Genomic DNA, 56,372 nt, shown 5'->3' with positions numbered 1-56,372 from the left:
GCCCGCCTCTGGCCCGACCCGGGGCCCGTCGTCACGATGCTCGGCCAGCTCGACCGCTCGTCCGACCACCGGCTCGAATGGCTCAGCGTGCACGACGTCTACGAGGTCGACGCGCACCGGCGGCCGCGCTCACTGTCGGTGCGGCAGGTGGTGCGGGCGTCGGGCGACGACGTCGACCGGGTCGTCGCCGTGCACCGCGCCGAGGCCGCGACGGATCCGCCGCCGGCGCTCGGCGAGCTCCGGTACTGCCGGCGGGGGCGCGTCCGCCATGAGGCGGGCTTCGTCGCCTTCGAGATCTTCTTCGACCGGGTGCTCTCGCGCGGCGACACCGCGGTCGTCGAATACGAGATCGAGTTTCCGGGAGACCGGCCGATCGCGCAATTCTATGATCGCCGCTTTCGCCATCCGGTAAGGGATTACCTGGCCGTCGTCCGGTTCGACCGGCGGACGTTGCCGGCGCGTTGCTACCGCTACGACCGCTCCGGCGTCGAGGTTCCACGGCGCCGCACCGCCGAACTCTGGGTCGGGTCGTCGGGCGGCGTCCACATCATGCGCAGCGGTATGACGGGCGGGATCATCGGACTGGAGTGGGAATGGGAATGATCAAAAACCGCGTTAACTGATATTAACAGTGAATTCTAGACGCCATGGAAAATGTTGACGGCGTCTCACGGCGACGATCATCATCCCTTCAGCCCCCCAAGAAGGAGCGTGCGGGGCTCGCCGACCGTAATTCCCGACCGGATCACCCCGGACCTCGGTGCCCCGCCTGCCGAGGTCCGGGGTGATCGCCTTTGTCGGGGCCTTGCCAACCGGGCGATTCGACTGAGATCTTTCATGGCGTACACAGCCCTGTCCGTACCCAGTCAGGCCAGGTCGGGGGTGGCCTTCCGCGACCGGAGGCACTCGAACAGTGCGGAGCATGGTGGAGGATGATCTCCTCCAGGTGGTTCGGAGCGGTCCCTTCGACGTGGCGCTGCAGGCCGCCATCCAGGCTCGCGGCCTCACGCTGGAGACCCTCCAACGGCGGCTGCGGGAGCGACGCGTCCATGTCAGTCTCTCCAGCCTCAGCTACTGGCAGCGCGGGCGGACCCGCCCCGAGCGCCCCGACTCGCTCCGGGCGGTACGCGGTCTGGAGAGCATCCTCGAACTGCCGCGCAACTCCCTCATCACGCTGCTCAAACCGCCCGACAACCGCCCGGCCGGGACCTGGTCGCCGCCGGCCGGGATCTTCCCGAACCATGGGGCCCTCGACCTGCTCGACGAGATCGGCGACCGGACGGACGGCCGGATCACCTGCCTGAGCCTGCACGACCGCTACGTCCTCGGCCCGGACCGGGACCTTCGGTCGGCGCAGACGCGCGCGGTCCTCCAGGCGCAGCAGCCGGGGGTGGACCGCTGGCTCTGCGTCTACCACAACGAACACGGCGTGCTGCCCACGCACAAGGAGGCGAGCCGCTGCAGGTTCGGCCGGGTCCGTACCGACGAGGCGAAGGCGATGGTCGCGTCGGAACTGCTGTTCGACCGGCCGCTGGCGCGCGGCGAGACCTACCTGATCGAGTACGGTTTCGGCTTCTCCCCGCCGGGGCCGCCCGACACCGAGGAGGGCCGGGGCTTCCGGTTCCCCCAGCACGAGTACCTCCTCGAGATCGAGTTCCATCCGTCGACCGTCCCGGCCCGCTGCTACCGGACGTGGCGTCCGGACGGCGCCGCCCGGACGGCGGAGAAGACCGACCTGCGGCTGTCCAGCGCCCACACCGTCCACGTCATCGAGTTCGGACTGCAGGCCGGCGGATACCTCGGGATCGGCTGGGAGTGGGACTGACGCGCCGGGAGAGGTGACCTTCCGCGTTTTCTCCGACACTTTCCGTCGATCATGGCCGGTGTTACAGTTCGCAGTGATTCCAGCACGCGGAGTGTCGGCCGGTGACGGCGCCCCGTCGGCACATCCCCCCGAGCGCCGTGGAGGTCCTGGGATGGAACGCGCGATTCTCCTCGCCGTCGACGAGCGGCCCGACGCCGACTCGGCGGTCGCCGAACAGCTCCGCCGCCTCTCCGCGGCGATGGAGGAGCACGACCTGCGGGTGCGCTGGACCCATCGCACCGCCGACGCACTCGCGGTGATCCGCTCGGACGCGACGCTGACGGGGCTGCTGGCCGGGTGGGACGCTCCCGGCGCCGAGGAGATCATGGCGGCGGTGATCAAACGGTTCCACCGGCTGCCGGTCTTCCTGCTCACCGCCGAGCAGGAGCCGCGCGACGTCCCGCTGTGGGTCTACGAGGTGATCCAGGGCTATGTCTTCCCGCTGGAGGACACCCCCGACTTCATCGCCGGGCGCATCGCGCACGCCGCCGAGGAGTACACCGAGCAGACGCTCCCGCCGTTCTTCGAGGCACTGCGCCACCTGGAGGACCACCACCGCTACTCCTGGCACACCCCCGCCCACGCCGGCGGCGTGGCGTTCCTCAAGTCCCCGGTGGGCCGGGCGTTCTTCGACTACTACGGCGAGCGGCTGCTGCGCACCGACCTGTCGATCTCGGTCCCCGAGCTGGGTTCGCCGCTGGAGCACACCGGTCCGATCGGCGACGCCGAGCGCAACGCCGCTCGGATCTTCGGCGCCGAGCGGACGTACTTCGTGATGAACGGCAACTCGACCGCCAACCGCATCGTCGGCCACCACGCGGTCGCCCGCGGCGAGCTGGCGCTGATCGACCGCAACTGCCACAAGTCGATCCAGCACGCCCTCGCCATCAACGGCGCCCGGCCGGTCTACCTGGTCCCCGAGCGCAACGGCCTCGGCCTGGCCGGCCCGATCCCCGCCGGGGCGCTGGCGGGGGCCGCCGTACGCGACCGGCTCGGCGGCCACCCGTTCACGGCGGGCGCGGCGGCGCCGGAGGCCACGTACGCGGTGGTCACCAACTCGACCTATGACGGCCTGTGCTACGACGCCGTGCGCGTCGCGGAGCTGCTCGGCGCGTCGGTGCCGCGGGTGCACTTCGACGAGGCGTGGTTCGCCTACGCCCGGTTCAACCCGCTCTACGCCCGCCGCTACGGCATGGCCGTCGACGAGCGGTCCCTGCCCGGGGCGGACCGGCCGACGGTCTTCGCCACCCAGTCCACGCACAAGCTGCTGGCGGCGCTGTCGCAGTCGTCGATGCTGCACGTACGCCCGTCGCCGCGCGCGCCCGTGGACCACGACCGGTTCAACGAGACCTACCTGATGCACGCCAGCACCTCACCGCTCTACCCGATGATCGCCTCACTGGACGTGGCCGCCGCGATGATGGACGGGCCGTCCGGGCCCTTCCTCACCGGGGAGGCGATCGTCGAGGCGGTCCGCTTCCGGCAGGCGATGGTGCGGCTGGCCGCCCGTATCCGTGAGGACGGCGCCCGCCCGGACTGGTTCTTCGGCGTGTGGCAGCCCTCGCGGGTGACCGATCCCCGGACGGGCGAAGCGGTGGCGTTCGAGGACGCAGACCTGGACCTGCTGTCCACCGAGCCCGGCTGCTGGACGCTGTCGCCCGGCGCCGCCTGGCACGGGTTCGACGGCCTGGACGACGGCCACTGCATGCTGGACCCGATCAAGGTGACGATCACCTGTCCCGGCGCGGACGCCGCCGGCGGCACCACGGAGTGGGGGATCCCCGCCAAGATCGTGTCGGCCTACCTCGAGCGGCGCGGCATCGTGGTGGAGAAGACCGGCGATCACACGCTCCTGGTGCTCTTCTCGCTCGGCATCACGAAGGGCAAGTGGGGCACCTTGATCGACGCGCTCATCGACTTCAAGAACGCCTACGACGGCGACCTGCCCCTGGCGGAGGTGCTGCCCGGGTTCGGCCCGTCCGGGGTGACGCTGCGCGCCCTCTGCGCGCAGGTCCACGGGAAGCTGCGTGATTCGAAGCTCGACGTCCTGCTCGACGAGGTCTTCACCGATCTGCCCTCCCCCGTCCTGACGCCGGCCGACTGCTATCAGGCGCTCATCCGGTCGCGCACCGAGCGGGTCCCGCTGAGCGAGCTGGCCGGCCGTGTCTCCGCCACGACCGTCGTCGTGACGCCGCCGGGCATCCCGATGCTGATGCCGGGCGAGTCCACCGGTCCGGACGACGGGCCGGTGATGAGCTACCTTCGCGCCCTGGAGGACTTCGACCGGGCCTTCCCCTACATCGACACCGACATCCACGGGGCGCACCGCGACGACACCGGCCGGTACTGGATCGAGTGCGTCGCCGAGGACCACTGAGCCCGAGCACCGCGAAGACCCGGGGAGCGCGGCGCGGGCCCCCGCCGCGCCCCTGAGACGCGGGCTGCCATGCGCAACCACCACCGTCAGACGTATTGTCCCCATATGGGGGGTTCGTGCGCGGCGGGCGCCGTGGACGCCGTGGATCTTCGGGGCGTGCGCGGTGGCCGAGTGGAGTGACCGGATCGGCGGTGCCGAACCGATGGGCGAGGAGCTCGCCGCGACGGTGCGGAGTACGGGCGCCTCGGCCGGCGCCGTCTTCCTGGGCGCCGGTGAGCAGCGGGAGCTTCGGCTGGTCGCCATGTGCGGTGTGCCGGAAGAGCTCGTCGCGCCCTGGCAACGCCTGCCGTTGCTCCGGTGCAGTCCGCTGCTGGACGCCGTGCGGGAGGATCGTGCCGTCTGGGTGGGCTCCCAGGGTGACATGGCCCGCATGTACCCGCAGGTCGCGGCGGTGTTGCCCTACCGGTACGCTCTCGCCGCCCTGCCGCTGTCCGGTTCGCGTGGCGCCTGGGGCGCGTTGTTGATGATGTGGCCCGCGAGTCATCCGCCGACCGCGGGCGCGCGTGAGCGAGGCCACCTCGAAGCCCGTGCCCGGCGCATCGCCCGGTCGCTGGATGAGGCAGGCCACCCTCCCGACATCCCTGACCGGCCGCGCATCGTCCCGCTGTGGCCCGCTGGACCGCGCTCCGTGCCGGTCGCGGCCGTCGACTGGGCCGAACGCCTGCCCGAAGGCGGTCTCGCGCTGGACCGAGACGGCCGCATCACCTTCGTCACCACCGGCGCTGCCGAGTTGCTCGGCCAGGACGTGGAACGCCTGCTGGGCACCCGGCCACGACAGTCGATGCCCTGGTTGGACAACCCGATCTACGAGGACCGGTACCGCACCGCGGTCATCAGCCGGGAACCGGTCCGCTACACCGTGCTGCGACCACCGGGTGTGTGGCTGGATCTCCAGCTCTACCCGGACGCCTGCGGGATCAGCATCCGCCTGATCCGGAGCGACGCCCGGGGCGGAGAGCGGGCCGCCTGCCGAACGACGGCCACCGACCCGGCCGCGCCCTGGGCCGACACCGCCCGTCTCGGGCGGCTCTACGAGTTGGTGCACCTGGCGGCCGCGCTGACCGAGGCCGTCGGCGTACGCGACGTCGGGGACCTGGTCGCCGACCAGGTCCTGCCCGCGTTCGGCGCCCAAGGCCTGGTGATCTCCGTCGTCGACGCCGGACGCCTCAAGATCATCTGCCATCGCGGATATCCGCCGCAGGCCATCGAGCGGCTCGACGGCGTGCCGCTGGAGTCCATGGACAGCCCAGGGGCCCTCGCCGTCATCAGCGGCGTCCCCTCGTTCTTCGCCGATCCCGCGGAGATCGCCGTCGTCCACCCCCAGGGCCCCAAGATCGGTGGCAAGAAGGCATGGGCGTTCCTGCCGCTGATCGCCTCGGGCCGGCCCGTCGGCTGCTGCATCATCTCCTACGACGAGCCGCGCAGGTTCACCGCCGACGAACGCGCGGTCCTCACCTCACTCGCCGGCCTGATCGCCCAGGCCCTCGATCGGGCCCGCCTCTTCGACGCCAAGAACGACCTCGCCCACGGCCTGCAGCAGGCCCTCCTACCGCACACGCTGCCCAAGATCTCCGGGCTCGAGGTCGCCGCCCGCTACCTGCCCGCGACCCACGGGATGGACATCGGCGGGGACTTCTACGACCTGGTACGCCTCGACGACACGACCGCGGCCGCCGTCATCGGCGACGTACAAGGGCACAACGTCAACGCGGCGGCCCTGATGGGTCAGGTCCGCACGGCGATCCACGCCTACGCCACCGCCGGAGCGTCACCGGACGAGGTCCTGGGGAACGCCGACCAGGTCCTCTCCGATCTCGGAACCGACCTGTTCGTCTCCTGCCTCTACGCCCAACTCGATCTCGCCGGCGACGAGATCGCCCTGGCCAGCGCGGGACACCCGCAACCGCTCCTGTGCTGCAGTCCCGGCCCGCCCCCGGACGCCCACCCGCTGGAGATCGAACCCGGCCCGTTGCTGGGAATCGGGGAGTCGACCTGGTTCCCGGTGACCATGGCGCCTCTGCATCCGGGAACGACCCTCGTCCTCTACACGGACGGTCTCGTGGAGGCCCCCGGCGTCGACCTCACCGAGGCCACCGACGCGCTGGCGCGGCAACTCGCCGACGCCGCGGGTCTCCCGCTGGACGACCTCATCGACAGGCTCCTCGAGAGCAGGCCGACGAGCCGGCACACCGATGACATCGCCGTATTCGTCCTGAGGAGGATTCGGTGACCCGTCCACTCGGGCCGGAGGCGAGCGGAGACACCGCCACGCGCGAGCCGCCGGCCCCACCGGCGACCGTCATAGGCGATCTATAGACTCCCCGGCCATGTCAGCACCCCCGACGTCGCTCGACATGGCGTACGCCCTCCTTCAGGAGGGCCGGCCGGTCGACGCCGAACAAGTCATGGTGAGAGAGCTCCAGGCCGTCGAGCGAAGGCACGGCCGCGGCAGTCCGGAATGGGCGTCCGCGCAGTGCGACCTCGGCAACCTCCTGTTCGGCTGCGGCCTGCCGGACCGGGCGATCGAGTGCTTCCGCAGCGCGTGCGCGGGTCCGATACCCGAGGATCCCGAGGCGCACAAGGAGCATCTGACCTACCGGCTCAACCTGGGCGCCGCGCTGATGATGACCGGCCGGCTTGAGGAGGCCGACGCCGAGCTGCGACGCAACCTCCAGGAGCGGCTGGCCTTCTACGGTCGCTCGCATCCCGGGTACGCCTTCGGCCTCGAATCGCTGGCCGACGTCCTCCTCAAGCGCGGCGCCGTCCAGGAGGCACGGGAGGCGATCGAGGAGGTGATCGCCAACTTCTGGCGCAACGGCCACGAACGGGTCGCCACCGCGCTGGCGTTCCGGGCGGAGATCGTAACGGCCGAGGGCGGGACCGATCCCCTCTTCCCCGGGCTGGACCAGCTGCCCGACGAGCTCGTCGAGCAGGTGGCGATGACGGTGCTGAACCGGACCGACGTGACGACGGCCGGCGCGGTGGGCCAGGCGGTCCTGACCGGCCTGGTCACCGCGCTGGAGGCCCGGTTGGGGCCCGACCACCAGGCCACGCTCAACGCGCTGTCCCTGTCGGCGAACCTGGGCCGCCACCTCGGAGACGGGGCCGGGCGCATCGCGGCGATCCGATCCGTCCTCGCCTCGTACGACCGCCAGGGCAGGGCGGAGGAGGCCGTGATGGCGACGCTCGGCCTGGCGATGGCGCAGAGCGACGCGGGTGACCTGGCGGGGACGCTGGAGACGTACGCGCAGGCGCGTACCCGCGCGGACGCCATCGGCCGTCCGGAGCTCAGCAGCCAGGTGCTGCGCAACTGGGGGCTCGCGCTGTCGGAGGCCGACCGGCCGGCCGAGGCGGAGAAATGCCTGCGCGAGGCCCTGGCGGCCGCCGAACTCGGGCATGACTACGAGATGCTCGGCCGCACGCGGATCGCGCTGGGGCTGTTCCTGCAGCACCGGGAGCGCCTGGCCGAGGCGCGGCAGGTGGTCGAGGCGGGGCTGGCCACCCTGGACGTGGCACACCCGGACGCCATCGTGGGGCGCAGCCACCTCCAGGCGATCATGGATGGTCGTTCGTGCGGATGCGGCGACATCGAGGGGACGATCGCGGAGGCGTTCCGCGAGTTCGTCATGGGCAGGCTGCCGCAGGACCTTCTGGAGCAGCTCCATGTCACCGTGAAGGACGGCGAGTTCGCCATCAGTGTCGAGCTGCGCCGTGAGCCGACCGAGGACGAGATCGCGCACCTGAACCGGGTGATGGAGAGCGCGAACGTCGAGTTCCGCCGGCGGCTGGCGCACGCCGAGTAGCGCGCCGCGGCGCGGGCCCGTCCCGTACGCGCCGGTCTCCCGTCACGGGACGGCCGGCGCGTCAACGGGCGAGTCGGTGCCGCTCCGTGAGCGCTCCGGAGTGAAGATGGATCGATGAACATCGATCTGTCGGGCCGCCGCGCCGTCGTCTCCGGGTCCAGCCAGGGCATCGGGCTGGCCATCGCCACGGAACTCGCGCGTGCGGGCGCGGCCGTCGTCGTGAACGGGCGCGGGGAGGAGAAGACCGAGCGGGCCGCCGCCACCATCACCGACCAGGTGCCGGACGCGGAGGTGACCGCCGTCGCCGCCGACCTGGCGACGGCGGAGGGCGCGGCCGAGCTCCGGGAGCGGGTGCCCGACCTGGACGTCCTTGTGAACAACCTCGGCATCTTCGGCGTCCGGCCGGCCCTCGAGATCGACGATGACGAGTGGCGCCGGTACTTCGAGGTCAACGTCCTGTCGGCGGTCCGCCTCACGCGCACCTACCTGCCCGGCATGATGGAGCGCGGCTGGGGCAGGGTGCTCAACATCGCGAGCGACTCGGCGGTCGCCATCCCCGCCGAGATGGTGCACTACGGCATGACCAAGACGGCCCTGCTGGCGGTCACGCGGGGCTTCGCCAAGGCCGCGGCGGGCAGCGGCGTCACCGTCAACTCGGTCATCGTCGGCCCCACCCACACGCCGGGCGTCGAGACGTTCGTCGGCGAGCTCGTCGGCGACGACCTGCCCTGGGACGAGGCGGAGCGCCGCTTCATGCGCGAGCACCGGCCGAACTCCCTCATCCAGCGGCTCATCGAGCCCGCCGAGATCGGCCGCCTCATCGCCTACCTGAGCTCGGACCTGGCCTCGGCGACGACCGGCGGCGCCGTCCGCGCCGACGGCGGCTACGTCGACTCGATCCTCCCCTGAACCTCTGCCGTGGCGGGAGCGACCGTGGCCCGGACAGTCACTCACGGTACGGACGGGCCGCGGTGAGCCGGCCGGACAGGACCTGCCGGTAGACGGCGGCGACGCGTTCGGCCAGCGCCGGCCAGGTGTGGCCCCGTACGGTCTCGCGGGCGCCGGTGCCCAGGCGATCGGCCAGGTCCGGGTCGGCCAGGACCCGGTCGATGGCGCCGGCGAAGGCCACGGGATCCTTGGGCGCGACCAGGAGCCCGTTGACGCCGTCGCGGACGAGGTCGGGAACCCCGCCCACCCGGCCGGCGACCACCGGCAGGCCCACGGCCATCGCCTCGACGAGCACCGAGCCGAGCTCCTCGTACACGCTCGGCAGGACGAGCAGGTCCGCGTGCCGCAGGACCGCGGGGACCTCGGCGTGCGGGATGAGCCCGGTGAACCGGACCTCGCCTCGTAGTTCCCGCGCTCGCCGTTCCAGCGCGGCACGCCGCGGACCGTCGCCGACGATCAACAGGGTGGCCGGCACCCGACACCGGGCGAACGCCTCGAGGAGCACCGCCACGCCCTTCTGGGCCGCCAGCCGGCCGACGTACGCGATGCGCGGGTGCGACACGTCGGGGAACGGATCGGGCCGGGCCGCCGCGAACAGCTCGGGGTCGAACCCGGAGGGGATGACGTGCACGCGGTCCGGCGGAATCCCGTCCGCGCGCAGCCGCCGGGCAGCGGAGGGCGTCAGCGCGATGACCGCGTCCGCGGCGGCCAGCACCCGCCGTTCCACCGGGCCGCCCAGCAGCCGCAGCACCGCGGCGCGCGGGGACGTGCCGCGGACCGTGTGCCGCAGGCTGCTGTGCAGGGTGACCACCAGGGGACAGCCGTGCCGGACCGCCGCGAGCCAGGCCACCGGCAGCACGGCCAGGTCCTCGCCGCTGTGCGCGTGCACGACGTCCGCCGTGCCCTGCGGACCGAGCGCCCTGGCCAGGGCGGGCGGCGCCCAGGCCTGGCGCAGGACCGGCACCCGCAGCCCGGTGCGCACGACGACGGCGCCGGAGCCGTACGGCCTCCGCCCGGCCGGGCCGGCCAGCCGCGAGGTGAACACGGTCTGCCGGATGCCCATCCGGTCCAGGCACCTGGTCAGCTCCGCGGTGTGCGTCTGCATCCCGCCGATCGGGTCGTACGCGGCCCAGTCCGGCGACGGGCATGCCGGCTCGAACACTGAGGTGAACCGGAGCACCCCGAACGAGTCGGGACCGGCGTGGCGGCCGGCCTCCCACAGTTCCGCCGAACAGAACGGACGCGTCACGGCCGACCTCCCGGCGTAGCCCTTCCCGGGGCTGACCAGCCGAAACGGTACTGCTCCGGCGCTGCTGGCCGGCCTCGGCGGTCTCATTCTGGTGAGCGTCGGCGCGCTCGTCGCCGCGGCGTTCCGGCTGCGCGCGGGCCGTCGTGGCGCCAAGGCCATGGCGTCTTATCCCTGGACTCCCACGACCTGACACGGGCGGATTTTGACGGATTCGGGCGATTACTACTGTTTTGTTTTCTCCTCCTGACCGTACTTGTTGAGGTGCACATCCGGATCTAGGATCAGGCCGACCTGACCCGGGACACAGTCGTCCCGCCAGAGGAAGGCCCCCGCCATGCCGTTCCGCACCCTCACCCTCATCGGCGCGAGCGCGCTCACTCTCTCCGTCGCCGTCATCCCGGCCGCCGGCGCGTCGGCCGCGGCCGCTCCCCAGCGCGCCGCGCTCGCCACGACCACCCTCTACTACGACGACAGCCAGGCCGCGGAGTTCAAGAGCGCCGTGGTCGCCGGCGCGCAGGTCTGGAACGCGAACGTGCAGAACGTCCGGCTGGTCGAGGCCGCCCCCGGCGCGACCGCCCAGATCCGGATCGTCGCGTTCGACGGGTGGCCGCAGTCGACGCTCGGCCCGATACGCCCCGGCGGGCGCGGCACGGTGTGGTTCGGCCGCGAGGCGGTCGGCGAGGGGTACAACACCACGCGCATCGCCGCCCACGAGCTCGGCCACATCCTCGGACTTCCGGACGCCAAGCCGGGCCCGTGCTCGTCCCTCATGTCCGGCTCGACCGGCGGCGTCTCGTGCACCAACGCCACGCCGAACGCCTCCGAGCGCGCCGCCGTCGAGGCGAACTACGGCGGCTCGGCGGCCGTCGCGGCGCACCCCCTCGTCGGCGGAATCGTGACGGACACGCCGTGACCCGCTGACCGCCCGCCCAGGCGATCACGTCGGCCGGAACCGCCGGCCGTCCAGGCCCAGACGCCGGCCGGAGGATCCGCCGGCCGGGAAGGGGCCGCCGTGCCACGCGGCACCGCGGCCCCTTCCCCATGGCACGGCGGGGCGCGTCCGCGGGAGCGGCGCGGAGACCGGCTCCCGCGCTTCCCAGGCGCGCATACGCTCTGTTAGCGTCATCACGCTTCATGAAATAGGATTCCGTAAAGCGACGTCCGAGGTCGTCGGCTGAACCGCACCCGCCTGCGAGGAGTGCGGCTCTGGCCACCACGGCACCGACCCGAACCGCCCGTTCCGCCACCCCGCACGCCGATCGCCGAATCGAGAGACCTCTCCCCGTGTTCACCCGCCATGACGATGACCGGCCCCCGGCCGCCCCGGGCCACGAAACGCGGGAGAGTCATCCGGTGACGACGCCCTCGGAGCCCCTGAGCGTCCTCGTCGTCGAGGACGACCCGGGTGACCAGATGCTGATCCAGGAGGCCTTCGCCGACCCGGACGGCGACCCCGCACCGCGGCTCTTCATCGTCGAGGACGGGCAGGAGGCACTCGACTTCCTGCACCGGCGAGGCGCGCACCCCGACGCGGGCCGGCCGGACCTGGTGCTGCTCGATCTGAACCTCCCCAAGTGCAACGGACGCACGGTGCTGGAGCAGATCAAGAGCGACGCGGACCTCCGGTCGATCCCGGTGGTCGTCTTCACCACGTCCGCCAACGCCGACGACGTCACCGGAACGTACCTCCTGCACGCGAACGCGTACGTCACCAAGCCCGTGGACTTCGACGACTTCACCAGCACGGTGCAGCGGATCAACACCTTCTTCACCCGGACCGCGCGCCTGCCGCGCCCGTCGGCGGTCGTCTGAGCGAACGAACATGTTCGCTACCGTTGGCGCATGACAGGTCATTCGACGGCCCCGCGCAGCCGCCGGGAACGTCCGGCCAAGCCCGCCCTCACACGGGACGGCATCGTCACCACCGCAGTGGAACTCCTGCGAGCCGAGGGCCTGCGGCGCGTCACCATGCGACGCCTGGCGCAGGAGCTGGACACCGGACCGGCCTCGCTGTACGTCTACGTGCGCGACGCCGCGGAGCTGCACGCCGCGATCCTCGACCGGCTGCTCGGAGCCGTCGACCTCGGCCCGGTCCACGCCACGGGCGACTGGCGTGAGCGGCTGGAGGCGGTGCTCACCTCCTACCTGAACGTGCTGTTCGCCTACCCCGGCCTGGCCCAGTCCGCGCTGGTGACCCGACCGCACGGAGAGCACTACCTGAACCTCATCGAGGCGCTGCTCGCCCTGCTCGACGAGGGCGATGTCCCGTCCGGCCAGGCGGCCTGGGGCGTGGACGCGCTCCTGCAGTACGCGACGGCGACCGCGGCGGAGCACGCGCCGGGCGCCGAGGGCGAGGGGCGCCGACTCCGAGGAGCAGTGGAACGCCCTGCGCGCCGCCGTACACGGTGTTCCGCCCGGCACCCGCCCCCATCTCGCGGCCGTCACCGACGACCTGCTCACCGGCTCGCCGGAGTCCCGCATCGCCTGGGGCTTCCACGTCTTGATCAACGGGATCGCGAACACCCCCGCCCCTGATCACCGAGCCGCCCGGCAGGAGGTCCGCGGCGGCAGGTCAGCGCGCCCCGGCGAACATCTCGAGCACGCCGTGCGGGGCGTCGTCACGGAAGGAGAGGTCGAGGCTCAGCATCGACCCGGCGGCCGCGCTCTCACCGCGCGGGAACATCGCCCGCTCGTAGGCGGCGAGCGCGGCCTCGGTGTCGCCGGGGTGCGCGGCGACGGCCTCGCCCAGTTCGGCGCCGTCGAGCAGGGCGATGTTGGCGCCCTCCCCGGCGAACGGCGACATCAGGTGGGCGGCGTCGCCGAGCAGGGTCACGCCGGGAACGCGGTCCCAGCGGTGGCCGACCGGCAGGGCGTGGAGCGGTCGCGGGACCAGCGCGCCGTCGGCGTCGGTGATCAGTGCCCGCAGCCTCTCGTCCCAGTCGGCGAAGTGGCCCAGCAGCGCCGCCTTGGCGGCCCTGGTGTCGGAGAAGTCGATCCCCGCGAGGGTGTCGGACGGTGTCCGCAGCGCGATGTAGACGTGCAGGCTCCCGTCGGGCTCACGGTGCGCCAGGAAGCCCTTGCCCGGACCGAGCGCCTGGGCGAAGCCCCGGCCGAGAAGGGCGAGGTGCCCGGGGTGGCGGACGTCGGCGTCCAGCAGATCGGCCTCGACCAGGGACACCCCCGTGTACGCCGGAGCGGCGTCGGAGACGAGCGGGCGGATCCGTGACCAGGCGCCGTCCGCGCCCACCAGCAGGTCGGTGGTGAAGGTGGAGCGGTCGGCAAGGGTCACCTCGTGCCGGCCGCCGCCCAGCGGGCGGGCTCCGGTGACCTTGGCGCCCCAGCGGACCGTGTCCGGGGGCAGCGAGTCGAGCAGGAGGTCGCGCAGGCCGCCGCGCTCGACCTCGGGGCGGCCGCCCTCGCCGTCGTCGTCCTCGCTCAGGTGGACGACGGCGTCCTTGTCGAGGATGCGCAGGGCCTCACCGCCGAGATGGATGATCGCCCGGAACTCCTCGTACAGGCCGGCGGCCCGCAGCGCGGCCTGCCCGGACTCCTCGTGGATGTCGAGCATGCCGCCCTGGGTGCGGACGGCCGGGGAGGCCTCTGCTTCGTAGATGGTCGCGGGGATGCCGTGGACGTGGAGCACGCGGGCGAGGGCGAGGCCGCCCAGGCCGGCGCCGACGATCGCGATCGAGTGCTGGGTGGTCATAGGGGACTCCTCGGGAGACGGGTCATGTCCCAGCCAAGATAGCGAACATGTTCGCAACGAACAAGTTCGTCGCGAACGTGTTCGACCACCGTCGCGGATACGCCTCCCGGGTGGCGACACGCGGTACATCGGCGCGGGCGGCCGCAAGCTTTGCGCACCTGACCGGATATCTACGCAGATCAGACGAACCTCTTCTGCTCTGCGGGCAGGGCATTTGGTGCGGATATGTCGTGGCACGGAGGAGGCGTGCCTGATGCTGATCACGGCACTGGTGGCACCTGTGATCATCCCGATCGCGGCCCTGCTCCTGGTCCTGGCCCTGGCCAAGCTGGAGCAGGTGCTCGTCGACGAGGGCGACCGGCCCGTACCGGCGGCCGACGAGGCGAAGACGCGGACCGAGAGCGCCGACGCGGCGTCGGCCTGAGCGCCCGGCGCACCGCGGCCGTCTCGGCTATGGTCGCTGGTGCCGTCGAGCCGTCAGAACGACCCAACGCCACCGGAGGACCGGCCCGCCATGGAGATCTGGATCAACCCCCGCTGTTCCAAGTGCCGGTCGGCGATCTCACTGCTGGACGCCGAGGGCGCCGACTACACGGTGCGGCGCTACCTGGAGGAGCCGCCCACGCGGGAGGAGCTGGAGAAGGTCCTGGGCCGTCTCGGCCTCGAGCCGTGGGACATCACTCGTACCGGGGAGGCCGTCGCGCGGGAGCTGGGCCTGGCGTCCTGGGAGCGGGAGCCCGCCGCCCGCGACCGGTGGCTCGACGCCCTGGTCGCGCACCCGATCCTGATCCAGCGACCGATCATCACCGCCGACGACGGCACCGCGGTGATCGGCCGCTCTGAAGAGTCGGTCAGGTCGGTCCTGGACTGAACCGGACCGGGGCCCGAACCATCGGCACGGGCCCACGGCGCATCCGGGTCAGAAGTGGATGTAGTTACCGACGCTGCTCGCGCTGATCGTCCGCGTGTCGTAGTTGTGGGCGCTGAGGTAGTTGTACTCCTCGACCAGGATGGTGCCGTCGCTGTTCACCCGGGCGACATAGGCGACGTGGCCGTACGAGCCGGTGTTCCACTGCGCGACGGCTCCGACCTTGGCGGTGTGGTCGACCCTGACCCCGGCGGACAGCGCGGCGTCGTCCCAGTTGTTGGCGTTGCCCCAGTGCACGCCCCGGTAGGAGTTGGTGAAGTCGACGCCGAGCCGCTGCCGGACCCGCCAGGCCGCGAAGGACACGCACTCCCGCTTGTAGAAGAGCCACGGGTCCGCCTCGCTCGACGAGTCGGACTTGTACGGGTAGTCGTCGGTGACCGTCTGGACGCACGGGGGCGCGACGGTGCCGTCCGAACCGGTGTAGATGTAACTGTCCGCGACGTAGCCGGCCGGACTCGTGATCTTGTCCCAGATACTGCTGGTGCCGTAGGTGCCGGTGACCGTCGTCCCGCGCGTCTGGCACGAGATGGTGACGCCCGCCCCGTCCGCCACGCTCCCGACCGCCGTGTAGCCGGTGCCGGCCCCGGAACGCACGGTCAGGGCCACACCGCTCGTGTTCACCGTGCCGGTCGCCGCGCTGGCGGACGAGACGCCCAGCATGATCCCGGCCGCGGTCGCCAGGACCGTCAGCCCACTTCGTCTGATCCAGGCCATTTCTGACCCCTTTCTGGCGGAGGATCCGATCAGACGGTAAGTGAACTTCTAACAACCTGGAATCGGCAGATGTGACAAATTAACGACCCTCGGCTGGCAACCTGACGCTGCCGCCGAGGGTCGGGAGACCGTGGCGGTCCGGCTCAGCGAACGGTGAAGTGAACTCCGGAGAACCCCGCGCGCCACGTGGTCACCTCGGCGGCGACCGCCTCCGGCTCGGTGTCCGGGTCGAGGCCCCGGGCGATGAAAGAGGCCAGCGCCGGCATGTCCGCCTCCGTCATGCCGAGCCGGACGATCTCGGGGGTGCCGACGCGAAGACCGTTCGTGTCGCCGTCGACCGGCGCCACCGGCAGGCCGATGCCGCAGGCCAGGAGGTTCGCCCGGCGCAGCCGGCGCGCGGCCCGCTGCCCGCCGCCGTACCGGTGGGCGAGGACGGCGAACTGATGCGACCGGGTCGCGCCACGATCGGCGGCGAAGACCGGCACGCCCAGCGCCCCGAGCTCCGCGGCGAGGCGGGCGGCGGTCGCCGCCATGGTCTCCGCGTACGCCCGCCCGGCGACCTTCCAGTCGAGCATCGTCACGGCCAGCGCGGCGGTCCGCCCGGCGTCGAAGTTCGCGGTCAGCCCGGGGTAGGCGATCGCGTCGAGGCGTTCGGCGAGCTCGGCGTCGTCGGTGACGATCAGCCCGCCCGCGGGGCCGCCCAGGCTCTTGTACGTGCTCATCGTGATCAGGTGGGCCCCTTCGGCGAGCGGCTGCGGCCACACCCGCCCGGCCACCATGCCGCAGAGGTGGGCGGCGTCGAAGAGCACACGCGCGCCGACCGAGTCCGCGATCTCCCGGATGGCGGCGACCGGGTGCGGGAACAGGTTGAGACTGCCCCCGATCGTGATCAACGCCGGCCGCGTCTCCTCCGCCAGCGCGCGCAGGGCGTCGACGTCCACGGTGTAGCCGTCCGCGGCGACCGGCGCCGGCACGGTGGTGAGCCCGTACAGTCCCGCCGCACCCGGGCCGTGGTGCGTGACGTGGCCGCCGATGTCGGCCGGCGGCGCGATGATCGTGTCGCCGGGCCGGCAGGTCGCCATGAAGGCGTAGAGATTGGCCAGCGCGCCCGAGCCCACCCGGACCTCTGCGTACCGGGCGCCGAAGACCTCCGCCGCCAGCTCGGCGGCGATGATCTCGATCTGCTCGATCGCCTCCAGGCCCGTCTCGTACTTGTCCGCCGGGTGGCCCAGCGAGGCCCGCGAGCCGAGCCCGGCCGCCAGCATCGCCTCGGCCCGCGGGTTCATGACGTTGGTCGCGGGGTTGAGATTGATCGACTCGACGTCGTGGATGCGGTGGTTCTCGGTGACGAGCCGGTCGAGCTCGGTCAGCACGGCGGGGGCGGACCGGTCGGCGACCGACTCCGACACCTCCCGCACGCGCTTCTCGCTCGGTGCCGGAACCCAGGGGCGGGCGGCGAGGGAACGTCCCATCGGGCGGATCTCCTGGTGACTGCGGGACGGCGGCCGCGCGCGGGCGGCCCGTACCCGGCGAACCTAGATCGCGGCTGCCGGCCGGCGCATCGGATGGACGCCGTGACCTGCGCGTCGCCGTTCCTACACTTGTCGGAACGCGAGTGTCGAAGGACGGGAGGGCCGGTGGAGAGCGGCGGAGTCCAGGCGAGGCTGGACGCGCTGGCCGCCCGCATCGGGCACGGCGTGTCGGTCGATGACCCGTACGGCCGGCTCGTCGCCTACAGCGCGCACGAGGCCGGTGCCGACGCCGCGCGGATCGCGGCCATCCTGACCCGGCAGGTCGCCCCGGCGATCCAGGACTGGCAGAACCGGCACGGCATCGCCGAGGCGACCGGCCCGGTCCACGTCCCCGCCAACCCCACGCTGGGGATGGCCCCGCGCGTCTGCGTACCGATCCGCGCGGACGGCCGCTGCCTCGGGTACCTGTGGGTGCTAGAGTCGGACGGGCCGCTGGCCGACACCGCGATCACCGAGGCGCTGCGCTGCGCCCACGACCTCGCGGACGCCCTCGCGCGGCGACCCGGCCCCATCGTCGACGGCGGGGTGGACGGCCTGGTCCGGCGGCTGGTCGGCGAGGAGTCCGGCGCCGACGTACGGGACCGGCTGGCCGCGGCCGTCCCCGCGCTGGTCGGCGCCCGCGTCCAGGTGTGCGCCGCCGTGCCGTACCGGCCGGGCGACGAGCGGGTCGCCGCGCTCACCTCGGCGGACTTCCAGCGTCTGACGGCGGAGACGGCCCCCGCGCTGCGCCCGCATCCCGCCTACGTCGGGTCGTTCGTCGGCGCGACGCACGCGGTCGTGCTGCTCCGGCATCCGGCGGACCGCCCTCCGTTCGCGGACGCGCTCCATCGGGTCGCCGAGGCCGTGGGCGGCGGGACCGCGCAGGCCGGGACGCGGTTCGCCGTGGGCGCCAGTGAGCCGGTGCCGTTCGCCGCCGGTACGGCCCGCGCCGCGCACGCCCAGGCGCTCGCCGCGGCCGAGCTGACCGTCCTCGACCCCGCGCTGCCCGAGCCGCTGTCGTGGTCCGACCTGGGGCCCTACCGCGCCCTCCTGCGAATGCCGCCGGCGGACACCGAGGACGTGCTGGCGCCGCTCGACCGGGCCGCGACCTCGGGCGACACGCTGACGCGGACCCTGGAGACCTACCTCGACCTGGGCGGCGACGCGCAGCGCACGGCGGCCCGGCTGCGGCTGCACCGGACGAGCCTGTACTACCGGCTGGGCCGGATCGCCGACCTCCTCGGCGCCGACCTCGGGGACGGGCTCGTACGGCTCGAGCTGCACCTCGCGCTGAAGAGCCGCCGCCTCGCCCGGCGCACGCTCACCGGGTCCGGCCTCTCCGGAGAGCTGTCGCCCGACCGGCGGTCCGCCCGCGACGCGTTCGCCTGACACCGGCCCCGCTCGCCGCGCGCGGGATCAGAGGGGACGGGTCAGGCGGGGCGACGGCGCCAGGGAGTGGTCGGCGCGATCGGTTCACGGACGCGGGCCACGGCGGCGCGGTGCTCGCGTGGGCTGACGCCGCGGATGCGCTTGAACGCGGTGCTGAGCGCGAACGAGCTGCCGTAACCGACCCGCTCGGCGACCTGTCCGATGGTGAGCTCGGGGTCGCGCAGCAGGTCGGCGGCGAGCGCGATCCGCCAGGCGGTGAGGTAGCCCATCGGGGGCTCGCCCACCAGCGCCGTGAACCGGCGGGCCAGGGCCGCCCGCGAGACGTTGGTCTCGGCGGCCAGCCTCGCCACCGTCCACGGCCGCTCGGGGGCGTCGTGCAGGAGCCGCAGGGCCGGGCCGATGACCGGGTCGCCCTGGGCGCGGTACCAGGGCGGCGGGTCGGCCTCGGGCCGGGAGAACCAGGTGCGCAGGGTGGCGACCAGCAGCAGGTCGAGGAGCCGGTCCAGGACGGCGTCCTGGCCGGGCTCGTCCTTGACGACCTCCCCCGCGAGCAGCGGGACGAGCGGGCCCTCCCAGGCGTCGCCCCGGATGACGACGAGCGGGGGCAGCGCGTCCAGCAGCGGACGGCAGATCTCGCTGAGCACCTGGTAGGTGCCGGTGACCATGACGGTGGCGCCCTCGGGGGCGTTGCCCCAGGTGCGGACGCCGAGCTCCCCCAGGTCCGACAGCTCGCCGCCGTCGGGGGTGGTGCAGCGCTGGCCGGGGTGGATGACCGCCTGCGGCGCCGTGGCCGGGTCGTCGGCGAAGACGTACGCGTCGGGGCCGCGCAGGATCGCGACGTCGCCCGGCCCCAGCTCGGTCGCCCCGCCGTGCTCGGGGATCACCCAGGCCGTGCCGCGCACCACCGCGACGAGGGTGAGCGGCGCCTCGTCCTGCACGCGCAGCGCCCAGGGCGGCAGGAGGGAGGACCGGAGCAGGAAGGCCCCTTCGGCCCGGGGGCCCTTGAGGAGACCGGCCACGACGTCCATGACCGAGACTGTAGACGAATGAACATGTATTGAATAGCTTCAGCCATGGGCAGTCTCACCCGTGCGCCGTTGAATTGAGCCATGGCACTGAAGAACCTGCAGACCGTTCTGCTGCTCGCGGCGACCGTCACGACCGGGCTCATGGCCGGCTTGTTCGCAGCCTTCGCGTACTCGGTGATGCCCGGCCTGCGCCGCAGCGACGACCGCGCGTTCGTCGAGGTGATGCAGAACATCAACAAGGCGATCATCAACGGCTGGTTCATGCTCTGTTTCATGGGCGCGCTGGTGTTCCTCATCGGCGCGGCCGTACTGGCGTGGCGCGGCCACGGGCGGCCGGCCCTGCCCTGGATCGTCGCCGCGCTGGTCCTCTACCTGGTGATGTTCTTCGTCACGAGCGGGGTGAACGTCCCCCTCAACAACCAGCTCGCCAAGGCCGGCCATCCCCGGCACCTCGCCGAGCTGGCCGCCGTACGCCATCAGTTCGAGGCCCGGTGGGTCACCTGGAACGTCGTCCGCGCGGTCGCGAACCTCGCCGCGTTCGCCTGCCTCGCCTGGGCCCTGGTCGTGTACGGCGCGCACCGCGACGAGCCGGGTGCCGCCCCCGGCCGGCACTCGGCGGCGACGCCGGGCGAGGCGTGGGAAGAGGGGACCGTGACGCATCACATGGGCGCCGAGGGCCGTCGGCTGTGAGACGCTGTGTCGCGGCGCGCGGGCTGCCGGGTCGACGGGCGTTCCGCGGCCGCGTACGCCGCTGCGAGGGGTGAGAGCCATGACCGGTACGACGGACGACTTCCTGGCCGTGGCCCGCTCGGCGGCGGCACTGCTGCGCGACCCGGCGGTGGCCGCCCGATGGAGCGAGCCGAGCGCGCTTCCCGAGTTCGGGGTGAGCGGCCTCGCCGGCCACCTCGCCTACCAGGTCCTCGCCATCCCGCAGGTCTTGGCCCAGCCGGTTCCGCAGGAGCCGTGCGTCCCTTTGCTGGAGCACTACGCCCGGGTGGACTGGACCGACGCCGGTCTCGACGCCGAGATCAACGTCCGCATCCGGCGGGGCGGCGAGGAGAAGGCGGCCGGCGGGCCGCAGGCGTTGGCGGCGGAGGTCGACGCCGCCATCGAGCGGTTGACGGGCGACCTCGCCGCCGCTCCGGACCGGCCGGTGCGCCTCCCGTTCTGGGGGCCTTGGTCGTCGACCCTGGACGACCTGCTGGTCTCCCGGATGATGGAGCTGGCGGTCCATTCGGACGACCTCGCCGTCAGCGTGGGGATCCCGACTCCGGCGCTCCCCCAGAGCGCCGTCGAGACGGTGGTCGACCTGCTGACCCGCCTCGCCGTACGCCGGCACGGCCCGACCGGCGTGCTGCGCGCCCTGAGCCGCGCCGAGCGGGCCCCGGCCACGATCGCGGCGTTCTGACGACCGGACGCCGAGCGAGAGCAGAGAGGAACCACGGATGGATGAGAAGGATCTCGGGCGGCGCTTCGAGGCGCTGACCACCGCCCATGTGGCGGACGCGTGCATCCGCGCCGGCCTGGCCGTGCGCTGCGCGCCCGCCGCGATGAGCGCCGTGGAGCCCGGGACCCGCCTGCTGGGCCGCGCGCGTCCCGCCCGGCACCTCGGCAGCGTCGACATCTTCCTGGAGGCGTTCGAGGAGGCGACGCCCGGCGAGGTCCTGGTGGTCGACAACGACGGGCGGCTCGACGAGGCGTGCGTCGGCGACCTGGTCGTCCTGGAGGCCACGGCGGCCGGGCTGACGGGCATCGCGATCTGGGGACTGCACCGCGACACCGCCGACATCCGGGCGATCGGGCTGCCGGTCTTCAGCCTGGGGGCGATCTCGACCGGCCCGCTCAGCCTCCGTGACCGGCCCGCGGACGCGCTCACATCGGCCACCGTGGGCGACCACGTCGTGACCGGCGACGACCTGGTGCTCGGCGACGACGACGGCGTGCTGTTCGTCCCGGCCGCCGAGGCCGAGCGCCTCCTGACGATCGCGGAACGGATCCGCGACACCGAGCGGGCGCAGGCCGAGCGGATCCGCGCGGGCGTCTCGCTCCGCGAGCAGGTCGGCTTCGCCGCCTACCTCGCCGCGCGCCGCGAGGAGCCGTCGCTGACGTTCCGCGAGCACCTGCGGTCGGTGGGCGGCGCGATCGAGGAGTGAGCGGCCGAGACCGAACGGTGCCGATCGACGAGGGGCATCCGAGGTCGATGGGTGCGGCGGTCGAGGAGTGAAAACCCGGCGCCTCACCGGAAACCCGGGTGAAGCGGGCGCGGGGCCGGTGCTACGGTTCCGGAGCCGGCCGCGGGACTCCGGTGCGACTTCCGGAACCCGCCTGTAAAGCGAAGATTCGCAGCTCGTGCCCCCATTCCCCGGCCGGCCTCCCCTCCCCGGAAGGTGCGGACCGTGACGCGTGCCCAGACCAGCGCGGACCTGATCGCCGCGGAGGACGTCCTGCTGTTCGTCAACGCGGCGATCACGTCCACCGGCCAGCGCGAGTTCCACTCCGGCGCCGACGAGCAGCGCCTGTCCCTGGACTTCCTGCACCAGTACCTGCTCGGCAACTACCGCGACCTGTACGCCGCGACGCTGGCCCTGGACGTCAACGACCACAACGCGGTGCTCATCGCGCGGAACCTCCTGGTCACCGCGGCGGAGGCGAGCCCCGCCCAGCGCCGCGCCGAGGGCGGGCTGATCGCCCGGCGGCTCGCCCTGCTGCCGCCGCAGCGGGTGTACGGGCTGTTCCGGCAGCTGCGCCGGGCCCGGGTCAACAACCGGCGGACCCGGGCGATCATGCGGGACTGGCTGGCCGCCCGCCCCGACCCGGCGTTCGACGCGGTGAAGTACCGGGCGGCGGTCAAGGACGCGGTCCGGCACGCGCACCTGGCGCCCGCCGGGGAGCTGGGCCCGTTCCTGTTCACTCCCCACCGGCCCGCCGCGTACCGGACGCCGATCCTGGAGACCTGGCGGCGCGCCCACTACGAGCAGGCGGCGATCTACGACCTGCCGTACACGGTGGCGGAGGGGTTCGCGGCCCGGCACGGCGTCCCGCGCGCGGCGTTCCTGGAGCGGGTCGCGCCCCGGCTCACCCGGCTCGAGCGGCTGCGCCTGCAGGAGTCCGCGCGCCGTCTGAAGGCCGGCGCGGTGGCGGCCGACCTGACCACGATGCCGCTGACCCGGCTGGCGTCGTACGTGCTCGGCCTCCCCCTGGCGGACCGGCAGGACCGCCGTGCCGAGCTGACGGCGGCGCTGCGCGCGGCGGCCCGCCGCGCGGCGGGCGAGCAGGCGGGGCGCTGGGGAACGGTGGCCGCGGTGCTCGACGACAGCTTCTCGGCGTACGGCTCGGGCCAGAAGCGCCGCCGGCCACTCGCCGTGGCGCTGGCCTGCCACTTCCTGCTGGAGGCGCTGGCGGCGGAGTACACCCCGCTGTGGCTGTCGGGCCGCACCGACGCGCTGTCGGTCCGGCCGTACGGGCCGACGCCGCTCGGCGAGCGGATCCTCGACGCGCTGGAGCTCGGCACGGATCGCCTCGTCATCGTGTCCGACGGATGGGACAACGCGCCGCCGGGGCTGGCCGGTGAGGTGCTGCGGATCTGGCGCACCCGGCTCGACCCGTCCCACGCCTGCGCCGTCGTCCACCTCAACCCGGTGTACGACGCCGCCGACTTCGACGTACGGCGCCTCGCGCCGACCGTCCCGACCGCCGGCATCCGGGACGCCGAGAACCTCGTCGCGCTGGTCGAGCTGGCGCGGTTCGCGGAGGGGCGTACCGGGCTCCCGGAGCTGCGCGCCCACCTGGCCCGGCGCGTCGCGGAATTCCTGTCTGAGGAGCGGGTCATGAGTCCGACGGAGGAGGCTTCATGGCCGAGCTGACGCTGAACGGTCTCACCACCCGGCCGTCACAGGTGTGGGGCGGGGTGCGGCTCGTGCCGCTCGTCCGGGAGGAGCCGATCGAGGACCTGCGGCTCGACGCCCGGCTCTACGACGCCGACGCCGGAGTCGTCGCGGTCGACCCGCGGACCGTCTACTGCTCCTACATCCCGCACGGTTACGTGGCGACCTGGGCGGACGACGGCGCACCGGCCGCCGCGTACGGCACCCAGCTCCGGGACTCCGCCGAGCGCGACCGCGCGCCCGACCGGATGCGGCTGCGGTTCCACCGCCGGATGGCCCGGCGGCTCGACAAGAACCGGCTGCGCTTCCTCCCCCTGCACCTGGCGCTGGAGGGCTACCTGGCGCTGCACTTCGGCGGGCCCGAGCTCGCGTGGGAGGAGTGGTCGCAGCAGGCGATCCGCCGCGGGCTCTCCCCGCGGGCCGAGGAGGCGTACACGGGCGGCGCGGTCCGCGGCCTGGCCGACGCCCTGCGGGTGTTCGAGATCCATCCGGGGCAGTGCGGCGTCCTCGTCCATGTCGCGGACGCGCTCGCCGCCGCGTTCGTGGTGCCGCATCCCGCCGACTACCGCGCTCTGCACGCGACGCTGGTCCACGACCTGTACGGCGAGCTGATCTACCACTACGCGATGCTGGGCGGGCCGGTGCCCGCCTTCGGCGCCCGCATCGACGACACGGCGGTGCGTTCGCTCGCCGACCTGCGGGCCGCCGCCCGGACGCAGCGGGACGAGTGGGCGGCCTTTCACGACGGCGTCATGGCGGGCGGGCTGCTGGGCGGCGACTACACCTACGACCACGTCCAGCGGGTGGGGCCGTACCGCCTGTCCCGGCTGCTGCCGTCCTTTGAACGGCAGCGGGAGAACCACCTCGGTGAGCTCATCGCCGACGACGCCGGGCGGCTCGCGTACCTCAAGACCTTCCGGCTGTCGGAGAACCAGGTCCGGCGCGGTCACCTGCTCACCCGGCTCGCCGCCGGCGACTGGCGGCTGTCCACCACGGCGGCCGCCATGGGCGTCACCGAGCCCGAGCTGGTCCGGCGGATCGAGGCGGCCGGCTTCGGGTACCTGCTCCGCCAGGACGTCCGCGACCACTACCGCGCCCGGGCCCGCCGCGGCGCGCCCGGGCGGGAACGGTAGATCAGACGTCCACCTGGGTGCCCATGACGACGGTGCGCCCCTCCGGCAGGCGGAAGTACTCGGCGGGGCTCGCGGCGTTGTTGGCCAGGGTGAGGAACAGCCGCTTGCGCCAGCGGCTCATGCCGGGCTCCCGGGTGAGGCGCAGGGTGCCACGCGACAGGAAGTACGAGGCGTGGTCGGGGTCGATGTCGAGCAGTTCGCCGTCCTCGCCCTTCGCCTGCGACGCGGCGAGCCGCAGGGCCGCCGGGAGGTCCTGGTCGTCCTGGAAGCCGTACTTGATCGTGACGTGCACGATCCCGTCGTCCCGGTAGCCCAGGTCGTCGACGGCGATCCGCTGGTCCTGGGGAACGTGCGGGATGGTGTCGTACGTCACCGAGACGATCACGACGTGCTCGTGCAGGACGTGGTTGTGGTCCAGGTTGGCCCGCAGCGCCAGCGGGGTGGTCTCCTTCCCCGGGTGGGGGAACACCGCGGTGCCCGGCACCCGCGGCACCTTCATCGAGCGCAGCTTCCGCACGAGGTCGGCCAGCGCGCCCTCCTTCTCGTTCCGGCGAACCGTGACGATCTCCCGGCCCCGCTCCCATGTCTTCATCACGGTGAACACGGAGACCGCGATCAGCAGCGGCAGCCAGCCGCCGTGCGTGACCTTCGTCAGGTTGGCCGCGAAGTAGGTGATCTCGGCGCCGCCGATCACGACGCCGATCAGCACGAGCCGCCACACCGGCCACCGCCACTGCGCCCGCGCGATGACCAGGAACAGGATCGTCGTGATGATGAGGGTCCCGGTGACCGCCACGCCGTACGCCGTCGCCAGGTGCTCGGAGGACTTGAAGCCGAACATCAGCGCCAGCACGCCGATGAACAGGATCCAGTTGACCGCGGGGACGTACACCTGCCCGATCTCCCGTGGCGAGGTGTGCCGGATCCGCAGGTACGGCAGGAAACCGAGCCGTACGGCCTGCCGGGAGACCGAGAAGGCCCCGGTGATCACCGCCTGGGAGGCGATCACCGTGGCCGCGGTCGCGAGGATCACCATGGGCAGCCGCGCCCAGCCCGGCAGCAGCAGGAAGAACGGGTTGGCGACGCTCTTGGGGTCGCGCAGGATCAGCGCGCCCTGGCCCAGGTAGTTGAGCGTGAGGGCCGGGAACACCACGCCGAACCAGGCGCGCCGGATGGGCCGGCGGCCGAAGTGCCCCATGTCGGCGTACAGCGCCTCGGCGCCGGTGATCGCCAGGACGACCGCGCCCATCGCGATGAACGCGATGTAGGGGTGGTCCAGCACGAAGGCGCCGGCGTACGTCGGCGACAGCCCGAGCACGATGCGCGGCTTCCGCAGCACCTCCGCGAGACCCGCGAGGGCGATCGCCGCGAACCAGACCACCATGACCGGCCCGAACAGCTTGCCGACGCGGTGCGTGCCCCAGCGTTGCGCGAGGAAGAGCAGGGTGAGGATCGCCGCCGCGATCGGCAGGATGAGGTGGGAGACGGCGGGCGTGGAGACCTTGAGGCCCTCCACCGCCGACAGCACCGAGACCGCCGGGGTGATCACGCTGTCGCCGTAGAACAGCGAGGCGCCGAACACGCCGAGGGCCATCGCGACCACGGCCTTGCCGCGCACGCCGCCCAGCACCCGGCGCACCAGGGCGGCCAGCGCCATCACTCCGCCTTCGCCCTCGTTGTCGGCGCGCAGGATGAAGATCACGTACTTCACCGACACGATCAGCGTGACCGACCAGAACACCATGGAGATCACGCCGTAGACGTCGCCGCTCGTCGGGCGGACCGCCCCGTTGTCGATGCGGAACACCGTCTGAAGGGAGTACAACGGGCTCGTGCCGATGTCGCCGTAGACGACCCCGAGGGCACCCAGCATCAAGGCCAACAGCCCGGACCGGTGCTCGGACGCGCCCGGCCCGGACTTCGATGCGGTGTCCCGCACCACTGAATCGGTCATGTGCCCATACCTACCTGACGGCGGAAGGGGCCACACGCCCGGGTGGCCGATACGCCGTGTCAGGCCAGGGTGTCGACGGACACCTGCCACAGCCGCTCGGCGGCCTCGGGGGCGACGGCGTACGCCGCGACGCCCCGGCGGATGCCGGGCACGCTCGGCTCCGCCTCCTGGCAGTCCTCGAAGTAACGGCCGCCGACCCCGTCGAGCAGCGGTGACGTGGCGACCAGTACGGAGGTGGCGGCACCCTGCTCGGGCGTCTTCCAGGAGGGGCCGTCGCCGCCCATCCGGGCCAGCATCCGCTCGAGCTCCTCGTCCGTAAGGTAGCGCTGCAGGTTGCTGCGGATCGCGCCGGGCATGACGGCGTTGACGGTGATGCCGTCGCCGGGCCACCGCTTCGCCGCCTCGACGGCGAACAGGACGTTGGCGGTCTTGGACTGCCCGTAGGCGAGCCACGGATCGTAGGGGCGCTCGCGGAAGTGGATGTCCTCGAACACCACCGGCGAGTTCAGGTGCGCGCGGGAGCTGACCGACACGACCCGGGCCCCGCCCGCCGCGGCGAGCGCTCCGTGCAGCCCGGTGGCCAGCGCGAAGTGGCCGAGGTGGTTCGTCGCGAACTGCAGCTCCCAGCCCTCCGGCGTGCGCATCTCGGGCGAGGCCATGACGCCGGCGTTGTTGACGAGGATGTGCAGCGGGCCGTCCCACGCGGCGACGAACGCCGCGACGGACGCCCGGTCGGCGAGGTCCAGCGGGGCGACGAGAACCTGCTTGTTGCCGGTCGTCCCGATGATGTCGTCGGCGGTGCGCCGTCCCGCCTCTTCGTTCCGTACGGCCAGAGTCACCTCCGCCCCGGCGCCGGCGAGCGCTCGGGCGGTCTCGACGCCGATGCCGGAGGCGCCACCGGTCACGATGGCGCGGCGGCCGGTCAGGTCGATGCCCGCCACGACCTCGGCGGCCGTGGACTCGGCGGTGAACGGCGTGGTGATGCGGGCACTGCTGGTCATGGTAATTCCGTTCTCCTCAATGGCGGAGGGATCCGGATAGGCTGAAACCGGAGGATCCTCCGCTAATGGGAGATTAATCGGAGGATCCTCCGGTTTGCAAATCGCCCGCCGAAGACCGACAGTCGGCTGGTCACCGATCGACGAGGAGGCACCGTGCCGGCCACCGGGCCCCGTCCCCTTCGCGCCGACGCCCGGCGCAACCGAGAACGGCTGCTCGAGGCCGCCGTCCGGGCGTTCGCGCAGGAGGGCCCGGACGCCACGCTCGACGCGATCGCCAAGGACGCGGGCGTCGGCATCGGGACGCTCTACCGCCACTTCCCGACCCGCGAGGCGCTGGTCGAGGCGGCCTACCGCAACGAGCTCGCGCGCCTGTGCGACGCCGCGCCGGAGCTCCTGCGCACCCTGCCGCCCGATGAGGCGGCCCGCGCCTGGATGGACCGCTTCATCGAGTACATGGCGGCCAAGCAGCACATGGGCGAGGCGCTGCGCGCCGTCATCGCCTCGGGCGGGAACCCGTTCGCGGAGAGCCGCGCCCGGCTGGTGACGGCGATCGAGACCCTGCTCCAGGCAGGCGCCGCCACGGGCACCCTGCGCTCGGACGCCGACCCGATGGCCGTCCTCACCAGCCTCAGCGGGGTGTCCCTCGCCGCCGGCGAGCCGGACCGGCGCGACCGGGCCCGCGGCTCGCTCGACCTCCTGGTCGACGGCCTCCGCTACCGCCCCTGACCGAGAGGGCGTCAGGCCGTGTGCTGGTAGGCCGGGTAGGTCAGGTAGCCGGCGTCGCCGCCCTGATAGGCCGTGGCCTCGTCGACGGGGGCGATCGGCACTCCGAGGCGCAGCCGCTCGACCAGGTCGGGGTTGGCGATGAAGGCGCGGCCGAAGCTGATCAGCTCGGCCCCGAGCCCGAGCCAGTGGTCGGCGTCCTCCCGGCTCGTCTGCTTCGGCCCCATCGGCAGGACCGGGTTCATGACCAGGGTGCCCGGCCAGGCGCGGCGCAGGCCGACCAGCACGTCCTCGTCGGTGGTGGCCTCGATGTGGATGTAGGCGATCTCCAGGCGCGTCAACTCGGCCAGCAGCGCGGCGTAGAGCTCGGGAACGTCGTTCTCCGCGACTCCCCAGAACGTTCCGCCCGGGGAGAGACGGATGCCGGTCCGGGCCGGGCCGACGGCCTCGACGGTCGCTGCCACCGCCTCGACGGCGAACCGGATGCGGTTCGCGACCGAGCCGCCGTAACGGTCCGTGCGCAGGTTCGCGTTGGACGAGAGGAACTGGGAGATCAGATAGCCGTTGGCGCCGTGTAGCTCGACGCCGTCGAACCCGGCGTCGACGGCCCGGCGGGCCGCCTCGGCGTACGACCGGGCGTGCTCGGGAACCTCGGCGGTCTCCAGGGCGCGCGGCGTCGGCGCCGGCTGCGGCCCGTTCGGGGTGAACACATCGCCGACGGCGGGGACGGCCGAGGGACCGACCGGCTGGGAACCCGTCGTTTCGGGGTGCGAGACCCGGCCGCCGTGCATGATCTGGGCGAAGATCCGTCCCCCGTTGGCGTGGACGGCGCCGGTCACGGGCCGCCAGGAGGCGACCTGCTCATCGGTGTGCAGTCCCGGCGTGCCGGGATTGGACTGCCCGATCAGGCTCGGCTGCACCCCCTCGCTGACGATCAGCCCGGCCGTCGCCCGCTGGGCGTAGTACGTCGCCATCGACGGCGTCGCCAGACCACCGGCCGCGGCCCGGACCCGGGTCATCGGCGCCATCACGATCCGGTTCGGCAGCGTCAGGTCACCGAGCCGGTAGCTGCTGAAAAGGGGGGTCATGTCAGGTCTCCTCCGTTCCGCCGTGCCCGGATCTCGGACACAGCGGTACGCTAAAACCTGACATTGACGTCAGAGGCAAGCGCTGTGGCGTAGTTCACAGACGGAGGGATGACGATGCGCATCGGAGAACTCGCCGCACGGACCGGCGTCAGCGTCCGATCCCTGCGCTACTACGAGGAGCAGGGCCTGCTCACCAGCGTCCGCAGCGCCAGCGGGCAACGGCACTACACGGAGGACGACGTCGAGCGGGTGGCATTCATCCAGCGGCTGTACGCCGCGGGCCTGTCCAGCCGCACCATCACCGAACTGCTGCCCTGCGTCGACGCACCCAGCGAGGAGCACTCCGACGCCGCGCTGGAGCGGATGGCCCAGGAACGCGAGCGGCTGTCGCAGCACATCACCGAGCTCATCCGCACCCGCGACGCCCTCGACCGCGTGGTCGCCATCGCACGAGCCCACCGCGAAACGCTGCGAACGCCGATCGCCGGCTGATCACTCCCCCGCCGCCCGATCCATCAGCCCCGGCACCTCGCGCAGTGTCGCGATCTCATGGGTCGGAGCCGGATCCCCGGGCCGGCGCGTCACACCGCCCCGATTGAGCCAGACGTCAGCGCCCAACCGGGCATTCTGGGCGCCAAGGACATCGGTGGTGAGGCTGTCCCCGACGTGCCACACCGATTCCGGTTCGACGCCCAACCGACGGATGGCCAGGTCGAAGATCGCCTTCTCCGGCTTGGCGGCCCCGACCTCGGCGGACACGACGATCTCGTCGAAGCGTCGGTCGAGTCCCGTCGCCGCCATCTTGTCCCGCTGCGCGTCACCAGGGCCGTTCGTGACGACGGCCAGGACGTCGACGCGCTCTCGGAGAGCGACGAGCACCTCCGCGACGTCGTCGAACAGCCGATAGCTGCCGCGTCGATCGCGCGTATAGAGGTCGAGCGCGCGTCCGGCGAGGCTCTCGCTCTCGTACCCGCACGCCGAGAGCGCTCGCTGCCAGAGTTCTCCCCAGATGGCGCGGGCCTCAGCAGATCCGCCGGCCGAGCGCGCGATGATGCCCTCGGCCCCTCCCAGATGGGCGGCGTAGGCGCCGGTGTACGCGTCGAAGACGCGATCAGGATGGATGTGCGGGGCATCCGCCGTCAGCGCCGCGCACACCCGGCGTACGGTCGCGTGCCACGCGGCCCGGTCGTAGTCGACGAGCGTCGCGTCGAGGTCGAAGAACACCGCCCGGATCGGCCGCATCCCGGCATCCTAGTAAGCCCCCATCCGCGGAGAGGCATCAGGAGGTGCGGGTGCGGAGGCCGTCGAAGGCGACCTTCGCGACGGCGTCCGCGAGCTCGGGGCCGCCGATGTGGCCGTGCGGGCGGTACCACTCGATCAGCGAGTTGACCAGGCCGAAGAGCAGGCGGGCGGTGGTGGCCGGGTCGACGTCGCTCCGCAGGTCGCCGTCGGCGACGGCGTCGGCGACGAGCCCGGCGACGATGCGGTCGAACTCCCGCCGCCGCTCCAGCGCGTCCCGCTCGACCTGGGTGTTGCCGCGCACCCGCAGCAGCAGCGTGACGAACGGCAGCCGCTCGACCAGGACCGTCACACTGCCCCGGACGAGGTGCTCGAGGCGGTCGACGGCCCGCCCGGGCACGGAGTCGAGCTCGTCGACCAGCGCGAACAGCCCGTCGAGGGCGCGGCCTGTGGCCAGCCGCAGCAGCTCCTGCTTGCTCGGGACGTGATGGTAGATCGCGGCCTTGGTGACGCCGAGCTCGCGGGCGAGGTCGTCCATGCTCGTGCCGTCGAAGCCACGCTCGTTGAACAGGCCGACCGCGACCCGCAGCAGGGACTCCCGGTCGTAGCCGGGCCGACCGCGCCGGGTCTGCCGCGCTCCGGACGACGCGGCCGAGCGGCCACCCGGCCGCCCCCTTCCCTCCGCCATGGGAGAACGGTAGCATGAATTACCTACCGTTCGGTCAGTAAATCGATCTGGAGGCCGGCTCCATGACCGCACTGCACAGCTACGTCGGCGGCCGGTGGCAGGCGCCGACGGGCGAGGGCATCCCGCTGCACGACGCGGCGACCGGCGAGCAGATCGCCCGCGTCTCCACGGCGGGGATCGACCTGGCCGCCGCCCTGGACCACGGCCGCCGCGTCGGCGGGCCCGCGCTGCGCGAGCTCACCTTCCACCAGCGCGCGGCCCTGCTGAAGGCGCTCGCCTCACACCTGCGCGAGCACCGCGAGGAGCTCTACGCGCTGTCGGCCCGGACCGGCGCCACGCTGAACGACTCGCGCTTCGACGTGGACGGCGGCATCGGCGTGCTGTTCGCGTACGCGAGCCGGGGCCGCCGCGACCTGCCGAACGACACGGTCTACGTCGATGGGCCCGTCGAGCCGCTGGGCAAGGGCGGCACGTTCGTCGGGCAGCACGTCTGCACCCCGCTGCGCGGCGTCGCCGTCCAGATCAACGCGTTCAACTTCCCTGTGTGGGGGCCGCTGGAGAAGCTCGCCCCGGCGTTCCTGGCCGGGATGCCGAGCCTGATCAAGCCGGCGGAGCAGACCGCGTACCTCACCGAGCGGCTGGTCCGGCTGATCGTCGACTCCGGGCTGCTGCCGGACGGCGCCGTACAGCTCGTCTGCGGCCCGCCCGGTGACCTGCTCGACCACGTGACCGGCCAGGACCTGGTCGCGTTCACCGGCTCGGCCGCCACCGCGCGCAAGCTCCGCGCACACCCGGCGATCGTCGCCGAGGCGGCGCGGTTCACCGCCGAGGCCGACTCGCTGAACTGCTCGATCCTCGGGCCGGACGCCCGGCCCGGCACGCCGGAGTTCGACCTGTACGTCAAGCAGCTCGTCACCGAGATGACGGTGAAGGCGGGGCAGAAGTGCACCGCGATCCGGCGGGCCCTCGTCCCGGCCGAGCTGATGGACGACGTCGCGGCGGCGGTGTCCGAGCGGCTGGCCAAGGTCACCGTCGGCGACCCGTCCCGCGAGGACGTACGGATGGGGGCCCTCGCCAGCCTCGACCAGCGGGAGGAGGTCCGCCGGGCGGTCAAGGCGCTGCGCGGCGCCGCTCACCTGGTCTTCGGCGACCCCGACCACGTCGACGTGGTCGGCGCCGACGCCGACCGGGGCGCCTTCGTCTCCCCGATGCTGCTGCGCTGCGACGACCCCGACCGCGCCGAGCCGCACGAGGTGGAGGCGTTCGGACCGGTGTCGACACTGCTGCCGTACGACTCGGCCGAGCAGGCGATCGAGCTGGCCGCGCGCGGCCGGGGCAGCCTCGCCGGGTCCGTCGTCACCGCCGACACCGACTTCGCCCGGCGGATCGTGCTCGGCCTCGCGCCGTGGCACGGCCGGCTGCTCGTCCTCGACCGGGACGACGCGAAGGAGTCCACCGGGCACGGCTCGCCGCTGCCCGGCCTCGTGCACGGCGGGCCGGGCCGCGCGGGCGGCGGCGAGGAGATGGGCGGCCTGCGCGGCGTACTGCACCACATGCAGCGCACCGCCGTCCAGGGCGACCCGAAGACGCTGAGCGCGGTGACCGGCCGCTGGGTCGCGGGCGCCCCGAGGCGTACGCACGTGTCCGGCACGGGCGAGGGCGTGCACCCGTTCCGCAAGTCCCTCGCGGAGCTGCGGGTCGGCGACGCGGTGACCGCCGGGCCCCGCGCGGTCACGCTCGAGGACATCGACCACTTCGCCGAGTTCACCGGCGACACGTTCTACGCGCACACCGACGAGGAGGCGGCCCGGGCGAACCCGCTGTTCGGCGGGATCGTCGCCCACGGCTACCTGGTCGTGTCGCTGGCCGCCGGGCTGTTCGTCTCCCCGGAGCCCGGGCCCGTCCTGGCCAACTACGGCCTGGAGAACCTCCGGTTCCTCACCCCGGTGAAGCCCGGCGACGAGCTGACCGTGACGCTGACCGCCAAGCAGATCACGCCGCGCGCGAACGCCGACTACGGCGAGGTGCGCTGGGACGCCGACGTGACCAACCAGACCGGGGAGTCGGTGGCCAAGTACGACGTGCTCACCCTGGTCGCGAAGGAGGTCTCATGACGGCCGTCGCCGAGGAGGGCCTGGAGCGGCACTTCGAGCACACGATCGAGCGGGACCAGCGGATCGAGCCGCGCGACTGGATGCCGGACGCCTACCGCGCCACGATGATCCGCCAGATCGCGCAGCACGCGCACTCGGAGATCATCGGCATGCAACCGGAGGGCGACTGGATCACCCGCGCGCCCTCGCTGCGGCGCAAGGCGATCCTCCTGGCCAAGGTGCAGGACGAGGCGGGCCACGGCCTGTACCTCTACTCCGCCGCCGAGACGCTGGGCGTCGACCGGGCCGACCTGACGACCCGGCTGATCGAACGGCGGCAGAAGTACTCCTCGATCTTCAACTACCCGACGCTGACGTACGCCGACGTCGGGGTGATCGGCTGGCTCGTCGACGGGGCCGCGATCTGCAACCAGGTGCCGCTGTGCCGCAGCTCGTACGGCCCGTACGCCCGGGCGATGATCCGCATCTGCAAGGAGGAGTCGTTCCACCAGCGGCAGGGCTATGAGCTGCTGATGACGATGATGCGCGGCACCGACGCGCAGCGGGCCATGGTGCAGGACGCGGTGGACCGCTGGTGGTGGCCGAGCCTGATGATGTTCGGGCCGCCCGACGCGGACTCGCCGAACACCGCGCAGTCGATGGCCTGGAAGGTCAAGCGGCACACCAACGACGAGCTGCGCCAGCGGTTCGTCGACATGACGGTGCCGCAGGCCGACGCGCTGGGCGTCACGCTCCCCGACCCCGACCTCGCGTGGAACGCCGAGCGCGGCCACCACGACTTCGGCCCGATCGACTGGGACGAGTTCAAGCGGGTGCTGCGCGGCGACGGCCCGTGCAACGCCGAGCGCGTCGAGCGGCGCCGCCGCGCCCACGAGGACGGCGCGTGGGTGCGCGAGGCCGCCGCCGCCCACGCCGCGAAACGGAGGGACTCATGAACGATCTGTACGAGGTGTTCGTGCGGGGGAAGCGCGGGCTGAACCACGTGCACGTCGGCTCGCTGCACGCGCCCGACGACGAGATGGCGCTGCGCAACGCGCGGGACCTGTACACCCGCCGCAACGAGGGCGTGAGCATCTGGGTCGTGAAGGCGTCGCACATCGCGGCCTCCAGCCCGGACGAGAAGGACCCGTTCTTCGCGCCGTCGGCGGACAAGGTCTATCGGCACCCGACCTTCTACGACATCCCCGACGACGTGCCGCACATGTGATCGGAGCGCCATGTCCTTCGACAACGTCTACGAGGCCCTGACCGGGGACGGCGACGCCCGGTGGGCGTTCGGCACCGGCTTCGCCGACCCCCTGGCCGGGGTCGACACCACCGTCCCGCCGGACGTGGACCGCGCCGACCTGGCCGCGTACTGCCTGATGCTCGGCGACGACGCCCTGATCATGTCGCACCGGCTGCAGGAGTGGTGCACGAACGCGCCGGACCTCGAGGAGGAGGTCGCGCTGGCCAACATCGGGCTCGACCTGCTCGGCCAGACGCGCCTGCTCTACGCCCGCGCGGGCCACGCCGACGGCACCGGCCGTGGCGAGGACGACTACGCCTACTTCCGCGCGCCGGAGGATTTCGGCAACGTACGGCTCGTCGAGCCTCCGCGCGGCGACTTCGGCGACCTGGTCGCCCGGCTGCTGGTGTTCGCCACCTGGCGGCTCGCCCTGCTGCAGCGCCTGATCCCCTCCCGCGACCCGGTCCTCGCCGCGATCGCCGCCAAGGGCGTCAAGGAGGTCGCCTACCACCGCGATCACGCCGCCCAGTGGGCGGTGCGGCTCGGCGACGGCACCGACGAGTCGCACCGGCGGACGCAGGCCGCCCTCGACCGGGTCTGGCCGCTGGTCGAGGAGCTCTTCGCGCCGCACGAGGTCGAGGAGCGCCTGGCCCGCTCGGGCGTCGGGGTGGACCCGGCCGCCCTGCGCGCGGAGTTCGACGCCGTCCTCGACCAGGTCCTCAAGGCGGCGACCCTGCGCCGCCCCGACGTGCCGCCGGCCCCGGGCGGGCGGCGGGGCTCGCACACCGAGGCCCTCGCGCCGCTGCTCGCCGAGTTGCAGAGCGTGGCCCGCGCGCACCCGGAGGCGACGTGGTGACCGCGACCACGGACGCGCGGGCGGTGGCCGAGACGGTCACCGACCCGGAGCTGCCCATGCTCACGCTCGCCGACCTCGGGGTGCTGCGCGACGTCGCGGAGGAGGACGGCCGGGTCGTCGTGACCATCACCCCGACCTACTCCGGCTGTCCCGCGATGGACGCCATGCGCGCCGACCTGATCCGCGCCCTGCGGGCGGCGGGGCATGAGGAGGTCGAGGTGCGCACCGTCCTGCACCCACCGTGGAGCACCGACTGGATCAGCGCGGCGGGCCGCCGCAGGCTCGCCGAGGCGGGCATCGCGCCGCCCGGCGCCGCCCCGCGCCACGGGGAGGGGCCGATCCCGCTCCGCCTCGGTCCGACCGTGCGCACCGTCCGGTGCCCGCGCTGCGGGTCCGCGGACACCGAGGAGACCTCGGCGTTCGGCGCGACCGCCTGCCGGGCGCTACGCCGGTGCCGTGCCTGTCTCGAACCGTTCGAGCACGTCAAGGAGATCTAGGTGACCGTCAGCACACCGGCGCCCGCGCGGACGCGCGGAGGATTCCACCGCCTGCGGGTCGCCTCGGTGGAGCGGTTGTGCGCCGACGCGGTGGCCGTGACGTTCGACGTCCCGCCGGAGCTCGGCGACGGGTACGCCTTCCGCGCCGGCCAGTCGCTGACGCTGCGCCGCGAGGTCGGCGGCCGGCAGGAACGACGGTCGTACTCCATCTGCGCGGCCGAGGGCGCCGCCCTTCGCATCGGGGTCCGGGAGGTCCCGGACGGGCTGTTCTCCTCCTGGCTCGTACGGGAGGTCCGCCCCGGCGACGAGCTCGAGGTCGGGCCGCCCACCGGCGGGTTCACCCCCGGCGACGACACGGCGGGCCACCACGTCTTCGTCGCGGCGGGGTCCGGCATCACGCCCGTCCTGTCGATCGCCGCCACCGTCCTGCGCGACCCCGCGGTCACCGCGACCCTGCTGTACGCGAACCGGCGCGCGGACACCGTGATGTTCGCCGACGAGCTGGCCGACCTGAAGGACCGCCACCTCGAGCGCCTCGAGCTCGTCCACGTCCTGTCCCGCGAGCCGCTGGAGACCGAGCTGTTCACCGGACGGCTGGACGCGGCGAAGTTCACCGCGCTGGGCGCGCTGCTGCCCCCCGTCCGGGAAGTGGCGCACTGGTGGCTGTGCGGGCCGTACGCGATGGTCGAGGACCTGCGGGCCGTGCTCGACCGGGCGGGCGTCCCGGCGGGCCGGGTGCACCGGGAGCTGTTCTTCGTCGACGACGTGCCGCCCACGCCGGTCCGCCACGAGGACGCCGCTCCCGACGGGGCCACCAGCGAGGTGACGATCCTCCTGGACGGCCGCACGACGACGGCCGCCGTACCGCGTGACACGCCGCTGCTGGACGCGATGCAGCGGGTCCGGCCCGACCTGCCGTTCGCCTGCAAGGGCGGCGTCTGCGGCACCTGCCGGGCCAAGGTCACCGACGGCAAGGTCCACATGCGGCGCAACTTCGCCCTCGAGGAGGCGGAGGTCGACGCCGGGTTCGTGCTCACCTGCCAGTCGACGCCGCTGTCCGAGCGCGTCGGCCTCGACTACGACGCCTAGTGTGGTGACCATCAACGTTCGCCGGGTCGGGCGATGCGCGCCAGGGGTAGGTTCGTTTTCGAAGCTGTCACCTGAGCAGGGATTTATTCCTGCTCAGGTGACAGCCTCGGAGCGAGAGGGGCAGGCCCGGCGAAGGGTCCGGCCGGGGTGCCATGCCGGGCGAACGTATGTGGTCACCGCACTGGTGTGATGCGCCTGAAATTCGTCGGCTAAGTTTGCATCCTGTTGGTATGTCGTCTCCAGGTCCGTCTGCGGTCGGGATCGAGCTGACCGAGGCCGAGCGTGCCCGGCTGGTCGGTGTGTCGGTGGAGTCCTCCAGGGTGGCCATCCGGGCGAGGATCGTGCTGGCGTGTGCCGAGCCTGGAGCTAGTAACGCGCAGGTCGCGCGGGATCTGGGGGTCTCGGTGGCGACGGTGCGCAGGTGGCGGGCGGCGTTCGCCCGGGGTGGGCTGGATGTCTTGCTGGATGCGCCGCGGGACGGGCGGCCCAAGGCCCCGGCTGCGGCTGGATGGCCTGATGGACGAAAACCGGCCGGGCCGGCCACCGTCGATCACCCTTGACCAGGTGGAAGAGGTGGTGGTGGCGACGCTGGAGGAGACACCTGGCGATGCCACGCACTGGTCGCGGACCTCGATGGCCAAGCGCAGTGGGCTGAGTAAGTCCACGATCGGGCGGATCTGGCGGGACTTCGGGCTCAAGCCGCACCGGACCGGCACCTTCAAGCTGTCCACCGACCCGCTGCTGGTGGAAAAGGTCGTCGACATCGTCGGTCTCTACCACGACCCGCCCGAGAAGGCGGTGGTGCTATGCACCGATGAAAAGTCCCAGATCCAAGCCCTGGACAGGTCACAGCCGGTGCTGCCGATGATGCCGGGCATGCCCGGGCGCCGCACCCATGACTACGCCCGCCATGGCATCACGACCTTGTTCGCCGCCTTCGACATCGCCGATGGAACCGTGATCGGCGAACTGCACCGCCAGCACCGCGCCACCGAGTTCAAGAAGTTCCTGGCCACCATCGACAAGACCGTTCCGGCCGAGCTGGACATCCATCTGATCTGCGACAACTACGGCACCCCACAAGACGCCGGCGATCAAAGCGTGGCCGGCCCGCCATCCCCGCTTCCATATGCACTTCACCCCGACCGGATCCTCGTGGATCAACCAGGTCGAACGCTGGTTCGGCTTCCTGAGCGACCAGAAGATCCGCCGCGGCGCCCACAAGAGTGTGCAAGCCCTGGAAGCCGACATCCGCGACTGGATCGCCGACTGGAACGCCCATCCCCGGCCGTTCGTATGGACAAAGTCCGCTGAAGAGATCCTCGAATCCCTAGCGCGATTTTGCCGACGAATTTCAGGCGCAGCACACTAGTCCCGCGTTGAACGATCTCGTTCGTGTGAGCAGCCATTGTCCGGGACTGTCCGTTGGCCCGGTTGCGTCATAGGGACCTGCTGTAGCGACCCGTGTCTCGAAAGCACGGGCACCGGCAAGGCCTCCTACCGATGGCCCGGTCAGCGGGCGGCTGGCTGGTCGAACAGGACGAACTCGGCGCGTACGGTTTTGCCGGTCGTGGTGGGGTGGATGGTGACGCGGGCGAGTTCCTCGGCGATCCACAGGCCGAAGTGACCGACCTCGCCGGGCAGCTCCTGCACCGGCAGTTCGGGGGAGGCGTCGGCAACCTCCAGGATGACGGTCGGCTCGGGCTCTTTGCGTACGGTGACGGCCAGGGTGACCGGGGCGTCCCCGTGGGCGAGAGCGTTGGTGACCAGTTCGCTGGTGACCAGGACGGCGTCTTCGACCAGCTCGGCGTCCCAGCCGGCCAGCACGGTGCCGACCAGCGCGCGGGCCGTGACGACGGCCGCGGGGTCCTCGTCCAGCCGGCAGAACCACTGCCGCTGCTCGTACGGAGGACGGGTGTCGTTCTCGGCGTGCATAGCGTAACCCTCCTGGGGGGTGGAGCCGTGACCGGCCAGCCCGGCCGTTCACAACGAATGCGTGTCAGCGGCCAGGGCAGCCGAGAACCCGCCCTCCGCCTGCAGACCGGCCTCTCTCAGGAGCAGGTCGCGGAGTACCTGGACGCCTCCGCCTACAAGATCGTCCGGATCGAGAACGCGCAGAGCTCGATCGGCATGAGTGACCTGCGTCAGCTCCTGGTGCTGTACAAGGTCGACGCCGAGACCCGCGACCGGCTCATCGACCTCGGCCGTAACGCCCGGAAGCGCGGTGGCTGGTGGTCCTCCTACCGTGATGTCCTGCCCGGCCCGTATGTCCAACTCGAAGCCGAGGCATCGCTCGTACGGAACTACCAGGCCAGCATCATTCCCGGTCTGCTTCAGACGCCGGACTATGTACGCGCGATGGTGCGTACGTCGAGTTGGGAGGTCACAGAAGAGGAGTTGGAGCGACGAGTCGACGCACGACTCAAGCGGCAAGAACGGTTGTACGGCGATAACCCGCTTGAGCTCCATGCGCTCATCGACGAGGCCGCCCTACGGCGGTTGGGCGGGGATCCGCAGACGATGAGAGGCCAACTGGATCGCCTGATCGAGGCGGCAGAGTTGCCGAACGTAAGCCTGCGATTGCTTCCGTTCCAGGCAGGCCTCTATCCGGCGGTCGGCAATCCGTTTGTGATCCTCAGCTTCGCCAGTTCCATGGATCCCGATGTCGCGCTCTGCGAGAACCGCGCCGGTGAGCGGTACTTCCACGATGCCGACGAGATCGCCGGCTTCCATGCGGACTTCCGGCAGATGACCAATGTCTCCCTCAACGAGACGGCATCGGTTACTCTCGTCAAAGAGGCGATCAAGGAGATGACCGCGTGAAGACGGACGCAGCGTCGGCAGACTGGCGGAAGAGCAGCAGGTCAGACAGCGTCGGCAACCAATGCGTCGAAGTCACCCTCCTAGACTTCGCCGTCAACTTGTGATCTCGCATTGGTGTCGTTGGCCTGTTAGTACTAGCCGTAGATCGATAGTGGGCTGGTCTTCCGGCTGGCTGTCTGTCGCTGGCGGGAACTTAGATGGCCTGAGTGCGCGATCAGTACCGCGTCAGGCAATGTTCGCCCTGGCGACGTCCTTGCCCAGACGCAGGTGAAGCCCTTGTGATAAGTTCGGCGTGGACGTGCGCCGCTGTGAACTCAAGAGGTGAGACCGATTAACGCTATGGCAGGTCGGGGCTCCCTCTCCCGCATGGTCTAGGGAGTGCCCGCAGAAGACATCCCGAAAGGCTTGAAACGCTGTGCGCTTCACCCCTGGAACGTCGTTCGACGGCGTGTCGGAACAGCTCTTCACCCTTCGGTGAGATTCCCGGCGTGTTGTGGACGCCAGAAGGTGCCGCCGGTACTCGTCCCCTGATCCTGATGGGACACGGCGGCGGCCAGCACAAGAAGGCCCCCGGCATCGTGGTCCGTGCGCGACGCTTCGTGGCCGAGTGTGGTTTCGCGGTGGCGGCGGTCGACGTACCCGGACATGGCGACCGGCCCAAGGATGAGGAGTACGACCGGATCGCGACCGAGAACCAGGCTCGCGTGGAGGCCGGAGAGGAGCTGGCTCCGCTGATCGCTGGTTTCCAGGCGCTCGTAGCTCGCCAGACCGTCCCGGAATGGCGGACGATCCTGGACGCGGTCCAGAGCTTCGAGCACGTCGGCGCCGGTCCGGTGGGCTATTGGGGGATGTCGTTGGGTTGCGGACTCGGTGTTCCGTTCGTTGCCGACGAACCCCGGGTCCGCGCGGCGGTGCTGGGCCTAGGCGGGGCGCTGGCATCGGCCGAGGCCGCCGCGCGGATCACCATTCCGGTGGAGTTCCTGGTGCAGTGGGACGATGAGCGGGTGCCGCGAGCCCAAGGCTTGGCGCTGTTCAACGCCTTGGCCTCAGCCGAGAAGACCTTGCACGCCAACCCCGGCAAGCACGGAGAGGTCCCGGCATTCGAGCTGGACAGCACGCTACGGTTCTTCGCCCGGCACCTCGGCTAATACCGCCGCTTGAGGTCCGCGACGCGCCGACCGGGATCCGTTCTGTTCGTGTGAGCAGCCATTGACCGGGACTGTCCGCTGGCCCGGCTGTCCACAGCTCTCACGAACGCCCGTTGTCGGTCCACGTCGCCGCGTGCTCCTTGACGAATTCGGTGAAGGTACGGGGCGGGCGTCCGGTCAGGTCGAGTACGGCGGTGCTGACCCGGTCCTCCCGACCGGCCCCGATGCCTTCCTCGACGGCGGCGAGGGCCCTGGCGAACTCGGCCGGCATGCCTGCCGCGCGGTACTCGGCTGCCAGCTCGCCGGCGTTGACCTGCACCACGTGGACCGGCCTTCGAGCGTGAGCGGTGATGATGGCCGCCGCCTCCTGGTAGCTGAACGCCTTCGGGCCGGTGAGCAGGTAGTCGGACCGGTCGCCGTGCTCGGCGCCTGGGTCTGAGAGCAGGGCCGAGGCGGCGGCTGCGATGTCTCGTGCGTCGATCCAGCCCACTCGGCCGGTATGGGTGGCGGTGCGGATCTCGCCGTGCCGCCGGATCCGCTCGCCCAGCGGGTGCGGGCTCAGGAAGTTCTGCATGAACCCGGACGCACGCAGCACGATCCCCCCGGGTTGGTCCCGCACGTGCGCGGCCAGTTCGAGTGCGCTCATGGCGCCGGGCAGCACGATGGCGGAGCCGAGGAGTACGACACGGCGTATGCCGAGACGTCGCGCCTCGGCCAGGAAAGGCCCGACCAGTGGCATCGGATCCACGCTGTTCACCGGCGGCACGAGGAAGACCCGGTCGGCCCCGCGCAGCGCGGCCTGATACGTGGCAGGGTCGTCCCACTCGAACCTGACCGCGTCCGGGTCCCCGGCGGCGGGAGTACGGCTCGCCACACGGACCGGCACGCCCCTGCCGCGCAGGAGCCGCACCAACGCACTGCCGGTCTTGCCCGTGCCGCCGGTCACCAGCACGCCGGTCATCGGGTGGCCTCCGCACGCAGGGAGTCGAGCAACTCCGGCAGGGTCCCGCCCGCGACCGCAGTGGCCAGCGGGCTCCAGTAGTCCCGGTAACGGGTGATCGAACCGTCTCGAACGGTGAACACCACGATGTAATCGACCTGGTACGGCTCACCGGTGCTCACGGTCCGCCCGTTCACGGTGAGCTCCACGACGATGGTCTCCGGCTGCTCGGTGTGGTGCACGGTGAGGGCGGTGACTTCTTGAATGTCCACCTGCTCCGGGAAGCCGGCCAGATAGTCGCGGATCGCCTCTCGCCCGACGCGCCGTCGCTGCGAGACGTCCACGGCGAAGGGGAACTCGGCGACGCCGTCTTCCGCGAACAAGTCGGCCACGGCGTCCATGTCCTTGGCCAGCAACAGGTCCCACATCAGGCGAAAGGTGTCTTCGGTGGTGGGCACGGCGACCTCCGGTTCTTCACGGGAAATGACCCGTCCAGATTGACCGCCGGCCGACTCGTAGGGAACAGCCAGCGAAGCCCCGGACCACCAGTCAGTGGCTAAGGTGGTACATCTGGTGACACTGTGGAAAGAATGAGCAAGACCGGCCTCGCAGAATTCCTCCGCCGCCGACGAGAGGCACTTTCTCCGGACCGAGTGCCGGCCGCGGCGGTCCACCTGCCGGGGCAGCGTGCCCGACGCACCCCTGGGCTGCGCCGTGAGGAGGTGGCCGCACTGGCCCATGTGTCGGTCAGCTACTACGAGCGGCTCGAGCAGGCCCGGGCACCACGTCCTTCCCCGGAAGTGCTGGCGGCACTGGGGACCGCGCTGCAGCTCACCGCGCCCGAACGCGAGCACCTGGCACGGCTGGCCGGGTATGTCCCTCCCGACGCGGACACTCCTCGGCGACAGGTGCCTGCGGACGCCCTACGGCTGCTGGACCGGCTCGGGCCGATACCCGCGTACCTGGTCGACGAGCGGCAGGACATCGTGGCCTGGAACGGCGCGTCGGCCGCGTTGATAACCGACTTCGGGCTGTTGCCCGAGGAGGAGCGCAACACCGTGCGGCTGTCCATCCGGCTGGGCGCCACCTTCTGCTCGGCACCAGCGGACACGGAAGGCGCGTTCGCCCGGCAGATGGCCTCGCAGCTGCGCACGGCCGGCATCCGTCATCCGGCCGACCGCATCCTCGGCGAGCTGGTGAACGAGTATGCCGCGCAGAGCCCGGCGTTCGCCGCCGGCTGGCGCGACCATGACGTCCGGCCGGTACCGGTGCTGCGCAAGATCCTGCGGCATCCCGAGCTGGGGGAGCTCGAGCTGGACCGTCATACCCTGCTCGTTCCCGGCACCGATCTCCAGCTGGTGATGTACACGGCGGAGCCGGGCAGCCCCAGCGCCGTCGCGCTTGCTCGACATACATCCGGCAGCGGCTGACCCGGGAAGACGGATTCCGACCATCCGATCACTCGAGGCCGGGGCGGTGGGCGGGGCCGTGGGAGTCGCCGCAGTGCTCCTCCGGCCGCCGGCCGATCGACAGCAGCGGGCCGGGGTTGTGGTCGACCTGCAGTGTGGTGTGGGTGATCCCGTACTCGGCCAGGACCGCCTCCAGATCGGCGCGCACGGCATGGCAGTCCTCTCCCGGGGCGACCAGGACGTGCGCGGAGGCCGCGGTCATCCCCGCCGTGATCTGCCAGATGTGCAGGTCGTGCACCTCGGTGACGTACGGGCGGGCGGCCAGGGCCCTGCCGACCTGCTCCGGGGAGACACCCGCTGGCGCGGCCTCGAGGAAGATCCGCCCCGACTCGTGCACCAGCCCGAGCCCCGCCTTCACCATCAGGACGACCACGACCAGGGAGGCGATCGCGTCGGCGCGGGCGAACCCGGTCACCATCATGACCAGGCCGGCGACGGCCGTGGCGATGAAGGCGTACGCGTCGGTGAGGATGTGCCGGAAGGCGCCCTCGACGTTGAGGCTGGTGCGGTCGGCCCGGGAGATCAGCCAGGTGGCGCCGACGTTGACGACGATGCCGACCAGCGCGGTGGCCAGCACGAGGCCGCCGGTCACCTGCGGCGGGCTGACCAGCCGCCGGATCGCCTCGTAGGTGAGCCACGCCGACAACAGCAGCAGGGAGAGCCCGTTGGCCTGCGCGGACAGGATCTCGGCGCGCTTCAGGCCGTACGTGTAACCGCCCCGCGGCGGCTTGGCGGCCAGCCGCATCGCCACCAGCGCCAGGACGATGGACGCGGCGTCGGTCAGCATGTGCGCCGCGTCGGAGATCAGCGCCAGGGAGCGCGCCACCACACCGACGGCGACCTCCCCGGCCATGAACGCGACGATCAGCCCGAGCGCCCCGCTCAGCAGGCGCGAGTCGGCGTTCTCGCTGACGCCGTGGGTGTGGCCCGCCTGACCGTGGGCGGGCCGGGAGTGGTCGTGACCGTCGAGGTGCGCGTCGTGGTCCCTCATGTCACGTCTCCCTCGCTCTCCTGGCGTTCGGGATGGGCGGCGGCCGGGGCGTGGCCGATGTGGGTGAGCGCGACGTCCAGCAGCATGCGCACGTGCGCGTCGGCGAGCCGGTAGTACGCCATCCGCCCGGACCGGCGCGCCTGGACGACCCGGTGGGCGCGGAGCAACCGCAGGTGGTGGGAGACGGCCGACTCGCTGGCGCCGGCGACCGCGGCCAGGTCGCAGACGCACATCTCGCCCTCCAGCAACGCGACCAGGACCTTCAGCCGGCCGGGATCGGCGAGCAGCCCGAACACGTCGGCGACCTCGGCGACGTCGTTCGCCGGCGGCATCGACGCGCACACGGTCGCGACGCGGCCGGGGTCGACCACGCGAACCGCGCACGACTCGAGACCGACGACCACCTGATCATCTGAACGATTGCTCATATGTCGTCACCTTAATGACGGGCTCCGCCACCGCCAACCCCTACCCGGGCATCCGCTTGACGGCGATCACGGCGACGTCGTCGTCCAGGCTGTCCCCCGCGTACGCGCACAGGTCCTCGTGCAGGCGCTCGACGAGCCGCGCCGGATCGTCCTCCTCCCACGTGAGCAGGCGCTCCCGGAGGGGATAGAACGCGCCACCGGCGTCGCGGCACTCGATCACGCCGTCGGTGTACAGGAGCAGCAGGTCGCCGCGCCGGAAGGGGAACGTGTCGACGTGGGAGTCGGCCGCGGCCAGTTCGCCCAGGCCGAGCGGCGGCGCGGGCCTGGTCGCCCCGAGCTCTCTGACCTGACCGCCCGCCAGCAGCAGGGGCGGCGGATGCCCGCGGTTCACGACGTGCACGCACGGCTCATCGTCGGGAATGTCCAGCACGGCGGCGGTCACGAAATTCTCCCCCGACCACTGCTCGCCGTCGCGCGGCGCGGTGAGCTCGACGGACGCGGCGCCGTCCAGGAAGGTGAGCAGCTCACGGACGGGCGACCGCTGGTGGGCCGCCGCACAGAACGCCCCGATGACCAGGGCGGCGGTGTCGACGGCCGTCAGGCCCTTGCCCCGGACGTCCCCGATGATCAATCGGGTGCCCCCGACGATGCGCGCCGCGCCGTACAGGTCGCCCCCGATCCTGGCCTCCTGCTGGGCGGTCAGGTACAGCGACGCGATGCGCAGCGGTCCGACCCGCTCGGGCAGGGGGCGCATCAGTGCCCGCTGGGCCGTCTCGGCGACCGAGCGCACGATCGCCAGCTCACGCTGATGCCGCTGCCGGGCGGCGGAGAAGAACACGATCAGGACCGAGACGAAGACGAGCGAGAACAGGTGGCTCTCGTACTCCGCGATCCCGCGCCAGCGGTCGGCCGTGCCGATGATCAGTTCGGCGCCGATGGCCACCGACCCGATCAGCGCGACCTCCACCGGTCCGGCGAAGGACGCCGTGAGCGCCGGCGCCACGATGAGCAGCGGGCCCAGGTGGATCTTCGGCCCGGCCGCGATGTCGGCCACCACGATCAGCACGACCAGCGACAGTGGCAGCAGCACCAGCGCATGGCCCTGCCACCATGTCCACGGACGGACCGAACAGCCGTTCCTGAACCCTCGCACCATCCCTGCCTACCCCGTCGTACGCGCCGACACCGGGACGGACGCCCCGTCCGGGCGGCGCTGTCGGCGGGCGCCGGTGGTCCGGCGCAGGACGTGGGCCGTGATCCGACGGGCGAGGCGCGGCGCCGGCCGGCTATTCGGGTGTCCGCCTGGGCACCGGTCGCCTCTTCGGGTGCCCAGGCGGGCACCGGTCGCCTATGCGGGTGCCCGCCTGACCGCGATGATGGCGACGTCGTCGTCCAGACGTTCGTCGGTGTACGCGCACAGGTCCGCGTGCAGGCGCTCGACGAGCCGTTCGGGATCGTCCTCGCGCCAGCGCCGCAGCCGCTCTTGGAGGGGATAGAACTCGCCGCCGGCGTCGCGGGCCTCGATCACGCCGTCGGTGTAGAGGAACAGGACGTCGCCGGGGCCGAAGGGGAAGGTGTCGACCTCGGCCTCGATCGGGGCCAGGTCCCCCAGGCCGAGCGGCGGCGCGGGCCGGCCGGCGGCCAGTTCCGTGACCTTCCCCCGGGCCAGGAGCAGGGGCGGCGGATGCCCGCGGTTCGCGACGTGCACGCGCGGCTCCTCGTCGGGGATGTCCAGGACGGCGGCGGTGACGAACCGTTCCGCCCGGCCGGGGTCGTCGCACGAGGCCGGCCCGACCGCGGCGGCGCCGTCCAGGAAGGTGAGCAGCTCACAGAGCGGCGACCGCTGGTGGGCGGCCGCCCAGAACGCCCCGACCACCAGGGCGGCGGTGTCGACGGCGGCCAGGCCCTTGCCCCGGACGTCCCCGATGATCAGGCGTGTGCCCCGCGCGATGCGCGCCGCCCCGAAGAGGTCGCCGCCGATCCTCGCCTCCTGCTCGGCGGTCAGATACAGCGACGCGATGCGCAGCGGACCGACCCGTACGGGCAGGGGGCGCATCAGTACCCGCTGAGCCGTCTCGGCGACCGAGCGCACGATCGTCAGCTCTCGCCGGTTCCGCTCCCGCAGCGCGGACACCAACATCATCACGCCCATGATCATGATCAGCGAGGACAACTGCATCTCGTACTCCGCGACCCCGCGCCACGTCTCCGAGACGCCCACGACCACGTACGACGTGATGGCCACCGTCCCGATGATCGCGACCTCACCCGGGCCGGCGAAGCAGGCCGTCGTCGCCGTCGCCACGCTGAACAGCGGACCCAGATGGACCAGGGGTCCGTTGATGAAGTCGGCCGCTCCGATCACCAGGATCAGCGCGAACGCCGGCAGCAGCGGTGCGCGGTCCCGCCACCACGACCGTGAGCGGACCGGACCGTCAGCCCTCAACCGTCGCACCCTCCCTGCGTACCCCCTGGTCAGAGGCCAATCGCAGGACTCTGCCCTAATGCCGGAGAGAGATGTCGTCAACCGGTGCCCCCGCCCGCCGCTCAGGGGTGCGGACGTGCTCCGGCAGCAGGCCGTAGACCATGATCCGGGCCATCACCTGGGACAACAGCCGCCTGCCGTTCGGAGTCTCGAGGATCGCGGGCAGGCGCGGTTCCCCCTCGCCCAGGGCCTGGTCGACGACGCGACGCTGGATGATCCGCTGCACGGTCTGCGTGCCGATCGTCGGAACGGCCCGGCGGCGCTGGACGCGACGCACCAGGCCGGGGTTGAGCGTGCGGTCGAACCGCGCCGGGTCGGCCTGCGCGCGGTACAGCGGGTCGGCCAGCAGGTTGGCGGTCGCGACCGCGTCCTGGACGGCGAGGTTGATGCCGACGCCGCCGATCGGCGACATCGTGTGGGCGGCATCACCGATGGCGAGCAGGCCCGGCCGGTCCCAGCGCGAGAGCCGGTCCAGGCCGACCTCGAGGAAGGCGACCTTGTCCCAGTCGTCGACCTCCCCCACCCGATCGGCCAGGAACGGAACGAGCGCGGCCAGCCGGTTCCGCAGTGCCCCGAGCCCTTGGGCGCGGACCCGCTCGTACGACCCTTTGGGGATGAGGAAGGCGATCTGCCAGTAATCCCCGCGGTCGATCGTCGCGGCCATCTGGCCCCGGCCGATGTAGCCGCCGAGGCCGGCCGGGTCGCCCGGTCGCCGGGAGACCCGAAGCCACAGAACGTCCATCGGCGCGCCGAGCTCGGTGGGGACCATGCCGGCGGCGCTCCGCAGATCGGACCGGCGGCCGTCCGCGGCCACGGTGAGCACCGCCCGTAGCTCGTGTTCGCCGGAGGCGTCCCGGTAGCGCAGTCCGCGCACCGCGCCGTCCTGTTCGAGCGGGCCGAGGACCTCGGCCTCCATCCGCAACCGGAACGTCGGATACCGCTGCGCGCGCTCGGCCAGCAGGGTCAGGAAGTCCCACTGCGGGATCATCGCGATGTGGCGGTTCCGCCACCGGGTGAACCGCGTGAGGTCCGCGTCGATCAGCGGCCGGGTGTCCGTCGCGATCCGCAGCGTCGTCAGTTTCCGGTGCGGAAGGCCCTCCAGTTCCTCCAGGAGTCCGAGCTCGTCGATCACCCGCAGCGTGGACGGGTGCACCGTGTCGCCGCGGAAGTCACGGAGGAAGTCGCCGTGCTTCTCCAGCACCGTGGTCCGTACCCCGGCGCGGGCCAGGAGCAGGCCGAGCGTGATCCCGGCCGGGCCGCCGCCCGAGATCGCACACGTCGTGGTCTGAGCCTCCGGCATCACCGATCCCCGCCCTCGATCGCGGCTGTTCGCGTACGGAGACGCCCCTGGCTCATACCCGGGCCACGACTCGGGAACCCGGCGATCACCGATGGCCCGAGCCGATGACGCGGCCGGTGACCTCCGGAGCCGCTGCCGTGGCCGGATGCGGCCAGCACGCTGTCACTCAGCGAGTTCGGCTACGTACGATCAGTGCATGTGGTCCCCCTCGCCGTTCGTCGGCCGTGGGACACAGCTCGACAAGGTGCGGGCACTGCTGACGCACGGGACCGCTCGCGGAGTCGTGATCGTGGGCGCGCCCGGCGTGGGAAAGACGCGCCTGGCGGCGGAAGTGATCGCCGAGCTGAACCCGGCCCGGTTCACGGTGGTCCGGGCACAGGCGACCCTGGCCGCGTCCGCCCTGCCCTATGGGGCGTTCGCGCACCTGTTGCCTCCTGGTCCCGGCGCGGGTGGCCGCGCCGACGGCCACGGCTGGGCGGTCGACGCGCTGCTCGCCCGGAGCGGGCGGAACACGCTGGTGGTGGCCGTCGACGACGCGCACCGGCTCGACCCCGCGTCGGCCGCCCTCGTGGCCGACGTCGTCGCCCGGGGAGCGCGGCTTCTCGCCACGGTCCGCGGCGGGGAGGAGGTCCCCGCCCACGTCCGGCGGCTGTGGCGGAACGGGCTCGTGCCGTCGCTGGAGCTCGGACCGCTTTCGGAGACCGAGACGGCGCGGATGCTGGCGCACTCGGTCCGCGGCCAGGTGGAGGCGGCGACCGCGCGGCGCCTGTGGCGGATCACCGAGGGGAACCCGCTGTTCCTGCGCGAGCTCGTCCTCGCGGGCGCCCTGACCGAGAGCCGTGGCGTGTGGCGGCAGAAGGGCGACCTGCCCGTCGTGCCACGGCTGTACGAGCTGATCGGCGGCCGGATCGGCGAGGTCGACGAGGAGGAGCGGGCGGCCCTCGAGCTCGTGGCGTTCGGCGAGCCGGTGGGCCTCGACATCGTCACGGGCCTGACGTCGCCCGGGGCCGTACGGCGCGTCGTCGACCGGGAGATCGTCCTGGTGGTCGTCGACCGACGCCGACGGCTCGCGCGGCTGGCGCATCCGCTGTACGGCGAGGTGATCCGCGCGCGCACCGGTGACCTGCGCGCGCGCAACCGGTTGCGCGCGCTGGCGGAGGCGACCGAGGCCACGGGGCTGCGCCGGCGCGACGACGTGCTGCGCGTCGCCGTCTGGCGGCTGCAGAGCGACAGCGTCACCGACGCCGCGCCCATGGCCGCGGCCTGCCGGCTGGCCTGGGCCGCGCACGACGTCGACCTGGCCGTCCGGCTGGGGCGTGCGGCCCTGGAGGTCGGTGGTGGCGTGGACGCGGCGGTCACGCTGGCGGCCGTCCTGCACTTCGCCGACCGGCCCGGGGAGTCCGAGGCGGCGTTACGCCGGGCGGCCGACGCGGCGGTCACCGACGGCGAGCGCGCGCTGGTCGCCGCGGCCCGCGCCCGCGTGCTCCACGGTGGCCTCGGACGCGCCGCCGACGCCTATCGCGTCCTCGACGCCGCGGAGGCGGCGATCACCGCCCCGGAGTGGCGCCAGGAACTGCTCGCGGTGAAGGCCTCGTGCGAGGTCCTCTCCGGGCGTATCGAACCGTCGCTGGCGCTGACGGCCCGCGTCCGCGCGATGGGCCCACCGGTGCCGCGGGTGGCCGCTCGCCTGTCCGCCGTCGAGGGCAACGCGTTCGCGTGGAGCGGGCGCACCGAGCGTGCGACGGCCGTGGTGAACGCGGCGCTCGCGACGGCGCGGGACTGGCGCGAGGAGATTCCGGACGCTCTCGCCTGGCTCGGCCTGGCGCGCCTGACGGCCCGGGTCGTCGCCGGTGATCTCGGCGCGGCCGAGGATCTGGCCGACGCCGGGTACCGCGCGCTCGGCGAGTCCGGTACGTGGGACACCGGCGTCACGGTCTTGGCCGCCGTCCGCGGGCAGATCTGCCGCATGCGCGGCGAGGTCGGCGCGGCGGTCCGCTGGTGCCGCGACGCCGTCGCGCGGTTCGGTGACACCCCGGCCGGGTTCGCCGGGCTCTGCTTCGGCGAGCTCGCCCACGCCCTGGCCCTCGTCGGCGACGTCCCGGCGGCCGAGGAGGCCCTGGCGGAGGCGGAGCGGCGTGCCCTGCCCACCTACCTCGCCCCGGATTTCCCGGCCGTGGCGGCCCGTGCCTGGGTGCACGCGGCCCGGGGCGACGTCGGCCGGGCGATCGACGTCGCGGTCGAGGGCGCCGCGCGGGCGCGGGCGCACGGCCTGGCTGCGTTCGAGCTGTTCGCGCTGCACGACGTCGTGCGCCTCGGCGCGGCCGGCCGTGCCGCCGACCGGCTCGCGGTCCTGACGCGGCAGGTGGACGGGGCCCTCGCACCGCTGTGCGCGCGGCACGCCGCCGCGGCGGGCGACGGCGCCGGGCTGGACGCGGTGTCGGCGGAGTACGAACGGCTCGGCCTGACCTTGTTCGCCGCGGAGGCGGCGGCCCAGGCGGCGGCCGCCCATGAGGCCGCGGGCCGCACCGCGGCGGCCCGCGCGGCGAGCACCCGGGCGTGGCGCGTCGCCCGCCGGTGCCAGGGCGCCCGCACCCCGGCCCTGACCGCGATGGCGACCCCGGAGGTCACGGCGCGGCAGCGCCAGATCATTCAGCTCGTCGTCGCCGGATCGAGCAATCGTGAGATCGCCGAGCGGCTCGGGCTCTCGGTCCGCACGGTCGAGAACCACCTGCTCAGAGCGTACGAGCGGCTCGGTGTCGGCGATCGCGCCGAGCTCGCGGACCTGTTCGGCCCGCCCGGCGGGCCGGCCGGCCACGGAGGTGTGACCTGATGGTGGGCAGGCCCGTTCCCCACGATGCGGGTGTGCCGTCCCGCTGGCCGTTCGTCGGCCGTACGGCACAGCTCGACGAGGTACGCGCGATCCTCGGTGACGGGTCCCGCGCCGGTGTGGTGGTGGCGGGTCCCGCCGGGGCGGGCAAGAGCAGGCTGGCCGCGCAGGCCGTCGCGGAACTCACCGGCCGCGCGGTCGTGGCGGTGCGCGGCACGGCGGCCGCCGCCGACCTCCCCTTCGGCGCGATCGCCCATCTGCTTCCGGAGCGGTTCCCGCCGGAGGGCGGCGCGAACCCCCTCCGCTGGGCCGCGGAGGCGCTGCGTACCCCGGTCGGCGGTGCGCCGCTGCTCGCCGTCGACGACGCGCACCTCCTGGACCCCGCCTCGGCGGCACTCGTCCACCAGATGGTGCTGCACCGCGAAGCCCGCCTGCTGGCGACCGTCCGCAGCGGCGAACCCGCGCCCGACCCCGTCGTCGCCCTGTGGAAGGACGGTCTCGTCCGGCGCCTCGAACTCGAGCCGTTGCCGGTCGAGGAGACCGGTCACCTGCTCGCCCGGGTGCTCGGCGGGCAGGTGGAGACGGCGACCCTGCGGCGGCTCTGGCGGATGACGCAGGGGAACCTCCTCTACCTGCGGGAGATGATGATCGCCGGCCGTACGTCCGGAGCCCTCGACGAGATCGGCGGGCTGTGGCGCTGGGCCGGCGACCTGTCCCTGACGCCCCGGCTCCGCGACCTCGTGGAGGTCCGCATCGGCGACCTCGACGAGGACGAACGCCGGACGCTGGAGTTCGTCACGTTCGGCGAGCCGCTCGGCGCGGACGTCCTCGTCCGACTCACCGGCGCCACGGCCGTCGAACGCTGTGAGGAACGCCAGCTCGTCGTCGGCTTCCGAGACGGCCGCCGGCTTCAGGTGCGGCCCGCGCATCCGCTGTACGGAGAGGTCGTCCGCGCCCGCGCGACGCCTGAACGCACCCGCGAACTGCTCGCCCGGCTCGCCGACGCCGTCGAGGCGACCGGGCCGCGACGCCGCGAGGACGCGCTGCGGGTCACCGTGTGGCGGCTCGACAGCGGTACGGCCCGGCGGCCTCGCCCGTTGATCACGGCCTGCCGGCTGGCGATGTCCGTCTTCGACATCGCGCTGGCGCAGCGGCTGGGCCGGGCCGCGGTCGCCGCGGGCGGTGGTCCGGCCGCCGCCGTCCCGCTGGCCTACGCCCTCTTCTTCGACGACCGGGCGGAGGAGGCCGAGCAGGTCCTGCGCCGGGTCATGGACGCCCCGGCCTCCGACCACGATCGGTCCGGCTACGCGTGGACCCGCGCGCTCGGGCTCACGTGGAGCGTGGGGGACGCCGACGCGCACCGGGTCGCCGAGGAGGCCGCCTCCGCCGTCACCGACCCGGCGGTCCGCCAGGATCTGCTGGTCGCGAGCGCGTTCGTCCACTTCTTCGCGGGGCGCCCTGACGAATCCGACGGGCAGCTCGCGGCGGCGCGCCGGCTCGGCGCCGTCATCAATCCGGCGAGCGCGGCCGAGACCGCGGTCGTCGAGGGCCTCCGGCTGGCGCACGCCGGGCACACCGCCCGCGCGCGGGGCGTCGCCGACGCGGCCCTGCGGGAGGTCGCGCGCTGGCGGGACGACGCGCCCGACGCGTTCTGGAGTCTGCAGTGCGTCCGGCTGCTGTCGTCCCTGTTCGAGGGCGACCTGACCGTGGCCGAGGAGGTCGCCGGCCTGGCCCGGCGGCTGATGCGGGAAGAGGCGCCCTGGCGGCTGGGCATTGCCGGGTTCGACGGCCACCGCGCCCAGATCCACCTCCTCCGGGGGCAGGCCGCGGACGCGGTCCGTCTCTCCCGGGACGGCGTCGCGCAGCTCGGCGCGTACAAGGCCGGGTTCGCCGGGCTGTGCTTCGGCGAACTCGCCCACGCCCTGGCCCTCGTCGGCGACGTCCCGGCCGCCGAGGAGGCCCTCGCCGACGCGGCGGGCCGGTCACTCAGGACGTTCGTGCCGATCGACTTCCCCGCCGTGCTCGCCCGCGCGTGGGTGCGCGCCGCCGCCGGCGACCTCGACGCGGCCGTGACCGCCGCGCTGGCCGCCGCCGCCGACGCCGAGACCCACGGGTTGCGCTGCTACCGGATGTTCGCCCTGCACGACGTCGTGCGCCTCGGGGCCGCTCCCCTGGTCGCCGCGGAGCTGGCCGACCTGTGCGCGACCATCGACGGCCCGCTCGCCTCGCTCTGCGCCCGCCACGCGTCCGCCGCCGTCGCCGGAGACGGCCCGGAACTCCACGCGGTCTCCCGCGCCTTCGAGCGGATGGGCATGCTCCTGCACGCCGCCGAGGCCGCCGCGCAGGCCGCCGCCGCGTGCGCTCCGGGCGATCGGGCCGGAGCGTACGCCGTCTCCCGGGCCTGGGCGCTCGCCGGGCGCTGTCAGGGCGCCCGCAGCCCCGCGCTGCGCGGTCTGGCGCCTCCCCGGCTCACGGCGCGGCAGCGGGAGATCGCCGGGCTCGCCGCCGCGGGCCTGAGCAACCGGGAGATCGCCGACCGTCTCGTGCTCTCGCCCCGTACGGTCGCGAACCATCTGGCCGGCGTGTACGGCCGGCTCGGCGTCGGCGACCGTGCCGCGCTCGCGGACCTGCTCCCCCACCTCTGAACGGGGCCGTCCCGGCCGCACCCCGCATTTGAGTACGGCCTACTCATGCCCTGGCGGCCCGGCGTTCCTAGCGTGGTGCCGACCGCCGGAGATCCGGCGGTCGGACGGGGAAGGGGCAGCGATGGCCAAGCTGTACGCGTCATGGGTACCGGGGTACTCCTTCGTTCCCCAGGCCATGGGCCCGGCGACGCTCGATCCGAGGAATCAGGCGTTCGTCGACGTCAACGGGCTTCGTGAGGGGTTCGGGGCCCACTACTACCTCAAGGAGGGCCAGGCCAACTGGTTCCACGTGCCGATCCCGACGCCGGTCATCGTCGAGGACCGCCGCGCGACGCTCGGCCGCGTCATGGTGCTCTTCTCGGTCACCGAGCAGTTCGCCGCGCTGGAGGCCGTGGACGTCTGGGACGGTCCCAACCGGATCCTGCACCGCGACGGACTGAGCGTCGACGGTAACCACTCCGGTGGTCTCGACGCCTTCAACACCTGGAACGTCAACCACGACGGCATCGCCTGGGGCGTCGGCGTCTCCATGCTCTTCTCGGCCCCGGGAGGCGGCGAGATCTACTTCGCCTCCGCCGGGGGCGACTTCTTCCACAACATCTGATCCCACGCCTCGGCCGCCGCGGGGGCGGCGGCCGAGACCGCTCCGGGCCGGTACGGCGGCCTCGGGGCCCGTACATCGGCGACGGGGAGGAGGCCGTGATGGCCGCCAGAGGAACGATCCAGGACCTGACCGGGCCCCGCCGAGGCACCGGGCGGAGGAGCCGAGCGACACTGGCGGCCATTGCGTGCGCCGCCGTCCTGCTCGCCGGCTGCCACAACGGCGCCGTGGGCGGAGGGGACCACGGCGGTTCCGGCGGAGGCGGAGGCACCGGCGGGGGCGGCGGTGCCGGCAGCGGAGGAGGGAACGGCGGCGGCGGTGGCGGCGCGCATTACGGCTTCGGTCTTCCCTCCGGCCCGACCAGCGGCCAACCCCTCGGCAGGATCTACGGAGCGATCCAGACGCACGACTGTGACGGGGCGCAGGAGATCCTGCGCCAGAACTCCCCAATCGGCGAATTCGAAGGACTCCTGAGCGTCGGTATCGTCCTCTGCCGCGGACAGGAGGACACCGCACGGAACGAGATCTCCGAGGTCACCGTACCGGCGTTCTCCTCGGACACCTGGTACCTCTGCGAGCTCTGGCGCGCGGAGAGGTCGGTGGTCTACCAGCGGCCACGGTCGGCGTACGGCACCTGCCCAGCACCTCCCGTCGGATCCACCGAACCCTCGCCGTCGGACGAAGGAGGCTCGTCCGAGCCCTCGGTCTCCGCCGAACCATCCGACTCCGCGGAGTCCTCGTCCGGAACCGGCGGCTGATCGGATGCCGGGAGAGCCCCCAGAGCGCGGAACGGCCTCGCCGGCGCCGCCGACCTCCTCGGAGACGCCCCCGGGAACCTCCGCATCCTCCCCGGCCGAAGCCGGTGGTGAGGGCGGGAAGGGCAACGAGATCCTCCGCTGGCTCGTCGGCGTCGTCGCCAACGCCACCGTCCTGACCGCACTGCTGGTGTACTTCGGCTGGCAGCGCAACGACGTGCAGTCCCGGGAGCTCGGTTTCGACGAGAGCATCCTCGGGATGTCGACCCGGGACTATGTGCTCCGCAGCGTCTGGCCGGTGCTCGTCCTCCTGCTGACGATCGCGATCGGCGGGATGGCGTGGCTGCGGTGGGACGACCGGCTCGTGCGCCGGATCCGGGCCGGTGGGCGGGACGACCGCGTGGTCCGGTGGACTCTTCGGGTGCTGCCGTTCGCCTGGCTCATCCTGCCGGGAGCCGTGTGGATCGTCGGCTACGTGTGGCAGGCCGCCGCGTACGTCGCCTTTCCCTTCAGCATCGGCGCCGGCGTCCTCCTCCTCGTCTACGCCATCCAGCTGCGGAGCATGCTGCCCGGGGCGAGCGAGCCCCCTCCGGGGAGGGTGCCGCTGTTGCGCGCGTTCGCCGCGATCATCGTCGGCGTCTCGCTGTTCTGGGGGGCGTCCGACTACGCGACCATCCAGGGGTACGCGATGGCGGACCGCTTCGCCGCCGGCATTCACAACCTGACCCAGGTCGTCGTCTACAGCCCCAAGCGGCTGTACCTCACCGCGCCGGGCGTGACGGAGACGACGCTCACCGACGAGAAGGCGGCCTACCGCTACCGGTACAGCGGCCTGCGGCTGAACCTGCACACGGGCGGCCACTATGTCCTGGTCTCCGACGGCTGGACC

Annotated in this window: 52 protein-coding genes and 1 pseudogene; 35 read left to right on the top strand and 18 right to left on the bottom strand. The window is 72.5% G+C overall.

Features of this window, described 5'->3' with window-relative positions:
* Positions 1-36: 36 nt before the first annotated feature.
* The 6 genes from AB0L00_RS20745 (at position 37) to AB0L00_RS20720 (ending at position 9,013) form a co-directional block, all read left to right on the top strand.
* Positions 37-603, top strand: coding sequence for a hypothetical protein (locus AB0L00_RS20745; RefSeq protein ID WP_364436396.1), 567 nt, complete (start codon positions 37-39; stop codon positions 601-603).
* A gap of 319 nt (positions 604-922) precedes the next feature.
* Complete coding sequence (locus AB0L00_RS20740; RefSeq protein WP_364436394.1) at positions 923-1,825, top strand: hypothetical protein; 903 nt, start codon at positions 923-925, stop codon at positions 1,823-1,825.
* Between the two features lie 151 nt (positions 1,826-1,976).
* Positions 1,977-4,241 carry an Orn/Lys/Arg decarboxylase N-terminal domain-containing protein gene (locus AB0L00_RS20735; protein WP_364436391.1) on the top strand — a complete coding sequence of 755 codons (2,265 nt, stop codon included), beginning with the start codon at positions 1,977-1,979 and terminating at the stop codon, positions 4,239-4,241.
* A gap of 163 nt (positions 4,242-4,404) precedes the next feature.
* A complete protein-coding gene (locus tag AB0L00_RS20730; RefSeq protein ID WP_364436389.1) occupies positions 4,405-6,531 on the top strand; it encodes a SpoIIE family protein phosphatase in 2,127 nt (708 codons plus the stop codon).
* 97 nt (positions 6,532-6,628) lie between these two features.
* Complete coding sequence (locus tag AB0L00_RS20725) at positions 6,629-8,104, top strand: tetratricopeptide repeat protein (protein ID WP_364436386.1); 1,476 nt, start codon at positions 6,629-6,631, stop codon at positions 8,102-8,104.
* A gap of 114 nt (positions 8,105-8,218) precedes the next feature.
* Positions 8,219-9,013 carry an SDR family oxidoreductase gene (locus AB0L00_RS20720; RefSeq protein WP_364436383.1) on the top strand — a complete coding sequence of 265 codons (795 nt, stop codon included), beginning with the start codon at positions 8,219-8,221 and terminating at the stop codon, positions 9,011-9,013.
* Positions 9,014-9,050: 37 nt separating this feature from the next.
* On the opposite strand, the gene AB0L00_RS20715 is transcribed toward AB0L00_RS20720, so the two are convergent.
* Complete coding sequence (locus AB0L00_RS20715; RefSeq protein WP_364436380.1) at positions 9,051-10,301, bottom strand: glycosyltransferase family 4 protein; 1,251 nt, start codon at positions 10,299-10,301, stop codon at positions 9,051-9,053.
* Positions 10,302-10,635: 334 nt separating this feature from the next.
* Here AB0L00_RS20715 and AB0L00_RS20710 point away from each other — a divergent pair, with 334 nt between their 5' ends.
* From AB0L00_RS20710 to AB0L00_RS20700, 3 genes are all read left to right on the top strand, one after another.
* On the top strand, positions 10,636-11,214 hold the full coding sequence (locus AB0L00_RS20710; protein ID WP_364436377.1) for a snapalysin family zinc-dependent metalloprotease: 579 nt from the start codon (positions 10,636-10,638) through the stop codon (positions 11,212-11,214).
* A gap of 440 nt (positions 11,215-11,654) precedes the next feature.
* Entirely contained in the window at positions 11,655-12,113 is a 459-nt protein-coding gene (locus AB0L00_RS20705; protein ID WP_364436375.1) for a response regulator, read from the top strand.
* Positions 12,114-12,143: 30 nt separating this feature from the next.
* Positions 12,144-12,836, top strand: coding sequence for a TetR/AcrR family transcriptional regulator (locus tag AB0L00_RS20700; protein WP_364436373.1), 693 nt, complete (start codon positions 12,144-12,146; stop codon positions 12,834-12,836).
* A 37-nt stretch (positions 12,837-12,873) separates the two neighbouring features.
* Here AB0L00_RS20700 and AB0L00_RS20695 read toward each other — a convergent pair whose 3' ends face one another.
* Complete coding sequence (locus AB0L00_RS20695; protein ID WP_364436370.1) at positions 12,874-14,007, bottom strand: NAD(P)/FAD-dependent oxidoreductase; 1,134 nt, start codon at positions 14,005-14,007, stop codon at positions 12,874-12,876.
* A 253-nt stretch (positions 14,008-14,260) separates the two neighbouring features.
* Here AB0L00_RS20695 and AB0L00_RS20690 point away from each other — a divergent pair, with 253 nt between their 5' ends.
* Both AB0L00_RS20690 and AB0L00_RS20685 read left to right on the top strand, forming a co-directional pair.
* A complete protein-coding gene (locus AB0L00_RS20690; RefSeq protein WP_364436367.1) occupies positions 14,261-14,431 on the top strand; it encodes a hypothetical protein in 171 nt (56 codons plus the stop codon).
* 90 nt (positions 14,432-14,521) lie between these two features.
* Positions 14,522-14,878 carry an arsenate reductase family protein gene (locus tag AB0L00_RS20685; protein WP_364436364.1) on the top strand — a complete coding sequence of 119 codons (357 nt, stop codon included), beginning with the start codon at positions 14,522-14,524 and terminating at the stop codon, positions 14,876-14,878.
* A gap of 48 nt (positions 14,879-14,926) precedes the next feature.
* On the opposite strand, the gene AB0L00_RS20680 is transcribed toward AB0L00_RS20685, so the two are convergent.
* The gene (locus AB0L00_RS20680) at positions 14,927-15,649 is read right to left on the bottom strand and encodes a CHAP domain-containing protein (protein ID WP_364436361.1); all 723 of its coding nucleotides are present in this window, start codon (positions 15,647-15,649) and stop codon (positions 14,927-14,929) included.
* 143 nt (positions 15,650-15,792) lie between these two features.
* Positions 15,793-17,121 carry an aminotransferase class I/II-fold pyridoxal phosphate-dependent enzyme gene (locus tag AB0L00_RS20675; RefSeq protein ID WP_364436358.1) on the bottom strand — a complete coding sequence of 443 codons (1,329 nt, stop codon included), beginning with the start codon at positions 17,119-17,121 and terminating at the stop codon, positions 15,793-15,795.
* 165 nt (positions 17,122-17,286) lie between these two features.
* Between AB0L00_RS20675 and AB0L00_RS20670 the strand changes: the two genes are divergently transcribed.
* Positions 17,287-18,549, top strand: coding sequence for a helix-turn-helix domain-containing protein (locus AB0L00_RS20670; RefSeq protein ID WP_364436355.1), 1,263 nt, complete (start codon positions 17,287-17,289; stop codon positions 18,547-18,549).
* A 41-nt stretch (positions 18,550-18,590) separates the two neighbouring features.
* Here AB0L00_RS20670 and AB0L00_RS20665 read toward each other — a convergent pair whose 3' ends face one another.
* The gene (locus tag AB0L00_RS20665) at positions 18,591-19,577 is read right to left on the bottom strand and encodes an AraC family transcriptional regulator (protein WP_364436352.1); all 987 of its coding nucleotides are present in this window, start codon (positions 19,575-19,577) and stop codon (positions 18,591-18,593) included.
* An 81-nt stretch (positions 19,578-19,658) separates the two neighbouring features.
* Between AB0L00_RS20665 and AB0L00_RS20660 the strand changes: the two genes are divergently transcribed.
* The 5 genes from AB0L00_RS20660 to AB0L00_RS20640 all read left to right on the top strand — a co-directional run bounded on the left by AB0L00_RS20660 (position 19,659) and on the right by AB0L00_RS20640 (position 24,594).
* A complete protein-coding gene (locus AB0L00_RS20660) occupies positions 19,659-20,267 on the top strand; it encodes an anthrone oxygenase family protein (protein WP_364436349.1) in 609 nt (202 codons plus the stop codon).
* A 79-nt stretch (positions 20,268-20,346) separates the two neighbouring features.
* Positions 20,347-20,985 (top strand): maleylpyruvate isomerase N-terminal domain-containing protein, encoded by a 639-nt coding sequence (locus AB0L00_RS20655; protein WP_364436346.1) that lies wholly within the window; start codon positions 20,347-20,349, stop codon positions 20,983-20,985.
* A 37-nt stretch (positions 20,986-21,022) separates the two neighbouring features.
* Positions 21,023-21,730, top strand: a complete 708-nt coding sequence (locus tag AB0L00_RS20650; protein ID WP_364436343.1) for an RraA family protein — start codon at positions 21,023-21,025, stop codon at positions 21,728-21,730.
* Between the two features lie 243 nt (positions 21,731-21,973).
* Positions 21,974-23,440, top strand: coding sequence for a hypothetical protein (locus AB0L00_RS20645; protein ID WP_364436341.1), 1,467 nt, complete (start codon positions 21,974-21,976; stop codon positions 23,438-23,440).
* Positions 23,428-24,594, top strand: coding sequence for a hypothetical protein (locus AB0L00_RS20640; RefSeq protein WP_364436338.1), 1,167 nt, complete (start codon positions 23,428-23,430; stop codon positions 24,592-24,594). Before AB0L00_RS20645 ends, AB0L00_RS20640 begins: the two co-directional genes overlap by 13 nt.
* A gap of 1 nt (position 24,595) precedes the next feature.
* On the opposite strand, the gene AB0L00_RS20635 is transcribed toward AB0L00_RS20640, so the two are convergent.
* Positions 24,596-26,548: a potassium transporter Kup gene (locus tag AB0L00_RS20635; RefSeq protein ID WP_364436335.1), complete on the bottom strand. Its 1,953-nt coding sequence runs from the start codon at positions 26,546-26,548 to the stop codon at positions 24,596-24,598.
* 59 nt (positions 26,549-26,607) lie between these two features.
* Entirely contained in the window at positions 26,608-27,549 is a 942-nt protein-coding gene (locus AB0L00_RS20630) for an SDR family NAD(P)-dependent oxidoreductase (RefSeq protein ID WP_364436333.1), read from the bottom strand.
* Positions 27,550-27,702: 153 nt separating this feature from the next.
* On the opposite strand from AB0L00_RS20630, the gene AB0L00_RS20625 reads away from it, so the two are divergent.
* Positions 27,703-28,275, top strand: a complete 573-nt coding sequence (locus AB0L00_RS20625; protein ID WP_364436331.1) for a helix-turn-helix domain-containing protein — start codon at positions 27,703-27,705, stop codon at positions 28,273-28,275.
* An 11-nt stretch (positions 28,276-28,286) separates the two neighbouring features.
* Here AB0L00_RS20625 and AB0L00_RS20620 read toward each other — a convergent pair whose 3' ends face one another.
* Complete coding sequence (locus AB0L00_RS20620; RefSeq protein ID WP_364436328.1) at positions 28,287-29,360, bottom strand: alkene reductase; 1,074 nt, start codon at positions 29,358-29,360, stop codon at positions 28,287-28,289.
* Between the two features lie 114 nt (positions 29,361-29,474).
* On the opposite strand from AB0L00_RS20620, the gene AB0L00_RS20615 reads away from it, so the two are divergent.
* Positions 29,475-29,852 carry a MerR family transcriptional regulator gene (locus AB0L00_RS20615; RefSeq protein ID WP_364436325.1) on the top strand — a complete coding sequence of 126 codons (378 nt, stop codon included), beginning with the start codon at positions 29,475-29,477 and terminating at the stop codon, positions 29,850-29,852.
* Here AB0L00_RS20615 and AB0L00_RS20610 read toward each other — a convergent pair whose 3' ends face one another.
* Together AB0L00_RS20610 and AB0L00_RS20605 are read right to left on the bottom strand one after the other, a co-directional pair.
* Positions 29,853-30,602, bottom strand: coding sequence for an HAD family hydrolase (locus tag AB0L00_RS20610; RefSeq protein ID WP_364436322.1), 750 nt, complete (start codon positions 30,600-30,602; stop codon positions 29,853-29,855).
* 37 nt (positions 30,603-30,639) lie between these two features.
* Positions 30,640-31,287 (bottom strand): TetR/AcrR family transcriptional regulator, encoded by a 648-nt coding sequence (locus AB0L00_RS20605; RefSeq protein WP_364436319.1) that lies wholly within the window; start codon positions 31,285-31,287, stop codon positions 30,640-30,642.
* Between the two features lie 62 nt (positions 31,288-31,349).
* On the opposite strand from AB0L00_RS20605, the gene paaZ reads away from it, so the two are divergent.
* The 7 genes and pseudogenes from paaZ to AB0L00_RS20570 all read left to right on the top strand — a co-directional run bounded on the left by paaZ (position 31,350) and on the right by AB0L00_RS20570 (position 38,443).
* Positions 31,350-33,401 carry a phenylacetic acid degradation bifunctional protein PaaZ gene (gene paaZ, locus AB0L00_RS20600; protein WP_364436317.1) on the top strand — a complete coding sequence of 684 codons (2,052 nt, stop codon included), beginning with the start codon at positions 31,350-31,352 and terminating at the stop codon, positions 33,399-33,401.
* Positions 33,398-34,336, top strand: coding sequence for a 1,2-phenylacetyl-CoA epoxidase subunit PaaA (gene paaA / locus AB0L00_RS20595; RefSeq protein ID WP_364436315.1), 939 nt, complete (start codon positions 33,398-33,400; stop codon positions 34,334-34,336). Before paaZ ends, paaA begins: the two co-directional genes overlap by 4 nt.
* Positions 34,333-34,608 carry a 1,2-phenylacetyl-CoA epoxidase subunit PaaB gene (gene paaB / locus AB0L00_RS20590; protein ID WP_345350051.1) on the top strand — a complete coding sequence of 92 codons (276 nt, stop codon included), beginning with the start codon at positions 34,333-34,335 and terminating at the stop codon, positions 34,606-34,608. Before paaA ends, paaB begins: the two co-directional genes overlap by 4 nt.
* 10 nt (positions 34,609-34,618) lie before the next feature.
* Positions 34,619-35,485 (top strand): 1,2-phenylacetyl-CoA epoxidase subunit PaaC, encoded by an 867-nt coding sequence (paaC, locus tag AB0L00_RS20585; protein ID WP_364436311.1) that lies wholly within the window; start codon positions 34,619-34,621, stop codon positions 35,483-35,485.
* Positions 35,482-35,982 carry a 1,2-phenylacetyl-CoA epoxidase subunit PaaD gene (gene paaD / locus AB0L00_RS20580; RefSeq protein ID WP_364436308.1) on the top strand — a complete coding sequence of 167 codons (501 nt, stop codon included), beginning with the start codon at positions 35,482-35,484 and terminating at the stop codon, positions 35,980-35,982. The genes paaC and paaD overlap by 4 nt, the downstream gene beginning before the upstream one ends.
* The gene (gene paaE / locus AB0L00_RS20575; RefSeq protein ID WP_364436306.1) at positions 35,983-37,071 is read left to right on the top strand and encodes a 1,2-phenylacetyl-CoA epoxidase subunit PaaE; all 1,089 of its coding nucleotides are present in this window, start codon (positions 35,983-35,985) and stop codon (positions 37,069-37,071) included.
* A 230-nt stretch (positions 37,072-37,301) separates the two neighbouring features.
* Positions 37,302-38,443 (top strand): annotated as a pseudogene (locus AB0L00_RS20570) (IS630 family transposase).
* 140 nt (positions 38,444-38,583) lie between these two features.
* Here AB0L00_RS20570 and AB0L00_RS20565 read toward each other — a convergent pair.
* The gene (locus AB0L00_RS20565) at positions 38,584-39,006 is read right to left on the bottom strand and encodes an ATP-binding protein (RefSeq protein ID WP_364436304.1); all 423 of its coding nucleotides are present in this window, start codon (positions 39,004-39,006) and stop codon (positions 38,584-38,586) included.
* A gap of 27 nt (positions 39,007-39,033) precedes the next feature.
* Here AB0L00_RS20565 and AB0L00_RS20560 point away from each other — a divergent pair, with 27 nt between their 5' ends.
* From AB0L00_RS20560 to AB0L00_RS20550, 3 genes are all read left to right on the top strand, one after another.
* Positions 39,034-39,894 (top strand): helix-turn-helix transcriptional regulator, encoded by an 861-nt coding sequence (locus AB0L00_RS20560; protein WP_364436301.1) that lies wholly within the window; start codon positions 39,034-39,036, stop codon positions 39,892-39,894.
* Complete coding sequence (locus AB0L00_RS20555) at positions 39,891-39,998, top strand: DUF397 domain-containing protein (RefSeq protein WP_364436299.1); 108 nt, start codon at positions 39,891-39,893, stop codon at positions 39,996-39,998. Before AB0L00_RS20560 ends, AB0L00_RS20555 begins: the two co-directional genes overlap by 4 nt.
* A 432-nt stretch (positions 39,999-40,430) precedes the next feature.
* A complete protein-coding gene (locus tag AB0L00_RS20550; RefSeq protein WP_364436297.1) occupies positions 40,431-41,042 on the top strand; it encodes an alpha/beta hydrolase in 612 nt (203 codons plus the stop codon).
* A gap of 100 nt (positions 41,043-41,142) precedes the next feature.
* Here the strand turns inward: AB0L00_RS20550 and AB0L00_RS20545 are convergent, their stop codons facing one another.
* On the bottom strand, positions 41,143-42,003 hold the full coding sequence (locus AB0L00_RS20545; RefSeq protein ID WP_364436294.1) for an NAD(P)H-binding protein: 861 nt from the start codon (positions 42,001-42,003) through the stop codon (positions 41,143-41,145).
* The gene (locus tag AB0L00_RS20540; protein ID WP_364436291.1) at positions 42,000-42,440 is read right to left on the bottom strand and encodes a nuclear transport factor 2 family protein; all 441 of its coding nucleotides are present in this window, start codon (positions 42,438-42,440) and stop codon (positions 42,000-42,002) included. Before AB0L00_RS20540 ends, AB0L00_RS20545 begins: the two co-directional genes overlap by 4 nt.
* Before the next feature lie 132 nt (positions 42,441-42,572).
* On the opposite strand from AB0L00_RS20540, the gene AB0L00_RS20535 reads away from it, so the two are divergent.
* Positions 42,573-43,412 carry a helix-turn-helix transcriptional regulator gene (locus AB0L00_RS20535; RefSeq protein WP_364436289.1) on the top strand — a complete coding sequence of 280 codons (840 nt, stop codon included), beginning with the start codon at positions 42,573-42,575 and terminating at the stop codon, positions 43,410-43,412.
* A 28-nt stretch (positions 43,413-43,440) separates the two neighbouring features.
* Here the strand turns inward: AB0L00_RS20535 and AB0L00_RS20530 are convergent, their stop codons facing one another.
* The 5 genes from AB0L00_RS20530 to AB0L00_RS20510 all read right to left on the bottom strand — a co-directional run bounded on the left by AB0L00_RS20530 (position 43,441) and on the right by AB0L00_RS20510 (position 48,655).
* Positions 43,441-44,442 (bottom strand): cation diffusion facilitator family transporter, encoded by a 1,002-nt coding sequence (locus tag AB0L00_RS20530; RefSeq protein WP_364436287.1) that lies wholly within the window; start codon positions 44,440-44,442, stop codon positions 43,441-43,443.
* A complete protein-coding gene (locus tag AB0L00_RS20525; RefSeq protein WP_364436285.1) occupies positions 44,439-44,870 on the bottom strand; it encodes a metalloregulator ArsR/SmtB family transcription factor in 432 nt (143 codons plus the stop codon). The genes AB0L00_RS20530 and AB0L00_RS20525 overlap by 4 nt, the downstream gene beginning before the upstream one ends.
* Before the next feature lie 40 nt (positions 44,871-44,910).
* Positions 44,911-45,960 carry a PP2C family protein-serine/threonine phosphatase gene (locus AB0L00_RS20520; protein ID WP_364436282.1) on the bottom strand — a complete coding sequence of 350 codons (1,050 nt, stop codon included), beginning with the start codon at positions 45,958-45,960 and terminating at the stop codon, positions 44,911-44,913.
* A gap of 258 nt (positions 45,961-46,218) precedes the next feature.
* Positions 46,219-47,316, bottom strand: coding sequence for a PP2C family protein-serine/threonine phosphatase (locus AB0L00_RS20515; protein WP_364436280.1), 1,098 nt, complete (start codon positions 47,314-47,316; stop codon positions 46,219-46,221).
* 55 nt (positions 47,317-47,371) lie between these two features.
* A complete protein-coding gene (locus AB0L00_RS20510) occupies positions 47,372-48,655 on the bottom strand; it encodes an FAD-dependent oxidoreductase (RefSeq protein WP_364436277.1) in 1,284 nt (427 codons plus the stop codon).
* 196 nt (positions 48,656-48,851) lie between these two features.
* On the opposite strand from AB0L00_RS20510, the gene AB0L00_RS20505 reads away from it, so the two are divergent.
* The 5 genes from AB0L00_RS20505 to AB0L00_RS20485 form a co-directional block, all read left to right on the top strand.
* Positions 48,852-51,485: a LuxR C-terminal-related transcriptional regulator gene (locus tag AB0L00_RS20505; protein WP_364436274.1), complete on the top strand. Its 2,634-nt coding sequence runs from the start codon at positions 48,852-48,854 to the stop codon at positions 51,483-51,485.
* A complete protein-coding gene (locus tag AB0L00_RS20500) occupies positions 51,485-54,127 on the top strand; it encodes a LuxR C-terminal-related transcriptional regulator (RefSeq protein ID WP_364436271.1) in 2,643 nt (880 codons plus the stop codon). The genes AB0L00_RS20505 and AB0L00_RS20500 overlap by 1 nt, the downstream gene beginning before the upstream one ends.
* Before the next feature lie 121 nt (positions 54,128-54,248).
* Positions 54,249-54,731, top strand: coding sequence for a DUF6623 family protein (locus AB0L00_RS20495; protein WP_364436268.1), 483 nt, complete (start codon positions 54,249-54,251; stop codon positions 54,729-54,731).
* Positions 54,732-54,829: 98 nt separating this feature from the next.
* The gene (locus tag AB0L00_RS20490) at positions 54,830-55,486 is read left to right on the top strand and encodes a hypothetical protein (protein ID WP_364436265.1); all 657 of its coding nucleotides are present in this window, start codon (positions 54,830-54,832) and stop codon (positions 55,484-55,486) included.
* Between the two features lie 4 nt (positions 55,487-55,490).
* Positions 55,491-56,372: hypothetical protein (locus tag AB0L00_RS20485; RefSeq protein ID WP_364436262.1), on the top strand; the 882-nt coding region annotated here is incomplete at its 3' end.

The organism is Actinoallomurus sp. NPDC052308 (assembly GCF_040679195.1).
In the GTDB taxonomy this organism is placed as follows: Bacteria; Actinomycetota; Actinomycetes; order Streptosporangiales; family Streptosporangiaceae; genus Actinoallomurus; species Actinoallomurus liliacearum.
The sequence above is the reverse complement of the archived record's forward strand: the minus strand, read 5'-3'. Positions and strand labels throughout refer to the sequence as shown.

Bases quoted from the DNA above. Each gene is read 5' to 3' on its own strand.
- AB0L00_RS20745 (WP_364436396.1), top strand. From the start codon at position 37: ATGCTCGGCCAGCTCGACCGCTCGTCCGACCACCGGCTCGAATGGCTC.
- AB0L00_RS20740 (WP_364436394.1), top strand. From the start codon at position 923: ATGGTGGAGGATGATCTCCTCCAGGTGGTTCGGAGCGGTCCCTTCGAC.
- AB0L00_RS20735 (WP_364436391.1), top strand. From the start codon at position 1,977: ATGGAACGCGCGATTCTCCTCGCCGTCGACGAGCGGCCCGACGCCGAC.
- AB0L00_RS20725 (WP_364436386.1), top strand. From the start codon at position 6,629: ATGTCAGCACCCCCGACGTCGCTCGACATGGCGTACGCCCTCCTTCAG.
- AB0L00_RS20720 (WP_364436383.1), top strand. From the start codon at position 8,219: ATGAACATCGATCTGTCGGGCCGCCGCGCCGTCGTCTCCGGGTCCAGC.
- AB0L00_RS20710 (WP_364436377.1), top strand. From the start codon at position 10,636: ATGCCGTTCCGCACCCTCACCCTCATCGGCGCGAGCGCGCTCACTCTC.
- AB0L00_RS20700 (WP_364436373.1), top strand. From the start codon at position 12,144: ATGACAGGTCATTCGACGGCCCCGCGCAGCCGCCGGGAACGTCCGGCC.
- AB0L00_RS20695 (WP_364436370.1), bottom strand. From the start codon at position 14,007: ATGACCACCCAGCACTCGATCGCGATCGTCGGCGCCGGCCTGGGCGGC.
- AB0L00_RS20690 (WP_364436367.1), top strand. From the start codon at position 14,261: ATGCTGATCACGGCACTGGTGGCACCTGTGATCATCCCGATCGCGGCC.
- AB0L00_RS20685 (WP_364436364.1), top strand. From the start codon at position 14,522: ATGGAGATCTGGATCAACCCCCGCTGTTCCAAGTGCCGGTCGGCGATC.
- AB0L00_RS20680 (WP_364436361.1), bottom strand. From the start codon at position 15,649: ATGGCCTGGATCAGACGAAGTGGGCTGACGGTCCTGGCGACCGCGGCC.
- AB0L00_RS20675 (WP_364436358.1), bottom strand. From the start codon at position 17,121: ATGGGACGTTCCCTCGCCGCCCGCCCCTGGGTTCCGGCACCGAGCGAG.
- AB0L00_RS20665 (WP_364436352.1), bottom strand. From the start codon at position 19,577: ATGGACGTCGTGGCCGGTCTCCTCAAGGGCCCCCGGGCCGAAGGGGCC.
- AB0L00_RS20660 (WP_364436349.1), top strand. From the start codon at position 19,659: ATGGCACTGAAGAACCTGCAGACCGTTCTGCTGCTCGCGGCGACCGTC.
- AB0L00_RS20655 (WP_364436346.1), top strand. From the start codon at position 20,347: ATGACCGGTACGACGGACGACTTCCTGGCCGTGGCCCGCTCGGCGGCG.
- AB0L00_RS20650 (WP_364436343.1), top strand. From the start codon at position 21,023: ATGGATGAGAAGGATCTCGGGCGGCGCTTCGAGGCGCTGACCACCGCC.
- AB0L00_RS20640 (WP_364436338.1), top strand. From the start codon at position 23,428: ATGGCCGAGCTGACGCTGAACGGTCTCACCACCCGGCCGTCACAGGTG.
- AB0L00_RS20635 (WP_364436335.1), bottom strand. From the start codon at position 26,548: ATGACCGATTCAGTGGTGCGGGACACCGCATCGAAGTCCGGGCCGGGC.
- AB0L00_RS20630 (WP_364436333.1), bottom strand. From the start codon at position 27,549: ATGACCAGCAGTGCCCGCATCACCACGCCGTTCACCGCCGAGTCCACG.
- AB0L00_RS20620 (WP_364436328.1), bottom strand. From the start codon at position 29,360: ATGACCCCCCTTTTCAGCAGCTACCGGCTCGGTGACCTGACGCTGCCG.
- AB0L00_RS20615 (WP_364436325.1), top strand. From the start codon at position 29,475: ATGCGCATCGGAGAACTCGCCGCACGGACCGGCGTCAGCGTCCGATCC.
- AB0L00_RS20610 (WP_364436322.1), bottom strand. From the start codon at position 30,602: ATGCGGCCGATCCGGGCGGTGTTCTTCGACCTCGACGCGACGCTCGTC.
- AB0L00_RS20605 (WP_364436319.1), bottom strand. From the start codon at position 31,287: ATGGCGGAGGGAAGGGGGCGGCCGGGTGGCCGCTCGGCCGCGTCGTCC.
- paaZ (WP_364436317.1), top strand. From the start codon at position 31,350: ATGACCGCACTGCACAGCTACGTCGGCGGCCGGTGGCAGGCGCCGACG.
- paaA (WP_364436315.1), top strand. From the start codon at position 33,398: ATGACGGCCGTCGCCGAGGAGGGCCTGGAGCGGCACTTCGAGCACACG.
- paaB (WP_345350051.1), top strand. From the start codon at position 34,333: ATGAACGATCTGTACGAGGTGTTCGTGCGGGGGAAGCGCGGGCTGAAC.
- paaC (WP_364436311.1), top strand. From the start codon at position 34,619: ATGTCCTTCGACAACGTCTACGAGGCCCTGACCGGGGACGGCGACGCC.
- AB0L00_RS20565 (WP_364436304.1), bottom strand. From the start codon at position 39,006: ATGCACGCCGAGAACGACACCCGTCCTCCGTACGAGCAGCGGCAGTGG.
- AB0L00_RS20550 (WP_364436297.1), top strand. From the start codon at position 40,431: ATGGGACACGGCGGCGGCCAGCACAAGAAGGCCCCCGGCATCGTGGTC.
- AB0L00_RS20545 (WP_364436294.1), bottom strand. From the start codon at position 42,003: ATGACCGGCGTGCTGGTGACCGGCGGCACGGGCAAGACCGGCAGTGCG.
- AB0L00_RS20535 (WP_364436289.1), top strand. From the start codon at position 42,573: ATGAGCAAGACCGGCCTCGCAGAATTCCTCCGCCGCCGACGAGAGGCA.
- AB0L00_RS20530 (WP_364436287.1), bottom strand. From the start codon at position 44,442: ATGAGGGACCACGACGCGCACCTCGACGGTCACGACCACTCCCGGCCC.
- AB0L00_RS20525 (WP_364436285.1), bottom strand. From the start codon at position 44,870: ATGAGCAATCGTTCAGATGATCAGGTGGTCGTCGGTCTCGAGTCGTGC.
- AB0L00_RS20510 (WP_364436277.1), bottom strand. From the start codon at position 48,655: ATGCCGGAGGCTCAGACCACGACGTGTGCGATCTCGGGCGGCGGCCCG.
- AB0L00_RS20505 (WP_364436274.1), top strand. From the start codon at position 48,852: ATGTGGTCCCCCTCGCCGTTCGTCGGCCGTGGGACACAGCTCGACAAG.
- AB0L00_RS20500 (WP_364436271.1), top strand. From the start codon at position 51,485: ATGGTGGGCAGGCCCGTTCCCCACGATGCGGGTGTGCCGTCCCGCTGG.
- AB0L00_RS20495 (WP_364436268.1), top strand. From the start codon at position 54,249: ATGGCCAAGCTGTACGCGTCATGGGTACCGGGGTACTCCTTCGTTCCC.
- AB0L00_RS20490 (WP_364436265.1), top strand. From the start codon at position 54,830: ATGGCCGCCAGAGGAACGATCCAGGACCTGACCGGGCCCCGCCGAGGC.